At 64.1% G+C, this 57,671-nt stretch carries 42 protein-coding genes and 1 pseudogene (1 of these 43 running past the window's edge); 15 read left to right on the top strand and 28 right to left on the bottom strand.

Annotation, left to right across the window (positions count from 1 at the left end; genetic code table 11):
- The 5 genes from G7Y49_RS04105 to G7Y49_RS04085 all read right to left on the bottom strand — a co-directional run.
- Positions 1–763, bottom strand: the beginning of a protein-coding gene (locus G7Y49_RS04105) for a leucine-rich repeat domain-containing protein (protein ID WP_165171406.1). The gene continues 4,919 nt to the left of window position 1, outside the view; 763 of the gene's 5,682 nt are visible here — the first part of the coding sequence; its start codon is at positions 761–763; its stop codon lies off the left edge, out of view.
- Positions 756–2,537, bottom strand: a complete 1,782-nt coding sequence (locus tag G7Y49_RS04100; RefSeq protein ID WP_165171404.1) for an ATP-binding protein — start codon at positions 2,535–2,537, stop codon at positions 756–758. The genes G7Y49_RS04105 and G7Y49_RS04100 overlap by 8 nt, the downstream gene beginning before the upstream one ends.
- A 364-nt stretch (positions 2,538–2,901) precedes the next feature.
- Positions 2,902–3,582: a hypothetical protein gene (locus G7Y49_RS04095; protein WP_165171402.1), complete on the bottom strand. Its 681-nt coding sequence runs from the start codon at positions 3,580–3,582 to the stop codon at positions 2,902–2,904.
- Position 3,583: 1 nt separating this feature from the next.
- The gene (locus G7Y49_RS04090; protein WP_165171400.1) at positions 3,584–12,127 is read right to left on the bottom strand and encodes a Cna B-type domain-containing protein; all 8,544 of its coding nucleotides are present in this window, start codon (positions 12,125–12,127) and stop codon (positions 3,584–3,586) included.
- Positions 12,128–12,180: 53 nt separating this feature from the next.
- Complete coding sequence (locus G7Y49_RS04085) at positions 12,181–14,247, bottom strand: hypothetical protein (protein ID WP_165171398.1); 2,067 nt, start codon at positions 14,245–14,247, stop codon at positions 12,181–12,183.
- A 683-nt stretch (positions 14,248–14,930) separates the two neighbouring features.
- On the opposite strand from G7Y49_RS04085, the gene G7Y49_RS04080 reads away from it, so the two are divergent.
- The 7 genes from G7Y49_RS04080 (at position 14,931) to G7Y49_RS04050 (ending at position 20,091) form a co-directional block, all read left to right on the top strand.
- Complete coding sequence (locus G7Y49_RS04080) at positions 14,931–15,827, top strand: transglutaminase-like domain-containing protein (protein ID WP_241157262.1); 897 nt, start codon at positions 14,931–14,933, stop codon at positions 15,825–15,827.
- Between the two features lie 79 nt (positions 15,828–15,906).
- On the top strand, positions 15,907–16,992 hold the full coding sequence (locus G7Y49_RS04075) for a type II secretion system F family protein (RefSeq protein ID WP_165171394.1): 1,086 nt from the start codon (positions 15,907–15,909) through the stop codon (positions 16,990–16,992).
- Positions 16,993–17,047: 55 nt separating this feature from the next.
- On the top strand, positions 17,048–17,323 hold the full coding sequence (locus G7Y49_RS04070; protein WP_241157261.1) for a hypothetical protein: 276 nt from the start codon (positions 17,048–17,050) through the stop codon (positions 17,321–17,323).
- The gene (locus G7Y49_RS04065) at positions 17,320–17,817 is read left to right on the top strand and encodes a DUF4860 domain-containing protein (protein ID WP_165171390.1); all 498 of its coding nucleotides are present in this window, start codon (positions 17,320–17,322) and stop codon (positions 17,815–17,817) included. The genes G7Y49_RS04070 and G7Y49_RS04065 overlap by 4 nt, the downstream gene beginning before the upstream one ends.
- Before the next feature lie 2 nt (positions 17,818–17,819).
- A complete protein-coding gene (locus G7Y49_RS04060; protein ID WP_206214547.1) occupies positions 17,820–18,515 on the top strand; it encodes a hypothetical protein in 696 nt (231 codons plus the stop codon).
- The gene (locus G7Y49_RS04055) at positions 18,512–19,009 is read left to right on the top strand and encodes a S4A5 electrogenic sodium bicarbonate cotransporter 4 (RefSeq protein ID WP_165171388.1); all 498 of its coding nucleotides are present in this window, start codon (positions 18,512–18,514) and stop codon (positions 19,007–19,009) included. The genes G7Y49_RS04060 and G7Y49_RS04055 overlap by 4 nt, the downstream gene beginning before the upstream one ends.
- Positions 19,010–19,017: 8 nt before the next feature.
- Positions 19,018–20,091 carry a type IV pilus twitching motility protein PilT gene (locus G7Y49_RS04050; protein WP_165171386.1) on the top strand — a complete coding sequence of 358 codons (1,074 nt, stop codon included), beginning with the start codon at positions 19,018–19,020 and terminating at the stop codon, positions 20,089–20,091.
- A gap of 70 nt (positions 20,092–20,161) precedes the next feature.
- Here the strand turns inward: G7Y49_RS04050 and G7Y49_RS04045 are convergent, their stop codons facing one another.
- From G7Y49_RS04045 to rlmD, 6 genes are all read right to left on the bottom strand, one after another.
- Positions 20,162–23,110 (bottom strand): response regulator, encoded by a 2,949-nt coding sequence (locus G7Y49_RS04045; protein WP_165171384.1) that lies wholly within the window; start codon positions 23,108–23,110, stop codon positions 20,162–20,164.
- A gap of 150 nt (positions 23,111–23,260) precedes the next feature.
- Entirely contained in the window at positions 23,261–23,629 is a 369-nt protein-coding gene (locus G7Y49_RS04040) for an Hpt domain-containing protein (protein WP_165171382.1), read from the bottom strand.
- A 61-nt stretch (positions 23,630–23,690) separates the two neighbouring features.
- On the bottom strand, positions 23,691–25,820 hold the full coding sequence (locus G7Y49_RS04035; RefSeq protein ID WP_165171380.1) for a diguanylate cyclase: 2,130 nt from the start codon (positions 25,818–25,820) through the stop codon (positions 23,691–23,693).
- A gap of 395 nt (positions 25,821–26,215) precedes the next feature.
- Positions 26,216–27,007 (bottom strand): nucleoside triphosphate pyrophosphatase, encoded by a 792-nt coding sequence (locus G7Y49_RS04030; protein ID WP_241157264.1) that lies wholly within the window; start codon positions 27,005–27,007, stop codon positions 26,216–26,218.
- Positions 27,008–27,017: 10 nt separating this feature from the next.
- Positions 27,018–28,235, bottom strand: a complete 1,218-nt coding sequence (gene tilS, locus G7Y49_RS04025; protein ID WP_165171378.1) for a tRNA lysidine(34) synthetase TilS — start codon at positions 28,233–28,235, stop codon at positions 27,018–27,020.
- Between the two features lie 53 nt (positions 28,236–28,288).
- Positions 28,289–29,788 carry a 23S rRNA (uracil(1939)-C(5))-methyltransferase RlmD gene (rlmD, locus tag G7Y49_RS04020; protein WP_165171376.1) on the bottom strand — a complete coding sequence of 500 codons (1,500 nt, stop codon included), beginning with the start codon at positions 29,786–29,788 and terminating at the stop codon, positions 28,289–28,291.
- Between the two features lie 100 nt (positions 29,789–29,888).
- On the opposite strand from rlmD, the gene G7Y49_RS04015 reads away from it, so the two are divergent.
- Positions 29,889–30,257: a phage holin family protein gene (locus G7Y49_RS04015; RefSeq protein ID WP_165171374.1), complete on the top strand. Its 369-nt coding sequence runs from the start codon at positions 29,889–29,891 to the stop codon at positions 30,255–30,257.
- Here G7Y49_RS04015 and G7Y49_RS04010 read toward each other — a convergent pair.
- Together G7Y49_RS04010 and G7Y49_RS04005 are read right to left on the bottom strand one after the other, a co-directional pair.
- Positions 30,229–30,543, bottom strand: a complete 315-nt coding sequence (locus tag G7Y49_RS04010) for a hypothetical protein (protein ID WP_165171372.1) — start codon at positions 30,541–30,543, stop codon at positions 30,229–30,231. The two genes, G7Y49_RS04015 and G7Y49_RS04010, sit on opposite strands and share 29 nt — an antisense overlap.
- 100 nt (positions 30,544–30,643) lie before the next feature.
- On the bottom strand, positions 30,644–31,915 hold the full coding sequence (locus G7Y49_RS04005; protein WP_165171370.1) for an ATP-binding protein: 1,272 nt from the start codon (positions 31,913–31,915) through the stop codon (positions 30,644–30,646).
- Between the two features lie 488 nt (positions 31,916–32,403).
- Between G7Y49_RS04005 and G7Y49_RS04000 the strand changes: the two genes are divergently transcribed.
- From G7Y49_RS04000 to G7Y49_RS03990, 3 genes are all read left to right on the top strand, one after another.
- Positions 32,404–32,574, top strand: a complete 171-nt coding sequence (locus tag G7Y49_RS04000) for a hypothetical protein (RefSeq protein WP_165171368.1) — start codon at positions 32,404–32,406, stop codon at positions 32,572–32,574.
- A 176-nt stretch (positions 32,575–32,750) separates the two neighbouring features.
- Positions 32,751–33,257 carry an RNA polymerase sigma factor gene (locus tag G7Y49_RS03995; protein ID WP_241157260.1) on the top strand — a complete coding sequence of 169 codons (507 nt, stop codon included), beginning with the start codon at positions 32,751–32,753 and terminating at the stop codon, positions 33,255–33,257.
- Complete coding sequence (locus G7Y49_RS03990) at positions 33,250–34,227, top strand: hypothetical protein (RefSeq protein WP_165171366.1); 978 nt, start codon at positions 33,250–33,252, stop codon at positions 34,225–34,227. Before G7Y49_RS03995 ends, G7Y49_RS03990 begins: the two co-directional genes overlap by 8 nt.
- Positions 34,228–34,239: 12 nt before the next feature.
- Here G7Y49_RS03990 and G7Y49_RS03985 read toward each other — a convergent pair whose 3' ends face one another.
- The 8 genes and pseudogenes from G7Y49_RS03985 to G7Y49_RS03950 form a co-directional block, all read right to left on the bottom strand.
- Positions 34,240–35,097 carry a hypothetical protein gene (locus G7Y49_RS03985; protein WP_165171364.1) on the bottom strand — a complete coding sequence of 286 codons (858 nt, stop codon included), beginning with the start codon at positions 35,095–35,097 and terminating at the stop codon, positions 34,240–34,242.
- A gap of 11 nt (positions 35,098–35,108) precedes the next feature.
- Positions 35,109–35,897, bottom strand: a complete 789-nt coding sequence (locus tag G7Y49_RS03980) for a hypothetical protein (RefSeq protein WP_165171362.1) — start codon at positions 35,895–35,897, stop codon at positions 35,109–35,111.
- A 104-nt stretch (positions 35,898–36,001) separates the two neighbouring features.
- Entirely contained in the window at positions 36,002–36,817 is an 816-nt protein-coding gene (locus G7Y49_RS03975; RefSeq protein ID WP_165171360.1) for a hypothetical protein, read from the bottom strand.
- Positions 36,805–37,428, bottom strand: coding sequence for a hypothetical protein (locus G7Y49_RS03970; RefSeq protein WP_165171358.1), 624 nt, complete (start codon positions 37,426–37,428; stop codon positions 36,805–36,807). Before G7Y49_RS03970 ends, G7Y49_RS03975 begins: the two co-directional genes overlap by 13 nt.
- A 17-nt stretch (positions 37,429–37,445) precedes the next feature.
- Positions 37,446–38,099, bottom strand: coding sequence for an ABC transporter ATP-binding protein (locus G7Y49_RS03965; RefSeq protein ID WP_165171357.1), 654 nt, complete (start codon positions 38,097–38,099; stop codon positions 37,446–37,448).
- A gap of 10 nt (positions 38,100–38,109) precedes the next feature.
- Positions 38,110–38,868 (bottom strand): hypothetical protein, encoded by a 759-nt coding sequence (locus tag G7Y49_RS03960; protein WP_165171356.1) that lies wholly within the window; start codon positions 38,866–38,868, stop codon positions 38,110–38,112.
- Positions 38,869–39,031: 163 nt separating this feature from the next.
- Entirely contained in the window at positions 39,032–39,451 is a 420-nt protein-coding gene (locus G7Y49_RS03955) for a hypothetical protein (RefSeq protein ID WP_165171355.1), read from the bottom strand.
- A gap of 275 nt (positions 39,452–39,726) precedes the next feature.
- Positions 39,727–40,407, bottom strand: a pseudogene (locus G7Y49_RS03950) (iron-containing alcohol dehydrogenase); the annotation flags it as partial.
- Between the two features lie 136 nt (positions 40,408–40,543).
- Here G7Y49_RS03950 and G7Y49_RS12390 point away from each other — a divergent pair.
- Positions 40,544–41,362, top strand: a complete 819-nt coding sequence (locus G7Y49_RS12390) for a hypothetical protein (protein ID WP_165171354.1) — start codon at positions 40,544–40,546, stop codon at positions 41,360–41,362.
- 150 nt (positions 41,363–41,512) lie between these two features.
- Here the strand turns inward: G7Y49_RS12390 and G7Y49_RS03940 are convergent, their stop codons facing one another.
- A complete protein-coding gene (locus G7Y49_RS03940; protein WP_165171353.1) occupies positions 41,513–42,328 on the bottom strand; it encodes a ZIP family metal transporter in 816 nt (271 codons plus the stop codon).
- A 261-nt stretch (positions 42,329–42,589) separates the two neighbouring features.
- Positions 42,590–43,105: a ferritin gene (locus G7Y49_RS03935; RefSeq protein ID WP_165171352.1), complete on the bottom strand. Its 516-nt coding sequence runs from the start codon at positions 43,103–43,105 to the stop codon at positions 42,590–42,592.
- 345 nt (positions 43,106–43,450) lie between these two features.
- Between G7Y49_RS03935 and G7Y49_RS03930 the strand changes: the two genes are divergently transcribed.
- Together G7Y49_RS03930 and G7Y49_RS03925 are read left to right on the top strand one after the other, a co-directional pair.
- Entirely contained in the window at positions 43,451–46,789 is a 3,339-nt protein-coding gene (locus G7Y49_RS03930) for an ATP-binding cassette domain-containing protein (RefSeq protein WP_165171351.1), read from the top strand.
- Between the two features lie 95 nt (positions 46,790–46,884).
- Positions 46,885–48,771, top strand: a complete 1,887-nt coding sequence (locus G7Y49_RS03925) for an acyltransferase family protein (protein ID WP_165171350.1) — start codon at positions 46,885–46,887, stop codon at positions 48,769–48,771.
- Positions 48,772–48,825: 54 nt separating this feature from the next.
- Here the strand turns inward: G7Y49_RS03925 and cysK are convergent, their stop codons facing one another.
- The 5 genes from cysK to G7Y49_RS03900 all read right to left on the bottom strand — a co-directional run bounded on the left by cysK (position 48,826) and on the right by G7Y49_RS03900 (position 54,625).
- Positions 48,826–49,761 carry a cysteine synthase A gene (cysK, locus tag G7Y49_RS03920; RefSeq protein ID WP_165171349.1) on the bottom strand — a complete coding sequence of 312 codons (936 nt, stop codon included), beginning with the start codon at positions 49,759–49,761 and terminating at the stop codon, positions 48,826–48,828.
- A 340-nt stretch (positions 49,762–50,101) separates the two neighbouring features.
- Positions 50,102–50,998: an NrfD/PsrC family molybdoenzyme membrane anchor subunit gene (nrfD, locus tag G7Y49_RS03915; RefSeq protein ID WP_165171348.1), complete on the bottom strand. Its 897-nt coding sequence runs from the start codon at positions 50,996–50,998 to the stop codon at positions 50,102–50,104.
- A 5-nt stretch (positions 50,999–51,003) separates the two neighbouring features.
- Positions 51,004–51,546 carry a 4Fe-4S dicluster domain-containing protein gene (locus G7Y49_RS03910; RefSeq protein WP_165171420.1) on the bottom strand — a complete coding sequence of 181 codons (543 nt, stop codon included), beginning with the start codon at positions 51,544–51,546 and terminating at the stop codon, positions 51,004–51,006.
- Entirely contained in the window at positions 51,546–53,699 is a 2,154-nt protein-coding gene (locus tag G7Y49_RS03905) for a molybdopterin-dependent oxidoreductase (RefSeq protein WP_241157258.1), read from the bottom strand. Before G7Y49_RS03905 ends, G7Y49_RS03910 begins: the two co-directional genes overlap by 1 nt.
- Before the next feature lie 116 nt (positions 53,700–53,815).
- On the bottom strand, positions 53,816–54,625 hold the full coding sequence (locus tag G7Y49_RS03900) for a 4Fe-4S binding protein (protein ID WP_165171346.1): 810 nt from the start codon (positions 54,623–54,625) through the stop codon (positions 53,816–53,818).
- Positions 54,626–54,962: 337 nt separating this feature from the next.
- On the opposite strand from G7Y49_RS03900, the gene G7Y49_RS03895 reads away from it, so the two are divergent.
- Positions 54,963–57,104, top strand: a complete 2,142-nt coding sequence (locus tag G7Y49_RS03895) for an aldehyde ferredoxin oxidoreductase (RefSeq protein WP_165171344.1) — start codon at positions 54,963–54,965, stop codon at positions 57,102–57,104.
- Positions 57,105–57,671 lie beyond the last annotated feature (567 nt).

The raw sequence follows: 57,671 nt of genomic DNA, 5'->3' as shown, positions 1-57,671 counted from the left end.
GATCCATCAGCGAGCCATCGGGCTTGCGGTAGGTGGCCCAAACCGTCACGCCATCGGGACTGTAGCTATCGCCCTGCGCGAACGTCCAGTCCGCAGGAACATCAGCCTTGATGTACTCTAAAGTGTTGCCGTCCTCATTAACGTGGGGCGGATACGGGGTGAGCTGCTCTTGCTGCTCTTCGGATGGCGGTGGGGGCGTGTTGCCTTCCTCACCGCCGGGGTTGGGGCTCTCGCCGCCGGGAGCGTCGCCGCCCGGGGTCTCGCCGCCAGGGCTTTCGCCACCCGGGCCCTCGCCCTCGCCGGAGCCAGGCTCATCGCCGCCGCTGCTGGCGCTGCCGGGAACGCTGGGGATGACCGGGGCATCGGAATTGCTCGGGTCGGCCACGACGACGGTGTCGTCACCCACCAGCGTGCTGGTATCGGTCGTGACGGCGTCGCCGATGACGGCGGCTGCCTGATCTGGGTCGGTTGCGCCAGCCTCAGGCGCGGAGGTGGGCTCGTCGCTTACGCCCTCGTCTTCGCCCTCGTCCTCGTGGATGCGGTTATCGGACTCGTCAACCTCGCCCACCTGGTACGACACGGCGCCGAACGCCTGGTTGTTCTCGTAGATGCCCTGCTGCCAGGCCATCTCGTCGAAGAAGTCAGTGCTGAACGAGCCGGAGAACGCCACGTACCCTACCATGCCTGCGAGCATCAAGCCCGAGGCGGCCCCCACGGCCTGCGCCGCATGGCCGGAGAGAAAGCCCACGACCGTCTTAAACATGCATAACACCCCTTTGCATGCTCATGGCAAGCTCAGCGTTGATCAGATGCTCGAGCTGCTCAAACTCAACGGGCTTCGAGATGTGCCCGTCCATGCCCACCTCGCGCGAGTGGCGCTTGTCCTCCATGTAGGCGTCGGCCGACAGCGCGAAGATGGGCGTGGTCTGCGCGTCAGGGCGCGAGAGCGCGCGAATGTGCTGCGCGGCCTCCCAGCCGTTGCGGTTGGGCATCTGCACGTCCATGAGGATGATGTCGAAGTGCTCGTGCTCGCTGTGCTCGAAGATCTCGCACACCTCCACGCCGTCGACGGCATGCTCCACCTGCGCGCCGAGCTCCTCGAGCATGTCGATCGCGATGCTCGCGTTGAGCACGTTGTCCTCGGCGAGCAGTATGGTGCTGCCCGCCAGCCTGAAGCCGCCGTTGTCGGGGGTGAGCTCGGTCACGGCCGCCTCGCCCGACGCCAGGTAGGCCGCCACCTCCTCCTCGGAGGCGATGGGCAGCCCCAGGTGGATCTCGAAGGTGGTGCCCACGCCCACCTCGGACTCGACCGAGATCTGGCCGCCCATGAGGCGCGTGAGCTGGTCGGTGATGGCCATGCCCAAACCTGTGCCGCCGAAGCGCCGCGAGATCGAGCGGTCCTCCTGCGAGAAGGGGTTGAACAGATCCACGAGGAACTCCGGCGACATGCCCTTGCCCGTGTCGGACTCCACGAACGCCACGTGCAGAACGCCGTCGGAGACCTGCATGCACCGCAGCGACAGCGTGATGGCGCCGCCGGGGTTGGTGAACTTCTGCGAGTTCGAGAGCAGGTTCGTGATGACCTGGGTCAGCCGCAGCTCGTCGCCGATGACGTAGGTGGTCGGCAGCGGGTCGACGCTCACCTCGAAGCTGATGCCCTTCGAGGCGATCATCTCGCCGAAGATGTTCTGCTCGGAGCGGATCACGTTGGTTATGTCGAAGCAGCGCTGCTCGATCTCGAGCTTGTCGTTGTCGATCTTGGAGATGTCGAGCACGTCGTTGATGACCGAGAGCAGGTACCTCAGCAGGTCGTCGGCTTGCGTGAGGTAGCCCTCCATGCGGGCGGCGTCGCCAAGGTGCAACTTCGCGAGCGACAGCGTGCCCATGATGCCGTTCATGGGCGTGCGGATCTCATGGCTCATGTTCGACAGGAACATGAGCTTGGCGCGCTCGCCCGACTCGGCGCGCTCGCGCTGCTCGACGAGCTCGCAGTGCATGTTGTGGGCCGACGTGACGTCGCGCGCGGAGATGAGCACCTTCCCCTCGCCGCACGGCACCACGCGCAGCACGCCCCAGCGCGGCACGTCGGGAGCCTCGGGCGTGATGCGCGCCACCGCCTCATTGCTGAAGGAGAACTCCATCGCGAAGGGGCTTGACCTGTCCCAGCCCTCGATGGCCTCGCGCACGTCAAGCAGCGAGTCGTGCTCGATGGCGCGGGCAAGCACCTCGACGTCGCCTGCGAGCGCGCGGGCGTCGATCCCCAGGATGCGCTCGACGGCCGAGGCGCTCACCACGCGATGGGCCGAGGCGTCGTAGAGGATGAGGGCCTCGTCGCAGGCCTGGTCGACCGCCACGAAGAAGGAATCGGCATGCGCATGGCCCGCGCTCGCGGAGCGCGCGGCGCCGCCCGAACGGCTCCGCCTCGCGCTGCCCGCGCGGCGAATGATCGAGAGCGTGGCGCAGAAGAGGACGACCGCCACGACAAAGGCCGCGATGCCGCACACGAAAAACGCGTTGTCCTGCAGCACCTCGAGCACGTATGCCCCTCTCCCAAATTCACATGCGAAATCCCTGCGCGAAATCTCGCACGCCAAGACGCACATCGCAAAAAAGCCGTCTTGACTTTAATCAAAGCCTAGCTTTTTCATTATGCCACAGATTGCGAATAAACTGATATATCCTCATCATTGCCCCATTGAGCTTCGCCATGCGCCTATGCGCCTCCCGAGACCTCAAGGCACAGCAGCCAGGAAGACGGCGCAAGCGAGCTCGAGGACGGCGGATGCTGGCTCGGATCCCTACTTTGTCACCCCTCCCCCTTCTTGAATCTGCGGTTTGCCTGACGCAGGGCGGCGTCGGCGTTTGCAAGCGCCCGTCCTCTGGCAACATGCCCATCGGAGCCTAGCCGCGCATGCGCATCTTCGCCAATCCCGAGGCCCCCGCTAGCGCAACGACGGCAATGCCCACGCCGGCCGCGAGCACCATCCAGCTCATCGGATCCCCGGTTTGGGCGAGCCTCGAGAAGAAGCCTTGCCCCTCTTGATCCCCGGTTTCGGCCTCGTCCGAACGGTGGACCACCTGCTCCTCGTACACGGTCTCGTGCACGAGGAGACGCACGTCGGTAAGCACGATCTGCTCGCGATTCTCCGCCACGGCATCCGCGCCGTTTACGACCACCGCGTTCCCATAGCTGTCAATGTAGAACTCGACATCCTCGATCGACTCGTAGCCCTCAGGCGTCTCGATCTCCTTGATGACGTAGTGCTCGTTCACGTTCAGCGGCACCCCGCTGTTCAGGTAGCGATCGAAGATGCGGTCATCCTCTTCGGTCGTCCATCGCACCAGCTCCTCGCCCGTGTCGGCGCGGCAGATGGCAAGCACCGCGCCTTTCACGTACAAGCGGTTCTGGTCCAGCTTCGTCACCACAAGCTTGGTCGTCAGGTCGCTGACGCCCTCGCCCTTGTAATCGTAGGTGAGCGTCTGACCGAGCGCGCACGTCGGCACGAGCGCCACTGCAAGCGTCAGGAAGACGGCGAGCGTGGCAGCTTGCCCCCATATCTTCCTCTTTGCTGCCGTCACCATGCTACTCCTCCACCATGTTGTCTTTCCACTGAGTGGGGTCGCCGGCGCCGTCGCCGCCTAAACCACGGTTGACGAACGACTCCTCATCCTCATATACCAGCGCGACCTTGCCGTCCCTCCACACCGGCGAGAACATAGCGGAGCGGAAGGAGTCAACCAAATGACCCTCAGGCGCCGCCTCCTCCTTGAAGTAGTAGCACTCGCCCTCAATGAGGTTCACGTTGCGGAAGGTGATCATTCCGTCCTCATCGGAGACCGCATTGCCCAAGTAAACGTCACGCCCGCCGTCAAAGTTCGCGATCCACAGGCCATACGTCGAGCCGACCAGCGGGTCCTTCGACTCATCCTTGCTCTGCTTGCGCACTTGCAGGTCAATGCCCTCCGCCCTGTTCACGAAGGACAGGCTCTCCTCGGTGACAAGCTTGTTCGCGCTTGTGCTCGGCGCATCATAGTACGTGCACTCCGCCTTGAGCATGCCGTCCTCAAGGTAGACGTTCACGTACACGTAGATCGCCTTGTCCTCGTCGTATATGACCCTCGCGTTGCGGTCGCTGACGTCCTCGCGAATCACATACCAGTGCTCGCCGATCTGGCTCTCGTCATAGCGCAACGCGAAGCTTCTGCTGCCGCCGTCAACCGAACCCACAACCTTGCCGTTGAAGCTCACGTTGCCATAGCGATCATTTCTCACCGTGAGGACAGGCATCTCCGCCGACCCCGCCGGGTTCTCGGCGTCAAGCTGGTAAAGCGTGAAGGAGAACTGCCCCTCCTCAAGCTCCGCGCCTACGAGGTCCTTGTGCACGGTGGGATCAACCCACACCTCGCGGGCGCTGTCATCAGAGTCAACCGGCACGCGAGCGTTGTGAGCGAAGCACGCGCTCAGCATCATGAAGCTCATGTTCCAGAACGAGATGCCGCTGCCGTCTTCGCTGAGCGCGACGTCATACCAGAAGTCCTCGCCGCCATAGCGCTGCCACACCTTGGTCACCTCGGCCTCGAGGCTCACCTCGTCAGTCGCCTCGTCGGCAGCCTCCTTGACCGTAACCTCAATTGCCCAGGTCATCGGATCGTATTGCAGCTCGGACACATCCTCGAGCGTGGTGGGCTGGACAGCTTCCTCGCTCAACAGGTAGTAGTAGGTGCCCGGCTTGTCGTAGGTGATCGTCGGGAACTGGATCGCTGCGGTGCGCAGCCCGTCGCCATCCTCGTCGTCGTCAAACTTTGCGTTGCTGAGACAGGTCGCGAAAGGCGTCCCGTCATCTGCAAGCGTGTCTCCGGCCGTCATTTCAACGGCTTCAGCCTCGCCCTCACGCAGGATGAACTGCTCGCCCTCCACGTCGCGCGTCGCGCCCGAGAGGACGAACGAGAACGCAGGGTTCAGCTCTGCGGCATCGGGCGCGTAGAGCATCTTGTCGGCAGAAAGCGTGACAGAGCCCTCCGCTCGCTCATAGGCGTTGGTGACCTCGATCACCGTGGTCGAGGCGGTGTCGTTTGCGTCGATGGTTATCTCAGCGCCGTTGGCGCTGTCGTACTCAGCGGGCGTCCCCTCACCGTTCCTCGTGACCACGACGCTCGTCTCCGGCGTCTTGCCGTTCGGAAGCTGCTCGGTCAGCGTATAGGTGCCCGGCTCGAGCCTCTCGACCATGACGGCATCGTTGCCCTGGACCTTGACCGAAATGGGCTCGGTACCCTCGGGCGCATCCTTGGGCATGAGCTGGAAGCGGTACGTTGCCTGCATGTCCTTGTCGGTGGCGCCGTCACCCGTCACCGACTTCGCCAGCTTGAACGCGCCGTACGCATGATTCGTGTACGTGTTCTCCGCCGTGATGGTGAGCGTCTTGCCCACGGCGCCTACGGCGTTCTTCTCCGTGTACTCGAAGGTGTACGCGTTTTCGCCCGGCACAGCCTGGCGCTCGACGCCGCTCAGCGAGAACGTCCAATCGGCGCCGGCAACCTTCGCCTCGCCCGACTCGGTCAGCTTGTACCTGCCGTACGGCAGCTCGGTGAAACTCTTCTGGGCGCTATCGCCGCTGCTGCTCAGCGTGAATTCCCGGGCACCGTCGGAGACCTCGTTGCCCTGCTCATCGGCAATCCGCTGCAGCGTGAAGTCAAACGATGTCGGCGCGTCGACGCCGGACCTGTTGTCGACGATCTTCTGGATGGCAAGATGGCGCTGCGTCGCCCCGTTGATGACCAGGACGTGGAACTCTCCGTCCGGGCTCTTTGTCGTGGTCACCTCAGGCGGATTGTAGTGGCTCGCGTTTACGCCCGAGACCTTGACTTCTTTCACGGTGTAGGCGATCGCGTTGCCGTCCTCATCCTCGGCAGGCAGGTCGGTCCATGCTCCCTCCCAATCGTTTGCCTCGCTGAGCGTAAGGGTCTTGCCCTCGACCCGAGTATTGCCCTGGTAGAGCTGCATGGTGACGCTCGCGCCCTCGGGCGCTTCGGACTCGCTGCCGTCAGCGTTCTTCCACGCCTTCTCAACCGACACGGACGTGAGCTTGGCATAGGTGTTGGTGACCTCGACCAGAGAAACGCTGGCGGCGGCACCCGGCGCAACGGTCACCTTCACGCCATCCATGCTGTTGTACGCGGTAGTCAAGTTGTTCGCCACGACCTTCGCCGTCGTCGAGGAGGGCTTCCTCACCTCAGGGGAAAGGACCTCGGTCAGCGTGTATGTTCCAGGAGCGAGACCTTCGACGACCGTCGACTGGTTGCCCTTGACCGACACCTCGACAGGTTCGGTGTCCTCAGGGGCGTTGTCGCGCGTGAGCGTGAAATGGTACTCCGCGTTCTTCTCGTCCGCCGTAGCGTCGTCGTTCACAACCTTCCTGAGCGTGAACGCCCCCTTCGCCTCCTGCGTCTTGGTGTAGGTGTTCGTCGCTTTGAGGGAAAGCGTCTTGTTGGCAGCGTTTGCGGACGTGTATTCGAAGGTATACGCCTTGGCGCCATCAGGTGCCGCAGCCGACTCGCAAGACACCGCGTCATCAAGCGTGAACGACCAGTTTGCGTTGTCAGCAGATGCCGAGGCCTCGGTCAGCTTGTACGTGCCGAAGGGCAGGTCATGCTTGCTCCACGATTTGTTGTCGGTCAACGTGAAGGCGTAGGGCGCTTCGTCCGTCAGCTTGTTGCCGCTCTCATCGGCAATGCGCTGGAGCGTGAACGGGAAGGAGTCCGGGACTTTGAGACCCTCGTCAGCGTCAACGTCCTTCACAATGGAGAGCGCATGATGTTCGTTCTTCTTGTTGGTGATGACGACCTGATAGGTCCCGTTAGTCTCCTCAACCTTCACGGACTTATGGTAGTCTGCCGCGTTGGCAACCGTCACAGAGCTCTCATCGACGCTGTACGTGATGAGGTTGCCGTTCGCGTCCTTGGTGGGCAGATCTGTCCACGAGCCGCTCCATCCCTTCTCTTTGCTGAGCTCGAGCGTCTTGCCCGACACCGCATTGCCGTTCGCCAGGAGCTGCACAGTGACCTTCGCACCCTCAGGCGCAGGCATGCCCTCGCCGTTCGCGTCCTGCCACTTCTTCTCAACCAACACGGACGTGAGCTTGGCATAGGTGTTGGTGACCTCCACCACGGAGGCGCTCGCCGTGTCGCCCGCCTTGACGGTTATCGTCGCGGGAAGGGAGACAGCCGCAAGCCCATCACCCGCAGAGTCAGCATCGCCCTTCTTGAGCACGACACTCGTTACGGGTTTCTTCGTCGTGCCCTCGGGGAGCACCTCGGTCAGCGTATAGTCACCGGGAGTAAGATCGTTGAAGACCACTTGGCCTTCGCCGCTCCCGCTGACCGCAACAGACTTGGACACGGAGCTGCCGTCGTTTTTCGGCGTAAGGGCGAACGTGTACGTCGCGTTCTTCTCAGCTGACGTGGCACCATCACCTGTCACGACCTTCTTGACGGTGAGCGCGCCCTTCGCCTCCTGCGTCTTGGTGTAGGTGTTCGTCGCCGTGAGGGTAAGCTGCTTGCCGGATGCGTTCTTAGGCAGATAGTCGAACTCATAGGCCTTGGCGCCGTCGATCGCAACCTCTTTGAGGCCTAGCCCGTCGCTGGCGCTCAGGGAGAAGTCCCAGTCAGCACCCGTGATCGATGCGGACGACTCAGTCAGCGTATAGGTGCCGTAGGGGATGTTGGACAAGGTCCTCGTCTGGTCGTCTCCAAGGTCGATCTTTTGGCGGTATCCCGCTCCCTCGGCAAGGGCATTGCCCTTTTCGTCCTTGGTCTGCTTCAAGATGAGGGTGAACAACTCGGGAATGCCCGTCACGTCCCCGTTGTTCACCACGTTCTTGAGGATGGAAAGATCGCGCTTGTTTTCCCTGTTCGTGACGGTATATTTCGTGACGGCATGAGAGCTGTCGTCGCTCTTCGACACGACGCCTGCTGCAAAGCTGGCATCAACGCCCGAAACAGACGTCTCCTTGACACCGTACTCGATAGGTTTCCCGCTCTCGTCCTTGATGGGCAGGTCAGTCCACGAGTCCTTCCACCCGTTTGTCTCGTTGAGCGTCTTGTCCTCCATCGGCTCGCCGTTTGTCTTGCTCATCGGTTCTTCGTTCGCCAAGAGCTGCACGGTCACGCTCGCGCCCCCAGGCGCGCTCGTCATCGCGATGCCGTTCGCGTGCTGCCACTTCTTCTCAACCGACACCGACGTACGCGCATCATATATGTTGGTAAACGTCACCTTCGACGTCGTGACAACCTTGTCCTCAGCTATCTCCACCGTTGCCTTGTATTTGCCGGTGCCATCCAGAACAGCGCCAGCACCTTCGACCTCAATCGAATCGGGCTTAGCAGGCGCATCAGACCCCTCGAAGACCTCCTCGATGGTATAGGTTCCTGCATCGAGGTTCTCGAAGGTCACGGTTTTGCCGGCGGCAACGGACTGCGTCTCGGCATACGTTCCATCGGGCTTGGTCACCTTGAAGGTGAACTCTTTCCCGCTCACAAGGTTCGCACCGTCGCCTTCAACCTTCTTGGTGATCTCCAACGAGCCCTTCTTCTTGCCAGCCGTAAAAGTATTCTCCGCCACAATGGTTACCCACGGCTTGCTTTGGTCGTAAACGAACGATGCGCTTCCGTCGTCATTAGACTTCCCGTTAACGCTCACCTTGCCCATATGCTCAAGTGATGCGCCCTCGGGCAGGCTATCTTTTGCAGCTTGCACCGATGCGGGATTCTCGACAACACGATAAGTCACACTGTCTTTTAGCTTGTCTACAGGAAGCTCCGCGATCTCGTTATCGGAGACCTCTACCGAGAACACCGGCTTTTCAACCCCAGTATTTTCTTCATAGAAATCGAAGCGATACTTCGCTTTCTTTAGTTTATCTACGCTGTCCTTTTCAAGTTGGGTTTCCGGCAGTACATTGACAATCTTTTGGACGGTCGCCCTCGGCGCACGTGTATTCTCGATAACGCAAGAGGTATACGAGCCATTTACGTTAGAGGTCGCCACAGAGGAATACCCCAGCTCATCAAGGGTCTTGGTTTTCTCTACACCGTCTTCCACAACGACGGCACTCACTTCGCCCACCGTGTAGTTGACTCTCTGATGATTTCCCTCGTCAGAGTACTTCAGCAGATCGGTCCACGCGCCCACCCACTTGCCGTCAAGTCCTTCTTTGATGCGAAGCGGGGCGCCGCAGGGCGCACCATCAGCGTAAAGTTGAACAAGAATAGCATCAGGATGACTGCCGTTGTCATTCCATCGCTTCTCAACTTCTACGCTTGCTTCTGTGAGAACATGCTTGTTGGTAAGCGTTATCGTCGTGTTTCCAGCAGAATCCGAAACGGTATGCGTAGAGGAGAGGAAATAACCTACCCACTGCACCTCTTCAACCGTGTACGTACCGTCTTTGGGAAGATTCTCCCATGTGTACGACCAGCCGTTCTCTACATTCAGCGTTACTTTGGCAGCCTCCTCGTTAGGATAAGGCTTTCCATCTTTCTTTAACGTAACCGTCAAAGACGAGGGACGTATGCCGTCATGATTGTCGGCGTCTTCCCAAACCTTCTTGACGGTGAGTGAAATATCATTCCCGTTTTGGACAGTTTTTCCCTCCTCCAGGATGTTCGCTACCGCAACATCACATACCTTGACTTGAGGCTCATTTGTGGGCCAAAAAGGAACCTTGTGAATCTCACCGTCAAGCTGGTACACCGTATCGGCAATGACCGAACCCGGGGTTGACTTACCATAGTGAATTTTGCCCTTCGGAATCAGATGGGTTCCCGAAGGAGAGCCGTTAGCATTTATCATTCCGGCATAGGGTACCAAAGAGCCGCTATCGTCATATTTCACGTAGTTCCAGATAATGTTGCCGCCCTCAACGTCAAAGGTATTATTGGGACGCATGCTGTAGTCGCCGACATAAAGACGCATCATGTTATCCCAGTCAAGGGTATACTGGTCTGCCCCCTCTGCGGGAATTATCAAGTTGATAATGACAGGCTTTGCCTTGGTAGACTTAAGGTCACCGCTATACGGGATATCCACGACAGCATTTTGCTTGATATCTTCCGCATTCAAATAATAGACTTGAACGGCGCTATCACTCTCCAGTTGAGCAAGATCGTCAGACAGCGTGGCAAGCGTGCCTGTCAACATGTCGCTAATGCCCTTGCCGTTCTCGAAGAAGTTCTTGAATTCCTCTGGCGTCACGGCATCAAGTCGGCGATCGCCGTTGTAACCCGTATTGGTGAAAACGCCGCCAAATCCGGCATTAACCGCATCTTTATTCTCGTCTATGGTCACAACATGGATGCCTTCACGAGTAGTAACTTTACCTTTGCCTGTCTTTTCGCCAATGTAGCTAACGTTTTCGCTCGCATGGATGCCCTCATTCGTGAGACCCATAAAGCCATTGCTAACGTACGAGACGGTAAAATCCCCATTTTTAGGATTATTCATGACGATTTTGCCCTTGTCATCATATACGACATTGCCACTCACGTTCTTCGGCTCGCTCTTTAGCGGATCGTCGTCTTTATCAAGTTCGTAAACGTTGTAATAGTTGCTCGAGTCTGTTCCACCACCATTGCCCGAAACATCAATGTAAACCGATCCGGTTGCATACGACGCTCCTTCAGGAACAGTAATGTCCACTGTTTCGATCGCTTCGTTAGATCCCTTTTTGAACACCCCGAACTTGAACGTCTGAGGCTTGTCAAGCACGATGCTTTGTCCCTCGTTGTTCTGCAGATACTTGGTAATATGCACTTCTATCGTCTTGATGTTCTGGTCAACATTGCTGCTGTTGCCCATGTTCAAGTTCATCCATTCCTCAACGTCAAGCTCGTTGACGGCAATGTTGCCCTCCATGTCAGTTTTCGCAACGAACCGATTTGCGAAAACACCGAATTCCGCCGCGAAACCCAGCTGATTGTAGATATAGCTCCGCGTAGTCGTCTTTCCCGTGATAGGAGTGGCGGTGATAGCGATAACACCGTCCTTGAAGACATTAGCAGGGTCAAGGCTGTCGACTATATAGCTACCCGCAAAGGCTTTTCCAGCCGGCACTTCTACGAAGAAGTTCTTGGTGTTGCCCTCATCCCAGTTCCAAACACTGTTGTCTTTCCCGCTGATCTTTTTGTCAACCTCGGAAGCCTTCCCGTACGCGAGGCGCACGAGTACAACTTCTTCAAGCTTAGTGACCGTGCTCATTTCACCTGAGAGCGTTTTGCCATTGCTCGTCAGTTCAGCACCTTTCCAGCTTTTATTATCTTTTACGAGTACAAACATCCTATCAGTAATGCTGGAGGCAGGCACGTTAAAAGTGACGGCCGTGCCGTCGCCATCGCGCGCCTCATTTGGCACATTCGTGCTCGCAATAGCTCCAACGTTGAGGCTGATACCTTCCTTGACATCTGACCCCTGAATGACGTATTCGCCATTGTTCCTTGCTATAAGGGCAATGGGGTTATACGAAGCATCGAACGCCTGCACCGAATTGGGGCCGATCTCATATCCGTCTGCAGGGATAACCTGGAAGACAACTTCTTTGCCAGGCATCACGCTGACATCGCAGGAGCCCATAAGTTCCTGATTGTCAAACTTAACGCGGACGCTCTCCCCGTTCATCGTCACGCGCATGGAAATCCCATTCCCCTCAGAGGAATGCTGAGATCTCGAAGCGTTGCCTTGCGGATCGGTGAGGACTATAACGCCGTTGGAAATCGAGGCGTTATTGCCACCGTTCTCCCCTTTGCCGCCGTCAGCGCCCGCTGCGCCTTCGCCCGCATCCGTGGGGGCAGGCGTCGTGCTGGCATGCTCCTCTGCGGCTGCAGGCGTCTCGGACCCCTTCGCATTCGCTTCTGCGCCGTCACCCGCATCCGCCTCCGTGGGAGCAGGCGTCGTGCGAGCATCCTTCTCTACGGCTGCAGGCGCATCGGAGCTCTTCGCACTCGCTTCTGCGCCGTCGCCCGCATCCGCCGCCCAGCCGATCGTGCTCTGGCTGAACACCAGGACGAACGAGAGGAGCACCGCGAGAGCGCGGTTCGCCGGACTTGACACGTTACGCTTGGTCTTCTTGCTCTTCATAGCTCCGTCCTCAAAGGTCTCGCAACCGTTCTGCCTCTTCATCCGTCGACTTCTCACGAGCGAGCCTCCGACTTCTCACGATTGCCGCGCTTGCGCAGCCAGAAGAACAGCCCGAGCGCCGCCGCTGCGGCAAGGAGAACGCCAGCCGAAATGTCGGCGATCGGGATGCCCGCCGCGCCTTCTTGAGACTTCGCCAAGCCCTGAGCCAACGGCGTCGAGTCGTCAAGCAGCTCGCGCTCGGTCGCCGTATCGACGCCTTCGTTGTTGAGCAGCACGCCTGCGCCCGTTCCGTCGTCAACCGCAGACAGCTGACCTCCTGCCGCAGCAAGCGAGGCCTGAGCCGTGGTCGTGCCGCCGTCGGCAGCTCCATCGTCAGCGGCTCCGTCGTTGACAACCCCCTCGTCGATGTAGCGCACGACGGTGTTGCGCACGACGGTGTTGCCGTACTGGGTGTCACGTGAGTCGCGATAGTACACGGTATAGGTGCGCGCAGGGGTGAAGTAGCTGTGGAGGAATGCCTCGCTCTGTCCGTCGAGGCGCACGTAGTTGTTGCCGTCGACCTGAATGGTCTCGGGCGCCGGGCCGATGAGCATCTCACCCGCCACCGTGGGGTCGATGGTCACCTTGCCCGTTTGCAGAACGTCGTCGTTCGCGATGTTCACGTAGTTCACCGTGACCTCATAGGAGTCCTTCGGCGTATAATCCTTCGGCACATAGTAGATGTCATAAACGGGACTGGCCGTCGTGCTGTACTTCAACTCGAACTTCGAGCCATAAGGCACGAGCGTGACGCCCTCAACCTCGATGCTCGCCTCCGGCTCGAATGAAACCGTCGGCTGCTCACGCGTGACCGTCACCTCCTGGGTCTTCAGAACCGTGCCCGCGCTGGAGGTGCTTTCCGCCGCATTGATGTAACGCACCGTGTACGTAACGTGCGCATTTTTCTCAGGATCGTTCACAACCTGGTAGTTCACCCGATAGTACTTCACGTTGTCGCTGCTTCTCGCCTCATCGAAGCCGTAAGGCACCTCGGCGTTAATGGTGAGCTTGCCGTTGCCCAGCACCGCCGAGCTCGGCTGGTCGCCGCACAGTCCATAAGTGAGCATGACGTTATGCCTCGCGTCGCCTTCGCCCACGGCACGCATCTGGCTGAACTGAGTCGGCACGGTATAGACGAAGTCCTTGGTCACCGACAGCTGATCCGTCATGAGCAACGCGCCTTCGCCGCTTTCGCCCGCAGTCGTCGTGTCGTAGTACTCGATAACCGCGAGAAACTGATTGGCGGCCTCACCTTGCTCAAGCTCAAATGTCATCTGCTTGCAGTGAACCGTGAACTCGGTCTGCCCGGGATAGGCGACCGTAAGCGTGTTGCCCGGGTGCACCACGCGATAGAAGATGGTCTTGCCCTCGGAGGTCACTCGCTCGACGAGGGTGGGCAGCTTCACCGTCGTCGCAGCGTCAGGGCTGATGCCGTCTATGGGAGTCTCGCGAATTTGCGCGCCGTTTTGGTCAACGTAGACGATGCGACCCGCAATGCTCTCAGAGGCGCTGAATCTCTCATAGCGGTACACGCCGTCCTCGCCCGGCTGCGCGCACTCCGCCAACTTGTAGTCGCTGCCATTGCAGAAGAAGGTAGAGGAAGGGGTGAACTCGCGGGCGTCCTCAGAACCGTCAGCTGCGAGCGTGCGGACGCCGATAAGAACCTGGTCACCGTCCATGCTGCCGTAGACCGGCTGGAACTTGCCCGTGTAGCAGGGGTCGCTGTTCGGCGAGCCCGCCTTCACCGTCAGCATGTACCGGTCAAGATGATCCAGGTTGATGCCCTTGGAGCTCAGCATGATGAGCTCTGGCTCCCCTGCCGCCTTCTCCGAGCTCACCACATGCTGGAAGTCTTTGAGGATCGTCTTGCCGCCGTACTCGACCGACACGTAGAGCTCCGTGCCCGCATCAGCCGTGACCATCAACACGTCGATGTTGCCGTTCTTGTCGACGGCCCCATAGTGGTCGGCGCCTGACACGTTGATCTCGCTCGACCCTTCATCTGCCCAAGCCGCCACCGGCGCCATCAGAGACATCGCCAGCGCGCAGGCTGCCAGAGCCGTCAAAAACCTCTTGCCCATCTGAGCCTTCTCCTCCCACCTTTCCTGCCATGCGCTGTTCCTCGCACGCGCTGATGCAGGTTTTCCCGGCATATCCTCCTGAAGGAATGCCTGTTTTTAACTCTTAGTCTTGGCTCCTAGAGTGTGTCAACTTTTATATTCTAATGATGCCTTACGTCATTTCAACCAAAACTTGACCGGGGGGTGACATTATCAAAATTGGCTGTCACGATCGGCTCGTTTTGCGTTGCAAAGCAAGCCCTTTCATATGATGATGAGGATAATCCTCATGTTTTCGGGCCTTCCTTTCCCTTGCAGAAGCCCCTTCCCCCTACGGGAAACGCGACAGCCCGCCGCCTTCCCGCTCTTCGGGAATCTGCGGTTTATCTGGCACAAAGCAGCGTTGGCATTTACAAGCGCGTGTCCTCTGCTACTATTTCACTGTACGATCAACCTATTAAAACCTGCAGGAAGACGCGCTGATGTCAGCCCCCCGCCAACAGAACGCTCGCCGTTCGCGCGCCGCGCGCGCGCAGGACGCGTGCGCTCTCAGGGGGCTTCCGGCGCCTGCGGCCACTCCAGCCGCTGCGGCCGCGCCTGCGGCTGCCCCGGCGCGCCGCTCGCACTCTACGAACCGCCCGCGTCTCGCGCGCCGCAGCGTCAGGCGCGCCGCCCGCGCCCTGGCGACAGCGGCCCTCGCGCTCGTGGCGGCGCTGTCCCTCGCGGCTTGCGGCGGGAACGCGCAAGGCGCGAACTCGAACGCGGCCGCGGGCGGCACGACCTCAGGCGCCGCCTTCGAGCAGGCCGCGCCCGCGCTGGCCCCCTTCGACGCCGCCGCGGCCGTGAGCAGCAACGGCGCGCTCATCGACATCTCGCACACGAGCGAGGGCTACGTGGCCGCGTCCGCCACCTCGTCGGCGCGCCTGAAGTTCGAGGTGGCTCAGGGCGGCGTCAGCTACTACTACGACCTTCCCGGCGACGGCACCCCCATCGCGTGCCCGCTGAACATGGGCGACGGCAGCTACACCTTCTGCGTGTGGGAGAACACCTCGGGCACGCGCTACGCGGCGCTGTCCGACCAGGTGCCGGCCACCGTGCAGCTCGCCGACGAGTTCCAGCCCTTCCTCCGCCCCAACTGCTTCTGCGACTTCGACGAGTCGAGCGAGAGCACGCGCCTCGCCAGCCAGCTCGTCGCAGGCGCGCAGAACGAGGGCGACGCGCTGCGCGCCATATGCGAGTGGGTGTGCGCCAACGTGACGTACGACGAGCAGAAGGCCGCCGCGCTCACCGACGCCACCGGCTATGTGCCCGACCCCGACGCCACCATCGCGTCGGGAAGCGGCATCTGCTTCGACTACGCCTCGCTCACGGCAGCCATGCTGCGCAGCGTCGGCATCCCCTGCAAGATAGTCACCGGCGACGTGGCTCCCGACGGAATCTACCATGCCTGGAACATGGTGTTCATCGACGGGAGCTGGGTTGCCGCGAGCTTCACCGTGAACGAGAGCACCTGGACGCGCGTCGACTTGACGTTCGCCGCCGGCGGGTCGTCAGACTTCGTGGGCGACGGCAGCTCGTACACCGACCGATACGTCTACTGACGTCACGCGGCCAGACAGCAGTTCGGAAGTTGAGAGAGACAGACTGAGAGAGACAGAAAGACAAGGAGCGAACACGGACATGGCAACAAAGATGCTCGAAAGCGGCGTGCTTTCCGCCTTCTGCGAGAGCCTGGCCATCATGTACTCCGCCGGCATCCAGACGGACGAGGCGCTGTACCTGCTCGGCGAGGATCAGCAGGGCGCCGGCGCGCGCAAGGGCGCCCCGGAGGACGCCGGCGGCTTCAGGGCCGCATGCGGCGACGTGTACGCAGCGCTCGTCGAGGGGAAGCCGCTCGCGAAGGCGCTTGAGCTGAGCGGCGCGTTCCCCACCCACCTGGTGAGCATGGTGGCCGCGGGCGAGAGCTCGGGCCGCCTCGAGAGCGTGCTGTGGAGCCTGGCGAAGCACTACGACGAGGAGGACCGCCTCTACGCCAAGACGCGCAGCGCCATCGCGTACCCGGCCGCGCTTCTGTGCGTGATGTCGGTGATCCTGCTGTTCGCCGCGGCGGTGATCCTGCCGGTGTTCATCGACGTGTACGAGGGTCTCTCAGGCGACCTGACCGCCGGCTCGTTCGCCTACGTGAACGTGTCCATCATCATCGGCTGGGCGGCGCTCGCCGTCACGCTTCTGTGCACGGTGCTCGTGCTCGTGGGCATGGCCGTGAGCTCGACGCCCGGCGGGCGCGAGAAGCTCGTGCACCTGCTCGAGAAGGTGCCGGCCACGCGCGACCCCATGCGCCAGATCGCCATAGCGCGCTTCACCGCGGCGCTGGCCACGTTCATCTCGGCCGGCATCGACACCGACACGGCCATGCAGCGCGCGGTCGACATGGTCGAGCATGCCGAGCTGCACGACAAGCTCGCGCAGGCGCGCGACGTCATGGTGGACCCCGCGCAGGGCAAGAGCCTCCCGCAGGCCATCTCCGAGAGCGGCGTGTTCGAGCCCATGTACGCGCGCATGCTCATGGTGGGCTCCCGCACGGGCAGCCTGGAGACCGTGCTCTCGAGCCTGTCCGACACGTTCTTCGACGACGCCGTCACCCGCATCGACAACGTGATCGACAGCGTCGAGCCGACGCTGGCGGCGTTTCTGACCGTGAGCATCGGCGCTACGCTGATCGCCGTGATGCTCCCGCTCATCGGCATCATGAGCTCGATAGGATAGCGCCATGCGTCGCGAGCTTACACGAGAACAGGTGAGGCGCCGGACACGGCGGCGCATGGGCGCGCTTCTTGCGGCCGTGCTCGTCGTGGCGGTGGGATGGTTCGCATACGGCCAGATCAGCGCGTCGCTGCGTGAGCAGGGCGAGGTGTCGGTGCGCAACGCCATCCTGAGCAGCGCGAAGCAGTGCTGCGCGATCGAGGGGTCCTACCCCTCCTCGCTCACCTACCTCGAGGACAACTACGGGCTGGTGGTGAACCACGGCGACTACGTGATCACCTACAGCGTGTTCGCGGGCAACGTGATGCCCAACGTGGTGGTGTTGGCGAAATGACCGGGTACGAGACGACGCGGGACAACCTGGCAAGCGAGCGCGGGCGCGGCGGGCGGATGTTCGCCACGCTGCTGTTCGCCGTCATCACGTTGTTTCTGCTGGTGGCGCTCCTGGTCGGCATGAACGCGTACCGCTCGGCGAACGCCATGCGCACCGAGGCCGACGACATGCGCCTGGGGCTGTCGCTGCTGTCGAACTCCGTGCGCACCAACGACGTGACCGACGCCGTGGGCGTGGCCGAGGGGCCCGAGGGCCCGGCGCTCGTGCTGACCGAGCACCTCGAGGCAGGCACCTACGAGACGCGCCTGTACTGGTACGAGGGGTACGTCATGGAGGAGTACACGCGCGCGGGCTCGACGTTCACGCCTGAGCGGGCGCGCGAGGTGGTCGAGTCGAGCCGCTTCGACTTCGAGTACCGCAACGGGCTCCTGACCATCTACACCGACCAGGGCTCCGCGTGCGTCGCCCTGCGCAGCGTGCGAGGAGGTGCCTGAAGATGCCTGACGTCCAATACGACCAGTACGACCAGTACGACGCGACGGTCGCCAACCTGGAGCGCATGCGCCGCCGCGCCCGCCCTGCCGAGCAGAGGACGCGCCACGAGCGCGCGTTCGTGGTGGAGGCGCTGTTCCTGCTCGTGTTCATGATGAGCTCGCTGGCCGTGCTCACCGGGCTCATGGTGTCGTCCTACGAGCGCGGCGCGGCGGCCGACGACCTGTCGTACGCCGCGGTGCTCGCGTCGAACGACGCCGAGGCGTTCGCGGCCGACCCCACGGGGCCAAGCCGCGGCGCGGCGGGCACGGGCGCGGCAGGTGCGAATGCGAGCACGGGCGTCGCCGAGGGCTTCCAGCTCACGCGCGACGTCGAGCAGCACGCGCAGGAGGCGGGCGTGCTCTACGAGGCGCACATCACCGTCTCGCGCGACGGGCACGCGATCTACGAGCTCGACACGGCGCGCTACGTCTCGAACGAGGCGGCAGCCGCGCGCGCGAGCAGGGCCGCGCAAGCCGTGAGCTTCTCCAGCTTCTCTGTCACAGACGAGTTCTCGACCCTCACGAGCACCGCAGCCCTCACGAGCGCAGCGAACGCCGCGGGCGACGCGCGCAGCGCAGGCGAGGCCGCGAGCCCTGCCGGCGAAGCCGCGCCCACCGCGAGCGCCGCGAACGACACGCGCGAGGAGGTGACGCTATGAGCAGCAACCCCCACGCCGGGCAGGGCGGGTCGGTGCGCATCGGCCCGGTGAGCCTGTTCTCGCTGGTGATCGTGCTGTGCCTGGCCGTCATGGCCGTGCTCGCCGTGACCACGGCGCAGGCCGCCTACAGCGCCGCCGAGAAGCAGGCGCGCTTCACCACCGACACCTACGTCAACGAGCAGGCCGCGCAGAGCTTCGTCGCCGAGGTCGACGGGGCGCTCGCCGCCGTGCGCGCAAGCGCAAGCGCCGAGGGCGACCTCGCCAGTGCCGCCCTGCTCGCCGTGCAAGACGTCATCAGCGGCTACGAGGGCGCCTCCCTGCAGGGCAGCCAAGCCTGCGTCGAGTTCGCCTGCGACAGCGGGCGCACGCTCTCGGTGGTCCTCACCATACGCCCTGACGCCACCTACGAGATCTCTCAGTGGCGCGCCACTACCCAATGGAATGAAGCCGGCTCTGGCGAGGTGCTGTGGTCGGGCTCCGCTCAATCACGATAGGAGAAAACATGGAACTGAAACAGCTGCTCAAGGACATGGTGGACGTGAGCGCGTCCGACGTCTTCATCATCGCCGGCCTTCCTCTGACCTACGAGGCGAGCGGCCGGCAGGTGCGCCTCGACATCGCCCCGTTCATGCCCGCCGACACCGAGGAGATCGTGCGCAGCATCTACGCCGTCTCCGGGCGCAGCATGGACGGGTTCGAGCGCAGCTCCAACCACGACGACGACTTCTCCTTCGCCATCGCGGGCATCGGCCGCTTCCGCGTGAACATCTTCCGCCAGCGCGGGTCGTACGGCGCGGTGATCCGCGTGATCCCCTTCGGCCTGCCCGACCCCGCCGCCTTCCACATCCCCGACGAGGTGCTGCGCCTGACGCAGTTCCAGAAGGGCCTCGTGCTGGTGACGGGCCCGGCCGGCGTAGGCAAGTCCACCACGCTCGCGTGCATCATCGACAAGCTCAACCACGAGCGCACGGGGCACATCGTCACCATGGAGGACCCCATCGAGTACATCCATCGCCACGGCACGTGCATCGTGACGCAGCGCGAGGTGCCCACCGACGTGGCCACGTACGGCGAGGCGCTGCGCTCGGCCATGCGCGAGAGCCCCGACGTCATCCTGCTCGGCGAGATGCGCGACCAGGAGACCATCAGCACCGCCGTCACCGCCGCCGAGATGGCGCAGCTGCTGTTCTCGACGCTGCACACCTCGGGCGCGGCGAGCACGGTCGACCGCATCGTCGACGCGTTCCCGGCCTCGCAGCAGCGCCAGATCCGCATCCAGCTGTCCATGGTGCTGCGCGCCATCGTGAGCCAGCAGCTCGTGCCCACGATCGACGGCGGTGTGATGCCGGCCTTCGAGATCATGGTGACGAACACCGCCATCCGCAACCTCATCCGCGAGGCGAAGACGCACCAGATCGACAGCGCCATCGCCGCCGGCGGGGCCGAGGGCATGCGCACCATGGACCAGAGCCTGTTCGAGCTCGTGAAGGCGGGCAAGGTGGCGAAGGAAGTGGCCCTGCAGTACGGGCATCACCAGGAGGCGCTTGCGAAGCGCTTCGAGGTGGAGGGACTGTAGGACAAGCCGCTCAGGGCAGCTGAAGCGAAGAGAAGGCGGGCGCGACTATCGCGCCCGCCTTCTTCTTTCCCTACCCTAAGAACTCGGCGAGGACCTTCATGAGGGCGTCGATCTCGAGCGGCTTGGTCATGTGGGCGTTCATGCCCGCGTTCAGGGCGCGCTTCACGTCGTCGGCGAAGGCGTCGGCGGTGAGCGCCACGATGGGCAGCGACGCGAGGTCGGGACGTCCGGACAGGCCCATCGAGCGGATGGTGTGGGCGCACTCGTAGCCGTTCATGACCGGCATCTGCCCGTCCATGAGGATCAGGTCGTAGTAGCCCGGCGGGTTGTCGCTCAGCATCTCGATCGCCACCCTGCCGTTCTCGGCGCACTCGGCCGCAGCGCCGGTGAACGACAGGATGTCGAGCCCGATGGAGGCCGCGATCTCGTTGTCCTCCACCAGAAGGATGCGCTTGTCGGAGAAGTCGGCCTCGCGCAGAAGGTCGGTGTGGTCGCGCGCGTCCTCGTGCCGCGCCTCGCCCAGGAGGCTGTTCATCACGTGGATCAGGCGCGACTTGAACAGCGGCTTCGACACGAACGCGTCGATGCCGGCCATGCGGGCCTCCTGCTCGACGGCCATCCAGTCGTACGCCGACAGGATGATGATCGGCACGTGGTCGGGCAGGATCTGGCGCAGCTCGCGCGCCGTCTCGATGCCGCTCTTGCCCGGCATCTTCCAGTCGAGGATGACCGCCATGAACTCGTCGCTCGTGTCGTACGTCTCCCTCACGCGCGCGATGGCGGCGTCGCCGGACAGCACGTACTCGGGGTTCATGCCGATCTCCTCGAGGAGCTCGCACGCGCCCTCGCACGCCGTCTCGTCGTTGTCGGCCACCAGCACGTTGAGGTCGGCCAGCGCCGTCGTGTCCTCGGCGTCCACCTCGCGCAGCTTCAGATGCACCGTCACGGTGAACGTGGTGCCCTCGTTGAGCTTGCTCTTCACGTCGATCGTGCCGTTCATCAGGCTGACGACGCTCTTCACGATGGACATGCCCAGGCCCGTGCCCTCGGCGTTGGTGACGCGGTTGTCGTTGGCGCGCGAGAAGGGGTCGAACACGCGCTTGACGAACTCCTCGCTCATGCCGCAGCCCGTGTCGGAGAACGTGAACTCGTACTGCCCGCAGCCGCCGATGCGCGACGGGATCTCCCTGATGGTCATGCCGATGGTGCCGCCCTCGGGCGTGAACTTCACCGAGTTGCCCATGATGTTCACGAACACCTGCTGCAGGCGCATGAAGTCGCCCACCACGTGCTCGTGCGTGACGTTGGAGATGTCGACCTTCAGGTGCTGGTGCTTGGCCGACACCTGCGGGTGGATGATGGTGAGCAGGTTCTCCACGGCCTCGGGCAGGTCGAAGTCGTCCTCGGACAGGCCGATGTTGCCGCTCTCGATCCTCGCCATGTCGAGCACCTCGTTGATGAGGCCGAGCAGATGCCGGCTCGACACGGTGATCTTCTGCAGGCAGTCCTTCACGCGCTCGGGATCGTCCATGTGCATGGTCGCGATGGCCGTGAGGCCCATGATGGAGTTCATCGGCGTGCGGATGTCGTGGCTCATGCTGCCCAAGAAGTCGCTCTTCGCGCGCGACGCCTGGTCGGCGACGCGGCAGGCGTCCTCGAGCGCCTCGCGGGCGCGCGCCTCCTCCTCCTTCACCACGGTCACGTCCTGCACGGCGTACAGCAGGCTGGCGGCGCGCCCGTCCGCGGTGCGGCGCAGGCACACCATGGACGGCTGCAGCCAGCGCGTCTCGCCCTGGAAGTTGACGCGGTACTCGAAGCGCAGGATCCGCACGCCGTCGTCGAAGTTGCTCCTGATGACCGAGGAGCCGATCATCTCGCGCACCTTCTCCTGCTCGTCGTCGTAGACGGCCTGGCTGATCCAGAAGTTCGAGAAGTCCTCGAGCTCGCCGCGCATGGGCAGGCGCCCGTCGAGGTCCTCTCCCTTGATGTACTCGTATATGCCGTTCTCCAAATCGAGGATCGCAAAGCGCTTGAACAGCTCGGACGACGCGTTGGTCACGCGCCTGAACTGGTCCTTCTCGATGGTGATGGCCTTGTTCGCACGCGAGGAGCGCACTATGATGATCGCCACGAGGACGGCGAACACCACGACGATCGCCACGATGGCCGCGAAGCCCATGATGTTCGCGCTCTCCACGAAGGAGGCGTTGATGTTGGCGGGATAGGTGCGCACCAGGGTCCAGTCGTGGTCGGAGAGCTTCACCATGTAGGCGAGGCCGAGGCCGCGCGGTGACTCGTAGGAGAACGTCACGCTCTCGCCGCGCGCCAGCGACTCCTGCATCTCGCCGACCGTGTCGCCTTCGGTGCTGTCAACCGAGGAGATGTCGAGCTTGTCGGAGGAGACCGTCACGAACTGGCTCGAGCACGCGATGACGGTGCCGTCGGAGTCGCACAGGTAGGTGGACGTGTACTCGCTGAAGAACGTGGCTGAGATGGCCTCCTCGAGCAGGTCGTTGCTCCACACGCCCGACAGGACGCCGACGTACTCGTCCCCGTTGTAGATGGGCTCGTAGAACACGATGTTGAGCCCCTCGCCGATCCGATCGTCCAGAAGCGTGCTGACGCCCGACCGGGTGACCTGCACCTTGCGCGGCGGAGCCTCGCTGACCTTGCCGCGCGAGTTGTACGTGGTGCGGTCGACCGACTCGAAGGCCAGGAACTCGAACGGCGTGCCCGCCTCGAGGAACGCCAACTCCTTGCAGATGGCCTCGGCGCCTTGCGGCTGGGCCTCCTCGAAGATGACGCGCGACAGGTAGAGGCTCTGCTGCGAGAACTCGAACTCGCTGTCGAGGCGGTTGAGCACCTGGTTCGTGCTGGCCTCGAGGAACATCTCGTTCTGGGCGATCGTGCGCTGGTAGTTTATCGCCAGAAACGCGCCGATGACCGCCACGACGCACAGCACCGCGACCGCCGCGATGCCGATGCGCCAGCGGAGCTCCTTCTTTTCATCACCTTTCATGATGAGAAACCTTCTTCTCCCGTCCTGTCGAAGTTATCTTGCGCGATGGCGCCCCGCCCCCGGCCTCCCGCGGGGGAAGCCCGGGCGCCACCTCGGTCTTGCTTGCTTGCCCGCCTACTTGCTTGCGTACCTGCTTGCTCGCTCGCTCGACTACTCGTCGATGGTCGCGAGCGCCTTGAGCGTGAGCTCGTAGGCGCGCTTCACGTCCCCCATCAGCTGCTCGGCCGCGGCCACGTCGACCTCTCCGCCGTCCTTGGCGGGGCGCAGCACGTTCGCGAGCGCGTCCGACACCTCGAAGAGCGGCGTGAAGCCCAAATCGCGGCTCACGCCCTTGAGCGTGTGGGCCGCGCGGAACGCCTCGGGCAGGCTGCCAGCCCCCAAGGCGCTCTCAAGGGTGGCGAACGTCTCGTCGTGCGGGAACATGCCCACGAACTTCGCCACGCGGTCGTCAGTGCGCAGGCGCCCGCGCACCCCTTCCAAATCGCCGCCCATCATGGCATAGCATGTTTCCAGGGTCATGATCTCACTCCTTGTTTCTCATCGGCAGCGCCGTGCGCGCCGCCAGGTCTCTTCTTACTCTTCATCGGGTAGACCCCCCCCCACGCCTCTCGAGGTTCTCGATGGTGGGCTCGTCAATGGGGGACAGGCTCGAATGGTCGTGCGGGAAGTCCGCCTCGTCAACGCAGAACGCGACCGCGCCGCCGCCCGAGCGCTTCACGCGGTAGAGCGCGCGGTCGGCATAGCGGAACATCTCGTCGTAGTCATCGCCCACGACGACCGAGCAGGACACGCCCATGCTCGACGAGATCGGGAAGCCCTCGTACTCGCCGCGGATGAACCGGTGGATGCGCTCCGCAAGGTGACGCTGGTCGGTATCGACGTCACAGCGCATGAACACGAGGAACTCGTCGCCGCCGATGCGCGCCACCAAGTCGCCCTCGCGCACGCTCGCGCGCAGCCGGTCGGCGAAGTAGCGCAGCACGTGGTCGCCGAACTCGTGCCCGTAGGTGTCGTTGGCCTCCTTGAAGTGGTCCAGGTCGACGATCAGCATGACGAACATGCTGTCGGGGTACGCCGACATGCGCTCGATGGCCAGCTTGCGCGCGTACGCGTGGTTCGCCAGCGCGGTGAGCGAGTCATGCCACGCCTTGAACTGCAGGTCGAGCATGAGCGAGCGCTGGTCGTGCACGTCGACGAGCTTGCCGATCGCGCCCGTGAGCACGGGCTCTTCGCCGTCTGACCACAGCGTGCGCGCCACCACGGAGAACCAGCGCGTCTCGCCGTGCACCACGCCGCACAGCTCGAAGTGGACGATGGGGTCGTCGGGCACGGCGGCCGTCAGGCGGCGGCGCACCTCGTCCATGCCCTCTTCCCCGATCATGTCAAGGAGCGCCCCGTCCTTGCACGGGTTGGGTATGACCTCGGGAAGCCCCAGGTTGATGCGCCCGTAGTCGGACACCACTATCATGGCGGGATCCCGCGTGAACTCGAACTGCACCTCGTTGGACATCTCGGCGTAGAAGCTGTACTTCATGCGCTCGTAGTCGAGCAGGTCTATGGTGTGGCTCGTCATGGTGTCCTCGGGCATGCCGATCAGCGTGCTCGCCGTGTAGCTCGAGCCGAAGCCGCCCTGCCCGTCGCGCGAAACGCTCTCCAGCTGGTCGCGGATGTCGTCGGCGTTCTCGCGGAAGCACTCCATGAGCAGCGGGTTGAACACGCCGCACTCGCCTCCCGTGATCATGGCGACGGCCTTCTCGTGGGAGTAGGCGGGCTTGTACACGCGCGCGCTCGTGAGCGCGTCGTACACGTCGGCCAGCGCGACCACCTGGGCGGACAGCGGGATGTCGTCGCCTTTCAGGCCGTCGGGGTAGCCGCGGCCGTCATAGCGCTCGTGGTGCCAGCGGCAGATCTCGTAGGCCGCCCTCACGAGCTTCTCGTCCTTGCCGGCGGGAAGGTCGTCGAGCATCTCGGCGCCCACGGCCGCGTGCGTCTTCATGATCTCGAACTCTTCCTTCGTCAGGCGGCCCGGCTTGTTGAGGATCTCCTCCGCGATGGCGATCTTGCCGATGTCGTGCAGGCTCGAGGCCATCGAGATCATCGAGATGTCGTCCGGGGACAGCCGGTAGGCGTCGGTCTTGGCCACGACGTGGGCGAGCAGGATCTCGGTGAGGATGCGCACGCGCAGCACGTGCATGCCGCTCTCGCCGTTGCGGAACTCGACGATGTGGCTCAGGATGGACACCATGAGGTTGACGTCGCGCTCGCGCTCGTTGATCTCGTCAGCCACCATGCCGGCCAGCATGCGCTGCTTGGTGTAGAGCATGATGGTGTTGCGCACGCGATGGCGCACGATGTTCATGTCGAAGGGGCGGGCCAGAAAGTCGGTGACGCCGAGCTCGTAGGCGCGCTCGATGTAGGCCGGGTCGTTCTCGGTGGACACCATGACCACGGGGATGTCCTTGATCCAGCCGCGCTTCTGCATGACCGACAGCACCGCGAAGCCGTCCATCTCGGGCATCACGTAGTCGAGCAGCACGAGCGAGATCCCCAGCCCCAGGTTGCTGATGGCGGCGATGGCCTGCTTGCCGTTCTCGGCCTCGATGACGTTGAACTCGTCGCCCATCATGTCGACGAGCAGCTCGCGGTTGAACATCGAGTCGTCGACCACGAGCACGGTCTTCTTCTTGTTCTGGGGAGCAACGTTCAGCATGCGGGGCCCCCTCCCCGTTGACGATTCGATTGCGAACCAGCGCGCACCTGGCAGTTCCTTTCGCTCGGCCGGATCCCACGGCGACGCCGCACGCGCTGCGCACGCTGCAAGCGCGCATCGCCCCGCTTGGTGGTCTTCTCCCCATTTTATTGCGTTACCCATGATCATACCACGAAAAGGGCACGTTGAGAGGGCGAGTTGCACCCTGCTCAAACTTCAATATGCAGGCAAGCGCCATGCGCCGGGGGCACCTGAATGCGGGAGGGGGAGGAAGCCGAACGTGCGGCCCCTCCCCCGCAGGTGGCGGAGGAGGGGCGGCAGGCGAACGGCCGGCCGCCGGCGAGCGCGCGGCCGCCGGGTAGCTTGCGAACGGCCGGAGGAGAGGTGGCCGCCGGCTAGCGCGCGGCGAGCAGGTCGGGGAACTCGCGCACGAGGCGGGCGGCGGGCAGGCCGATGATGGTGTCGAGCGAGCCCTCGTAGCGGTCCACGAGCGACGCGCCCTCGCCCTGGATGGCGTAGGCGCCCGCCTTGTCGAACGACTCGCCGCAGCGCAGGTAGTCGGCGATCTCCTCGTCGGTCAGGTCGCGGAAGGTCACGCGGCTCACGTCGGCGAACGTGCGGAACCCGAGCGACACCTTCTCGGCCTCGGGCGCCGCCACCATCCACACCGACACCGCCGTGATCACCTCGTGGGTGGCGCCTGACAGCGCGCGCAGCATGTGCTTGCCGTCGGAGAGCGAGCGCGGCTTGCCGAAGATCTGCCCGTCCTTCACCACCATGGTGTCGGCGCCGAGCACGATGAGCATGCCCGTGTAGTCCTCCGCGAGCACCTCCTGGATGACGGCGCCGGCCTTGCGCTCGGCGAGCTTCTTGCACGCCTCCTCGGGCTGCGCGGCCAGGTCGGGCTCGAGCGACTCGTCCACCGGCGTCACCGGCGTGCGCACCGTGAACGCAACGCCCGCCTGCTCGAGCAGCTCGCGCCGCCGCGGGCTGCCGCTCGCGAGGATCACCTCGAACGCGGGGGCGGCTTCGGCGGCGGAGGCGCCCTTCGCCTGGCTGGCTGCCTGGTCGGAGGCCTGGCCGGTTGCCTGATCGGCTGCCTGGCTGGCTGCTTGGCTGGCCGCCTGCTCGCTCGGCTGGTCGGTCATCTGGTCGGTTGTCTGGCTGTCCTGCATGTCTTTCCTCACGATCGCTCGTCTAGTTGCTCTGGCTGCTGCCCGAAGGCGCCTTCGCGTCTTTCTGCGCCTTCGCGTCCCCCTCAGCCTTCGCGTCCCTCTTCTTCCGGCGCGCGCGGAAGTACGCCATGGGCTCCACGCGCACGCCCTGCTTGTTGGCGCTCACCGCCAGGTCGCTCTGGATGTTGGCCACGTACCCACCGGCCGGCGCGCCCGTCTGCGCGTCGAAGCCGTCGAGCACCGCCTCCACCGACGCGGCCTCGACGCGCGCCTCGGCCCCCAGCATGCGCAGCAGCAGCTGGCGGACGGCGCGACGCTGCAGCGGGCGCGGGGAGGCGCCGAAGCCGGGCTGCAGCACGAAGCCCTCCGTGAGGTCGATCCCCCACGTCTCGTCCTGGGCCGCCCACGCCACCTGCTCCTCGACCAGGCGCGCGGCCATCTCCTCAAGCATGTCGTCCTCGTCGGCGATGAGGTTCATCGACCGCATGAGCGTGGCGGGCATGTGCTCGTCCCACTCCTTCGCGCGCGCGACGATGTTGTGGCGCACGAAGGCGCGGAAGCGGTCGGTGTGGGCGTTGGTGGCGTCCTCGCGCCAGAGCTCGCCGGCCGCGTCGCACACCGCGCGCTGCCCTGCGCGCTCGCGTTCGTGCAGGTAGGAGCGCAGCTCGTCGCGCGTGAGGTCGAGCATGGGGCGCACCACCGGGCCGTTTCGGTAGCGCATGGAGCGGAAGCCCCCGGGGCCCGTGCCCACGATGGAGCGCATGTAGAAGCTCTCGATGCGGTCGTCGGCGGTATGCGCCGTGAAGATGCGCCCGTCAGCCAGCGGATACGCCTCGTGCTGGCACATCGAGCGCAGCGCCTCGTTCGCGGCCAGGTAGCGCTCGCGGCGCGCCACGGCCTCCACGTTCTCGTGCGTGCGCGCAGCCTCGGCGGCTATGTCGATCTCGCACTGGAACAGCGGGATGTCGAGCGCGTGGGCGAGCTCGGCCACGAAGCGCGCGTCGTCGTCAGCGTCCTCTCCGCGCAGCTTGTGGTTCACGTGCAGCATGGCGAGCGCGCCGAGGGCGCCCTGCGCGCGCAGCTCGGACGCGACGTAGGCGAGCGCCGTGGAGTCCGACCCGCCCGACACCATGAGCAGGGCCGCCGTGTCGGGGCCGGCCAGCGCGTGGTCGGCCATGGTGCGCCGCGCCTGCTCGATCACGCGCGCCGCGATGGTTTCGCTTGCTTTTCCTTCACCCATGATCAATTCTCACTTTCAACCGCAGAAACCGCAGAACCCCCGGGCAGGACGCCTCACGCGCGCACCAGCTTGCAGATGCACTCCACGTGGTCGGTGTGCGGGAACATGTCGACCGGCCGCACCACCTCCACGCGGTAGCCGCGCTCTACGAGGTACGCCACGTCACGCGCCTGCGAGACGGGGTTGCACGAGATGTACACGATGCGCGAGGGCGCCAGGCGCACGGCCGCGTCCAGGAAGCGCTCGGTGGAGCCCGCGCGCGGCGGGTCCATCATGAGGACGAGGTCGTCGGCGGGAGCGCCCGCCAGCGTTGCGGAAGCGTCCGCCGGGACCGCGTTGGACCTGTCCGCCAGGGCCGCGCCGCCTTCGCGCTCGTCCCCTGCGCGCTTCACGGCGAGCGCGGCCATGAACGCGCTCGCGTCGAGCGCCATGAACTCGGCGTTGTCGATGCGGTTGTGCCGTGCGTTCTGCTGCGCGTCGCGGATGGCCGACTCCACGTTGTCCACGCCGATCACGCGCCCGGCGCCGGCGCGCGCCGCCACGAGCCCGATGGTGCCCGTGCCGCAGTAGGCGTCGATCACCGTCTCGCTGCCGCGCAGGTCGGCCAGCGCCACGGCCTCGCGGTAGAGCACCTCGGTCTGCGCGACGTTCACCTGGTAGAACGAGTGCGACGAGATGCGGAAGCTCAGGCCGCACAGCTCGTCGAGGATGAACCCGGGGCCGAAGAGCACCCGCTCCTTCTCGCCGAGGATCACGTTGGTCTGGCGCGTGTTCACGTTCTGCACCACGGTGGTGATAGCCGGCGCGCGGCGCACGAGCTCGCGGCAGAACGACTTCGACGAGGGGAACTCGTCGTCGTTGGTCACGAGCGTCACGAGCACCTCGCCGCTCGAGTGTCCCACGCGCACCACGCAGTGGCGCATGAAGCCCTCTCCCGTGTCCTCGTCGTAGGGCGCGATGTCCCAGCGGCGCATGAGGTCGCGGACCGCGAGCGTGATCGCCTTGGCCGTCTCGTTCTCGAGCGCGCAGGTGTCGGTGGGGATGAGCTGGTGGGTGCCCTTGGCGTACATGCCGGTGAGGATCTCGCGGCGTGCCTGCGGGCGCGCGGCCGCCTTGCCGCGGCGCGGCTGCGCGGCGGCCTTGCGGCCCGGCGCGTAGGGTGACACCACCTTGTTGCGGTAGTGGAAGGGGTCGTCCATGCCGAGGATGGGGCGCAGCGCCGTGAGGTCGGCGAGCGGCGCGAACAGGTCGATCACGAGCTGCTGCTTCTCGATAAGCTGCGCGCGGTAGGGCATGTCGAGCAGGCTGCAGCCGCCGCAGCGCCCGAACACCGCGCAGAGCTTGCAGCCCGGCGCCTTGGCTTTCTCAGGTCCCGCCTTCGGCGCCTTCGCGCCCGCGTGCTTCGCGGCCTTCGCGCTGGGCTTGCCCGCGCCCCCCTTCGGCGCCTTGCCCTTCGCAGGCTTGCCACCCGGCGCCTTGGCCTGGGAGTGTTTGCCCTTCGTGCTCGCCGCGGGGCGCTTGCTGTTGCGTTGTGATGCGTTCTTCTTTTCCATGCTTACCATTTTGTCACATCGGTTACCGCGCTGCTTCGCGCAAGGAGCTTTCACATCACTTTGCTATAGTGGACCAAACCCCTTCGCGAAAGGAAGCTCCATGAACTTCATCCTCCGCTGGATCGTAACCGCCGTCGCCGTGGCCGCCGCCGTGTGGCTCGTGCCCGGCATCGACGTGCTGGGCGGCGACTCGTGGGCGAGCATCGCGCTTCTGGCGCTCGTGCTCGCGCTCATCAACATGTCGCTGAAGCCCATCCTGCAGGTGCTCTCGCTGCCCGTGACGGTGCTCACCTTGGGGCTGTTCTACCTCGTGGTGAACACCGCCGTGCTCTATCTCTCCGCCTGGCTGGCGAACGGCCTGTTCAACGTTGGCTTCGAGATCGCCACCTTCGGCAGCGGGTTCGTGGCCGCCATCGTGATCTCCATCGTGTCGGGGATAGTCAACGGCATCGTAGGCGGCAACGACTAGCGTCGCAAACCCGCATGGCATCCAGCTTCGCGCGCGCGGCGTCAGTCCCCACGACGTAGCGCCCCTCTTCGTAGTCGCGCGTCCCTCGGGCGACCACCGAGGCGACCGACGCCTCGCAGAGCGCCTCTTCGACAGCGCTTTCCACCCTGCGCTCAAACGCCTCCTCGGAGGCGAAGATCCATGCGGCCGCCCCGTTCTCCGTTATGCGGACGATGTCCTCGCTCGCCGCCTTCTTGACCTTGGCCTGCTGCTTGGTGAGAGCCGTGATGGGAAAGATCGCCTCCATAGCCGCTCCTTGTCAATGGAATAGCCAGATTATTCTCTGACTATAACATGAAGGAAAGGGGTGCGACATCCCAAGCAGAGCACCTCCCGGACGTAGCAGATCAGGGAGCGAGCGCATTGAGAGGCACCACATACACCCCGTCTTCTCGGTAGTAGCTGTAGTCGCCCGTCGCCGTGAGAATCATAAGGAACGAGGGCGACCCGACTTTGCCGACGTCTATCTTCTTCTGGAGGGCAAGCAGACTCTTCGCGCCCTCGTTGACGAGCGTGTCTCCTCCCAACTTGACCTCCACAAGACCGTAGCGGCCGTCTCTCAGATGAACGACTGCATCAGCCTCAAGCCCCGAGCGATCCCGATAGTGGTAGACGTCACCGCCGAGAACGTCTGCGTACGCACGAAGATCCCGAACGCACATGCTCTCGAACAGAAGTCCGAACGTGTTGAGGTCAGCCATCAAGTCTCCCGGCCCAACGGAGAGCGCGGCGGCCGCGATGGACGGATCGACGAAGTGCCTCGTAGGAGCGGTGCGAATCGCTGTTCTCGACCGCAGGTTGGGATTCCACGCAAGCAAGTCCTCGATGACGAATATCTGGCCGAGCGCCTTGACGTAGTCGCGGATCGTGCTCTCGCTCGCCGCGACACCCTGCGCATTGACGTCCGCCAGCATCTCGGTCACTTTCCCCTGGGACGCTGACATCCGCGCGTAGGATCGCAGCAGGGCGCGAGCGATGCGCGGGTCGCGCTCTTTCTTGTCCACGCGGGAGATGTCGGAGTTCACCACTCCGTCCAGGTAGTCCGGAGCCTGCAGGAGCGCCGTCTCTGCATTGAGACCGGCGGCTTTGGGCCATCCGCCGCGACAGAGAAGGAATGCCATGTGCTCAAGCGAGGATTCGACGCGCACAATGGGAACCCGTTCTCCCCCGAAGAGCTTTTCCAGCGAGACGGCGCCCGTCGAATCACGGGATTCGACGAGACTCATCGGCCGCATTTTCAAGCGGGCGATTCGCCCCGTTCCCGTATGACTTATTGAGCTCGTGTCGGCTGGAACCGCAGAGCCCGTCAGGATGAATTGGCCGAAGTCGTCTCGCTGATCAACCTCAAAGCGCACCGCATCCCAGAGCTGAGGGGCGAGCTGCCATTCGTCGATGAGTCGAGGAACTTCTCCCTTCAGAAGTTCCCGCGGCGCAATTTCGGCTAGGCGCAGGTTCTGCGTCTTCGTTCGGGGATCTTGGAGATACACGACGCTTCGAGCAATTTGCTCAGCCGTCGTCGTCTTTCCGCACCATTTCGGTCCCTCAATCAGCACGGCACCTTTCGATTTGACGCGCTGCCGGAGAATCCCGTCGTAAACCCGGGGAAGGTATTCGCGCATGGCTGCTCCTGCTTCCGATAGGTTCGTCCTGCTGGCATTATGCTACTGATCTGCGATGATACTAGTTTTGGCAAATTCTTGCTACCAGTTTTGGCAAGATTTGGAAACTAGTTTTGACAACCCGTTTTCTCAAAGGTTGATTGCCATCTTTAGTGCCAAACACCAGGCCATTTGCTCCATTCTCTCACAGTCTCCGCATCTTGCCTCGTCTCTACGACAAGATGATGTAGCGAGCAAAGCCAACTCCTTGCCTCAGAAAGAGAGTCGTCTCCTTCATTCTCGAGAACTCAACGCCGATCGATGCAGAAAGACAGCCAAAAGGTGCACAACCGCTGGTGCTATCCCGCGTAGCGCGAATGAAGCACCTTATGGCCTCCGCGGATTTCGGAGCAGCGGGTGGGCAAATTGCGTTTTTTTTGGCATCGGTGCAACATAATCGAGCCTTCATACGTATTCCTTCTAGACACGCGAGTGGGAAGGAGCGCATCATGAGCAAATGGCTCGAAGACTACATTAGGATGATGGAGTCAACGAAGGTTCCCGAGGGCCTTGCCGAGAGAGTTCTGGAGAAGGCATTTGGCTGCGAACAGCTGGAGCCTGGAAAGCGATACCCGGAGCCGGACAACATCTACAACCTCCATCTGGTCGATCGCACGTGAGCATGCTGACATCGGCGTGAGGCCCTCCTCTTGGCCTTAAGGGCATGATCGCTACGTCCGCATTTGAGTCCTTCGCAAATGCGGACATGCCGCGTTGTCACCCCACCATGACGCCCTCCTTCGCTCGTCACAGCAAATTCGACTCATGGCACGTATTCGCTTCAAAGGAGCGTTGATTGAGCTTGTTCAACAGAAAGAGCGCCTATGACGTTGACGTCAACGAGGCCATCGACGCCTGGGGCGACACCGTCATGAGGGTCGCCCAACGCCTCACGGGAAACACAGCCGATGCCGAGGACGTATTCCAAACCGTGTTCATGAGGCTCTTGAGGTCGAAGGTTCGCATAGAAAGCGACGAGCACTTGAAGGCCTGGCTCATAAGGGTCACCGTCAACTGCTGCTATGATGTGCTCCGTAAACGAAGGCCAACCGCGATCCTCGACGAGGAGAGCGCAATCACAAGAGACGAGGATCCACACCTGTCGAAGACGCCCCTTGAGAGCGCAATCGATGCGCTTGTGCCGCCGATCAGGAGAACCATCATACACCTCTACTACTACGAGAACTATTCGACAGAGGAGATAGCCTCGATCATCGGCGAGAAGCCAGCGACCGTGAGGTCGCATCTCCACAGGGCGCGAAAGGCGCTCCGAATATCGCTGGAAGGAGCAGGCGATGAATGAAGGCGAGTTCAGACGGGCCTACGCACGCATCGAGGAGAACGTGAGGGCAAGCGATGAGCTGAAGCGCAGGACGAGACAGGCTCTCGGACTGCCGAACAGGCCCGAAGCAAAGAATGATTCCCCGTCTGCTAGGAGAATGAACGCTCCGAGGCGAAGGCGCATCCCCCCACGAAAGCCCAGCGGCGGCGCAATCGTCCCCTCACCGGCATGGAGAACGGTTCTCGTCGCATGCTTGGCCATCATCGCAGGTGTGGGACTTCTATTCGGCGCTTGCATACCCGATAGGATAGGAGCAGCCCTCTCCGGAAATTCCTTCTCACTCGTCGCCTATGCGGAAGAGCCGTCGCGATCAGGAGACGATTCGGCGGGGATCGGACTTGAGAAGTTCTACCCTTCGCGCACCAGCGCGGGATACCTGTACGATGCGACAACTGACACGGTGAGTCGGGACGTGGTTGCCGTCAGCAGGTGTTATGTCTTCGACATGACCGTCATCGGCAGAAACGTGGACGCAGTGGAGTACTCGATAGAGGGCGAGGGGGTCTCCTATGGAAGTTGGAAGAGCGGTCAAGGGAGCGAGGGATCCCTCGCAGAGGAGTCGTCGAAGTCGTTCGCGATTCCGTTCAACGACGGCGAACCAGTCGTGAGGGAGATCAGGCTGGACTACGTGCTCGACGACGAGGAGAGAAGCAAATTCGATAGCCTCTACGAAACCGATGACGCGGACGGGATGGAGACACTACTCGCCTCCTGCGATGCCAAGCGGCTCGCAGGCGTCACCGTCATCGCCACCGCAACATTCTCCGACGGCACGTCACAGGCAAAATCCTACGGGTTCGATCCCGCCGAGGGCTTCGAGGACATGTACCGCGCCTGTCTGTCGCAACTGCCAGACTCGACCGACGCCGAGGCGTGGGCCTCCCTGTCAGGGGAGCCTTCGCTGTTTAATCTCGTGGAGAAAGTGCGCTAGGCTGCGGGACCGTCACGAGCGCAGGAGATCTTTGCGCGACGCGACTAGAACGCCCATGACAAAAAGGGCTGCGAAGAGCGCGGCCTGCAGCCAAAGGCCATGGCCAGCACCCGGCAGCCATGAGCCGTAGAACACCGAGCTCACGTAGAAGGGAAGTGAAAGGGGGTTCGTGACGCCATTCGGATCGACGTCCAAGCTCAGCAGTCGCGCTACCTCTATGAAGAACGCTTGAGGGCCATGAACAGCCGGAAGACCTAGCAAAACCAAGACGGCGAACGGCACGGCGGGACCGCCCAGCAGCAGCCTTCCGAACTGGAACGCAGTTCCGAACACGGCGAGAACGAGAATCGACAGCGCAGTAGCCTCGGCGATAACGGCAGCGGTATCCAAGGGCTCCACCGGCACCTGCCCGGTCACCGCAGCAAAGACCCCGTGGGGGCCAAAGTCTGCCGCCGAATCTCCCGAGAATACTGCAGCTGCCGCGCACGCCGACAGCACCGTCGCCACAGCGAAGACAAGCGCCCCTACGACTGCGTCCGCAACATCCTCGACCCACAGCTCACGCGCGCTCCCATGGCGAACAGCCCAACTTACCCCTTGGCGGTTGGAACTGGCGACCGTCAGCCATACCATGAGCGCAGCCGGTGCGACACACCACAGCAAGGGGATGCCCCTGTGCGACGAGAAAAGCCAGACAAGGCTGTCAAGGTAGCCGGGCCTGAGTCCGTTCGCCAAGAGATAGGTCGTCTGTTCCGCGCAGGAGACGAAGGCCGCGGACACCACCACGAAGATGCAGCATGCCATGACGACAGGAGCGGCCCTAAACGCGGGAGCAGCTGTCTTGACACAAGATCCGAGTTTCCCGATCATAGCTCCTCCTCTCACAGAGCCCGATCCTGCCCATCGATCATGTCCTTGCGTCCAAGCACCATCCCTCCCAAAATCACGGAAGTCACTCCGACGATCACGCACTCTGAAAGGGCCACGACCGCCTCCACGCCTCCCTGCTGTACGAAGGAGCTGCGCGCCATCATCGAGCAGTCCCCTATGAGCAACGGCGAACCGAAGTAAGCCGAAGCCGCAACGAACACGATCACGAAAGCGAATGCCATGAAGGGTCCAACGGCGAGAGAGAGGGCAACCTGCGCAAGCGATAGGGCAAGCGATAGGGCTATGGGCAGCAGCAGAAGCAGGACGATCTGGCCCGCATCCAGAGCTGGTAAGGGGAAGCCGAGTACCATGATCGACTCGACATCGCCCATGGCCCCAAACCCTCCAAAGGCGGCCGCAAGCAGAGCAACAACCGATTCTACAACGTAAAAGACGATCACCGTCGCAACAACCCACAGACACTTCGACAGCCACCACGAACGCCTACCACCAACCCTCATGAACACCTGGAAAGCCTGCCCGCCGAAATCTCGCACGGTGTAATGGCCGACGAGGACGGCGATGAGCACTTGCTGGATCAACCATCTGATAGGCAGCACAAATGGAACCTTGTCATCAATGTGGTAGTAGTCTGATCCCGCGAAGAAATACGCGAGCACGTCGACGAAGCCAAACCCGCCAGGAAGCCCGTCAGAGTCGGTCGCCCCTGCGTACCCCGATACAGCTTCGAGAGCCGCAAAGAACATCGCCGCGAGAGAGACGACGCAGGCAAAGGCCATGATTAGTTTTCCCCGGTTAGAAAAGAACCCCACGGAGAGGTCATAGCGACAAAGGTGAGCGAACACCCCAAGACCTGGGCCTACGCACCCCGCACGCACCCTCCTCACAGCGCCTCATAACAGCGGCACCACCACACCAGGGACGCTACCTCAAGAAGCGCGAGCATCCCGACTACGATCAGCACGACAGGGAGCTCGACGGCGTAAGGCTGCGCTGGGTTCAAGAGGTTTATCGGAGAATACCCTGCCGTGTCGCCTAATGCGAAGAAGGAGATGGCACACACCAGAAAAGGCGCTACGAGCACCATAAACCGGTTGGACACCAGATGTGAAAACACGAGACACGAGCACGCTACAAGGCCGCACACAGCAAAGCAGAGCAGCATGAAAAACGCAACGTAGAGCCAAGGAGATACATAGAAGAGGTCCCCCAGCATCGCGCTCGGCGAGACAAAAAACGTTCCGGCAGTGGGCTCAGGCTGCAGTATCGGCACGAGAAGCGCCGTGCCGAGCAGATTGACGAGCTGGGGTACAACGCCCACCGCCCCTGCCGTCAGAAACACGGCGAGCGTCTTCGACAGGAAGTACCGACCTGATCCTCCCCTGGTCACAACGTTCGCAGCATAGCCGCTTTTCACGTCGGTGTAAAAGCTGTCGGCATAAGGCAGGCAGACGATGAGGGGCAGCACGAAGAAGTACAGCACGGACCAGATGGAAAAAGGCGTAGCGCCCATCCACGAACCGAAGACGGAGTTTGGATAGGCTCCTTTGGATCCTACACGCCAGAACGCCCATTCCTCGCCCAAGCCGTACGGCACGACGACCGTGACAAGCTGCGCGATGGCAAGGGCGAAGCCCATGGCGAGAGCCATGACGAACAGGCTGTTTGCAAACGCCCTCCTCAGCTCTACCGAGACCATGCCGAATCTCCTTCTCCGCTGTCAACGTCCGGCGCTCCCAGATCAATTGAGTACTTGTCGGGATACAAGGCCAGCTCGAGAGAGTAGCTTCGCTGCTCAACTCTCTCCCAATCACCCCGGCTGTTCATCTGCGTGTCGTAAATCAGATAGACAAGGGTCCTTTCGACCTTCTCACCGGGCTCCAGCTCGACTATCGTAGAAGGATCATCGTTGATGCTCATGTACAAAGGCGCATACAACCCATTCATCCACGCGCTGGACTCAACGTGGTAGTCACGCACGTGCGCCCTTTCCACGTCGTTAGAAGTGTTGGCAATCTCCAAGTCGATCAAAAGCGCTCTCATGTCTGAAGCGGTTCCCTCCTCTATCGACGAGTCCGTATAACCCGGGACCATCTCCCTGATGCGCCCGTACCCCACTGACCGGAAGCTCAGCGCCCTCACCGTGATCGAGCCCCGAGCGACTTCCTCACCTGACGAGTTCTGGCCGGCATAGACCGCCTCGCTCCCAGCCGAGTAAACATAGCTATGCCGCTGGGGATAAGCTGAGTTCACCTGCTCGATCCTGAAGCCGCACAGAACGGCAATGGTGACACAGGCAGCCACCGCCATAATCGGAATCGCCCTCCTCATACGGCATCGCCCCCACAGTCCTCATGACCGACAATCCGCCCCTCTGCCATTAGGTATATCTCGTCAGAAAGGCCATCGAGCTCCTCGGCGTCATGGCAGGCGACCACAACCAAGGCGCCGCGTTCCTTCTGCCGAGCAACGATTCGCTGCACCATCTCGACGCCAGCGGGGTCGAGCGCGTTGATGGGCTCGTCGAGCAACAGCAAGTCAGGGTTCTCCATGACGGCACACGCAATGCCGAGACGCTGCTTCATGCCCAGGCTGTATTTCCTGAAAGCGCGTTTGTCCCGCGGATCGAGCCCCACTTCCTCAAGAACCAGCTCAATTTCCTCGTCGCCCACCTCGTCGCGTATGCCCGCGAGGTACTTCAAGTTGCGGAAGCCCGTGTACTTCCCCACAAACGCGGGGTTCTCTATCATGATACCCACGCTCGGGGGAAACTCGCCCCGGCCAAGGATTCTCCCATCGATAGCAATCTCTCCCGCCGTGGGAAAAATGAGTCCTGCCATTGCCCGCATGAGCATGGTCTTGCCTGATCCGTTCTTCCCGCGCAAACCGTATACGCGTCCTCCCTCGAGGGAGAGGTTGATGTCGTCGAGGACGGTTGTCCCCCTAATGACCTTGACGAGTCCTCTGACTTCCAGCTTCATGACGCTCTCCCTACTCTCGAATCTGCCCAGCAACATCGAACGCCTTGAGGCCGACGAAGCCCTCCTCGCCGTTCGCGCCCCCCGGATCAACCAAGTATGCGAGCCTCTCGTCATCGATCGCGTCATCTGGCAGGACGTAGAGGAGCTTTATCTCGATCGTCGCACCAGCCTCGATGTCAACGATCCAGTACAGTTTCAAATTACCTCCCTCCCATGCGTCATGCCAGAGAGGGTCGTTCGTCCCGACATTGGACACCGTGCCGGCTTCGTCGACTTCGATGAACCGACCTTGGCTCACATCGTAAGAAACTGTTGCGCTACCTGTGTTCGACACCGCCAACTCCACGACGACGTATGAATACCCCGATGGCAGCGAGCCTTCGGGCCCGGGCGCGAAACCGAGCTGTTCTTCCATAGCTTCCGAAGACGACTCGTCAAACGCACCGCCTTTGAAGTCAGAAACGCTCACTCCTTCGGGAGGCGACGTCATCCTCATGATCGATGGATAGCCGACAGACACCTCCTCGCCCTTCGGCTGATCCTTGCCTCCGGCAATAATTCCCCCCGCCTCAATAGTCTCCCCGGGGCCGTACAGCCCCGCGCTGTCGAGCGTAGACGCCTTGGGAGCGAAAGGCTCTTCCGAATCTTGACTTGAAGGAGAAGCACAGGCTCCGAGGGCGAGCGACGCGATCCCGAGAACAAGCGCGATCACTGCCTTCCTTAAAAATGTTCTTGGCATGTCCCCCACATCTTTTCTCATCATCAGCATGGCAAGCGCGCTGGCCTCTCGAAGGTTGCGCGCCTTTTTGTAGATGCGGGCCTTAGGTCTCCGTATTCCTATCAATAAATTCCACGGTTGCCCTATGCAGAGGATCGGCGACGTTTTTTCAAACCTACCGCCATCCCCGGACTAAAGGCTACAACCAGAGAGGCTAGATGCTGTCAGGGCTCCAGAAGCCGTTGGCATACACGTAAGCAGGACCGTCGATCCACAGCGTGGCCCACGAGTATCCTCTCTCCTTAACGTTGTTCAGCATATAATCAGCCTTGTTGATCCACCAAGCGTACTTCGGGCTCACGAAGTTAACCGTTCCACCATTGGTAGCCTGGGCGCCGATCTGTGCATTGTGATTTCCGCTGGCACCACGACAGTTGTTCCATGATGAAGTGTAGTCCTCTTTGTACTCGGAAGGTGTCCACGTGTAACCATGCCCGCTCGAACTGACAGCGTAGTACTTGTCCTGCCAGTTGCCAGCAAAAGCGGCACCAGCTGCGCTCATCGCCATTGCGACTGCAAAAAGTCCGCACAGGGCGAACGAGAACACCTTCTTCAGTTTAACTGTGCTCTCCATTGCAAACCTCCTTTCGCAGAGACCCGAGACCCGCCATCGAGGAGCATTACTCCCCTATGAGATCCTATTGCCTATCTCCAGGTTTCCTGCTTAGAAATAGTCGCGTTGCGCCAATCGGCGAGTGGCTCTCCAATTGGCGCAACGTTTTCTCAAATATCTGGCATTAGGATGACTTGGGCATCGTGTCGAGCGTGCTCATGCTTCGAGCCTCTACAAGGTTATCCCCTTCACCATGTTCATTGCCGTCATCTCCGCGATCCTTGCATGCGTATTCGCTAGAGCGCGAGGCGATAGATGGCGCGGGCGTCGTCGGCGGTGAGCTTCTTGAAGCTGCCGAAGACCTCGCCCTTGTTGGCGCGCAACGTGGGGAGCATCTTCTCGAGCGCGCCGTCGAGTTCCTCCTCGCCGATGCCGAGCTCCTCAAGCGTGGTGGGCATGCCGAGCGACGCGAAGAACGCGCGCGTCTCGTCGATGGCCGACAGCGCGTCAGCCTCTGCGTCCCCCGTCGGGGACAGGCCGAACACCTCGCGCCCGTAGAAGGCGAAGCGCGCGGGGTTCGCGTCGTAGACGTACTCCATCCACGCGGGGAACATCACCGCGAGGCCCGCGCCGTGCGTGATGGAGGTGTCGAAGGCCGACAGCTCGTGCTCAAGCGCGTGGGTGGCCCAGTCCTCGTGGCGGCCGACGCCGGCGAGGCCCTGGTGGCAGAGCATGCCCGCCCACATGACGTTGGCACGCGCGTCGTAGCTCTCGGGGTCGGCGAGCACGCGCGGCGCCTCAGCGCGCACGGTCCTCATGAGCGAGAGGTTGAGGTTGTCCGTCACCGGCACCGCGCCCACGTCGTCGAAGAAGCGCTCGAGCAGGTGGCAGAACATGTCGGTGAGACCCGCGGCCGTCTGGAACGCCGGCAGCGTGAAGGTGAGCTCCGGGTTCATGAACGCCAGGCGCGGGCGCTGGCGGTCGTTGCCGCCCCCATGCCGACGTCACGAGATGGCGCCTGCGTTTCTTCCTATGTTATCGACAAGCCGCCGGGCGTTTCCCGGCGGCGGCTTTAGTATACTGGCTCATATCCCCTTCTCGAAAGGAACCTGCATGCAGACCAATCACTCCAAAGTCATCAAGGGCTTGAGCATCGCCGTCATCGTCTTCTCCGCCATCAGCCTCATCGGCTGCGTGATAGGCTTGCTCGCGCTCGGCGCAGGCGGAGCCTTCGTCAACGAGCACAGCTCCGAGATCTTCGGCTACTCGCTCGGCCACGTTGACCACGCGATGCCCGCCCACGGGTACGACGCCTACCATGACGGGTACCTCGACGAGCGCTTCGACGAGAGAGAGCTCATGGGCTGGACGAACTTCGGCCTGATCATGGGCGCCGTGACGCTGGTCTGGGGAATCCTGTGCGCCGCGGTGACGCTGGCAGCCGGCATCATCGGCCTGCGCGGCGCGGACGTGCGCGAGAAGCTCGGGCGCGTGTTCGGCTGGGGCATCGCCGGCGCCGTGGCGGCGCTGCTCAGCGGCCGCTTCATCACGTGCGTGCTGATGGTGATCGCCGCCATCTACGCCAACAAGGCCAAGAACGCGCCGGCGGAATACGGCGCCGCCCAGGGATACGCCGCGCCAGGCGCCATGCCGGGGTACGGCGCGCCTACCGGGTACCCGGCGCCGGGATACGGCGCGCCCGAGTACGGCCAGCCCCAGCCTGCGCAGCCCTACGCGCAGCCCGCGCCGCAGCCGACGAGCTACCAGCAAGCCTACGGCGTCCCGCAGCCCGTCGCGCAGCCTGCTGCGCAGCCCTACGCGCAGCCTGTCGCACAGCCGCAGCCCGCGCCCGCGATCATCCCGCAGCCTGCCGAGCAGCCCGCTGCCGAGCCCGCGCCCCAGAACCCCGGCGAAGGCTCCGACAAGTCCTAGCCTCGTTCGCCTGCGTCGCGCGCGATTTTCGCCCGAGAGCCCTGACGACAGAGAAGCCCATCGCGATATGCGGTGGGCTTCTCTGCATTGTCGCTTCGCCGCACATCAGCTCAAGCTGGCTGTTTTGAGCTTCCGCTGCAGCCCCGCTCCCTATCCGAGGGACACGTCAAGGACCATCATGAGGAGGAAGCCGGCCATCACGGCGAGGGTCCCGGCGCTCGCCCGCAGGCCGGCTCCCTCGCGCTCGCCCAGGTGGGACTCGGGGATGAGCTCCTCCACCACCACGTACATCATCGCGCCCGCCGACGCGGCGAGCATCCACGGCATGAACGGCATGACCAGACCCGCGAACAGCACCACGCCCACGCCGAACGCCGGCTCGGCCACGCCCGAGAGCGCTCCCATCAGGAAGGCGCGCGGGGCGCTCATGCCCTCCTGCAGAAGCGGCAGCGCCACCGCCGCGCCCTCGGGCACGTTCTGGATGCCGATGCCGACGGCGAGCGCCGTGGCCATGCCGAACGTCGCCGCGTCGCCCGTGAGACCCGCCATGGCGAACAGCAGGCCCACGCTCATGCCCTCGGGGATGTTGTGCAGCGTGACAGCCGTGAACAGAAGCGTCGGCCTCCCCCACTTCGAGGGCCGGCCCTCGGGTGACGCGGCGCCCGGATGCAGGTGCGGCAGCGCCGCGTGCAGCACCATGAGGAACGCCACGCCGATCACGAAGCCGCCTGCGGCGGGCACCCAGCTCATGGCCTCGCCGCCCGTCTCGGCGGCCTGCTCGATGGCGGGGATGAGCAGCGACCACACCGAGGCCGCGATCATGATGCCCGCGGCGAACCCCAGGAACACGCGCTGCGCCATCGCGCTCGTGCGCCCGCGCATCAGAAACACCGTCGACGCGCCGAGCGCCGTCATCAGGAACGTGAACCCCGTTCCGCATGCCGCCCACAAAAGCGCCTGCTCCATGCTCGCACCTCCCGCGTCCTTCGCGCATCCGCGCCGCCAGCCGCCGCGCATCGCCCCAGCAGCCGCGTGCCGCGCTTCGCACCTCCGACCAACACGCACCGCGCTTCGCGCCGCCGGCCGCCACGAGCCGCGCCGCACGCCGCCGCGCAGCCTTCCTCAACGCCCCATCATACCGAAAAGGCCGGGCGAGCCCGGCCTTTCGTCACGCGCCTGTCAAGCGCCGAAGCGCCGCGGCATCGCGGCCCTCGCAGCTCTCGCAGCCTACTCGCCCGCGAGCGGCGAGGGGACGGAGTAGACGCGGGCCGCGTACTCCTGGTTGAGCTCGTAGAGGGAGCGGGAGTCGTTGCCGAACAGCTTCATCTTGTCGATCATGTCGCGCGCGGTGTCCTCCTCCTCCAGCTGCTCGTCGATGAACCAGCCGAGGAACTTCTGCGTGCGGTAGTCGTTCGCCTCGACGGCGGCGGCGTAGATGCCGTTGATGAGCGAGGTCACGTACTCCTCGTGCTCGAGGCCCGCCTCAAGCGGCTCGAGGTGGTTGGAGAACGTCTTGTCGGGCTGGTCGATGGCGAGCAGCTTCACGCTCTCGCCGTTCTCGATCAGGTACTTGCGGAAGATGAGGGCATGGTCGCGCTCCTCCTGCGCCTGGATCATGTACCAGTTGGCGTAGCCGTCGAGGCCCTCGTCCTCGTAGTAGTCAGCGAAGGACAGGTAGAGGTAAGCCGAGTACAGCTCCTTGTTGATCTGGTCGTTGATAAGCTCGTAGACACGTGCGTCCATGGGGATGTTCCTCCTTGATCATGCAGCTCATGGTTTGCGTACGCGCCCATCATAGCGCCGCCGTGCTGCGAACGGGAGGACTATTCCCCCCTGCCGCAAAGAAAGCAGATCTGGGGAGGGGCCGCGCGAGCGCAACGCGCCACGTCACAAGCCTTGCGCGCACCCAAGACGCGCGCAAGGCTTGTGGAGTTTTGCCGCCGCGCCGGGGCCCTCTCACTTTAGCAACTAAAATACCCTTCGAGAAACGACCGCCCCGCAGCCGCGCCCGCCGGAACACGTGACGCATGTCACTTCCGCGTCGCGCCGACATGCGGGACAATAGCGCTACGAACGAAAGGCGCGCGCATGCTTCAGCTTCAGCACATCCACAAGGAGTACACCACCGGCGACTTCACGCAGGTCGCCCTCGACGACGTGTCCGTCTCCTTCCGCGACAACGAGTTCGTGGCGATTCTCGGCCCCTCGGGCTCGGGCAAGACCACCATGCTCAACATCGTGGGCGGGCTCGACCACTACGACACCGGCGACCTCATCATCGACGGCATCTCCACCAAGCAGTACAAGGACCGCGACTGGGACACCTTCCGCAACAACCGCGTGGGGTTCGTCTTCCAGAGCTACAACCTCATCCCGCACCAGACCATCCTGGCCAACGTCGAGCTCGCGCTCACGCTGTCGGGCGTGTCGCGCGACGAGCGGCGCGAGCGCGCCCGCGTCGCGCTCGCCCAGGTGGGGCTCGCCGACCACGTGAACAAGAAGCCCTCGCAGCTCTCCGGCGGGCAGATGCAGCGCGTGGCCATCGCGCGCGCCCTCATCAACGACCCCGAGATCCTGCTCGCCGACGAGCCCACGGGCGCCCTCGACTCCAAGACCAGCGTCCAGATCATGGACCTCTTGACCGAGATCGCGCGCGACCGCCTCGTGGTCATGGTCACGCACAACCCCGAGCTCGCCGAGCAGTACGCCACGCGCATCGTGAACCTGGCCGACGGCGTCATCGTGAGCGACTCCGACCCCTTCGAGCCGGGCCCCGAGGACATGCGCCTGTCGAGCAAGCAGGTGCGCCGCACCTCGATGAGCTTCCTCACGGCGCTGTCGCTGTCGTTCAACAACCTCATGACGAAGAAGGGCCGCACCATCATGACGGCCTTCGCCGGCTCCATCGGCATCATCGGCATCGCGGCCATCCTCGCCCTGGCCAACGGCGTGAACAACTACATCAAGTCGGTCGAGGAGGAGACGCTGTCGGTGTACCCGCTGCAGATCATGTCCACCGGCCTCGACATGACGTCGATGATGGTGTCGAACATGGCCGGCGGCGATGACGGCGCGGGCGCAGAAGGCGAAGGCGGCGCGGACGAGGGCGCGAGCGCCGGCGAAGGCGCGGCCGCGGATGGCGGGAGCGCGGACGGCTCCATCGGCGAGACGCCCATGATCACGCGCATGCTCTCGAGCATCGCGAGCAACGACCTGGCCTCGCTCAAGTCCTACCTCGACAGCGGGGAGAGCGGCATCGAGCAGCACACGAGCTCCATCGACTACGGCTACAACGTCACCCCGCAGATCTTCGACGCCGACACCTCGAGCGGCGTGCGGCAGGTGAACCCCGACACGTCGTTCTCGTCGATGGGCATGGGGTCGTCGGCCTACGCGGGCAACAGCCTGATGTCGATGTCCATGTCAACCGACATGTTCGCCGAGATGATGGGCAACTCCTCCATCGTGGAGGGGCAGTACGACGTCGTGGCCGGCCACTGGCCCGAGCGCTACAACGAGTGCGTGCTCGTGCTCACGGCGAACGGCAACATCAGTGACTTTCTGTCCTACGTGCTCGGCCTGCGCGACCCCGAGGAGCTCAAGGGCATGGTGGACCAGTTCATGAACGAGGAGGAGGTCGTGGTCGACCTCGAGGACATCGACATCACCTACGACGACATCCTCGCCATGCGCTTCAAGCTGGTGAACGCCGCCGACTTCTACCGCTATGACGCCGACTACGACGTGTGGGTGGACAAGTCCGATGACGACGCCTTCATGACCGAGCTCGTGAACGGCGGCGAGGACCTCGTGATCTCGGGCATCGTGCAGCCGCGGCCCGAGGCCACGGCCACCGCGCTCTCCTCGGGCATCTTCTACACGCCCGAGCTCACGCGCCATCTGATCGAGCAGGCCGCCGCGACGCAGATCGTCCAAGACCAGCTGGCCGACCCCGACGTCGACGTGTTCAACGGCAAGACCTTCGCCGAGGAGGAGGAAGGCGAGGGCGAGTCGGGCTTCGACATGAACTCCATGTTCAGCGTCGACGAGTCCGCGCTGCAGTCGGCCTTCCGCATCGACGAGAGCAAGCTCTCCGCCGGCATGTCGGACATGTCGCTCGACCTGTCCGGCGTGAGCATCGACCCCACGTCGCTGCCGCCCTTCGACACGTCGAGCATCAAGATCGATCCGAGCGCGGGGCTTGACCTGAGCAACCTGAAGCTCGACCTCAGCGGGCTTGACCTCAAGGTCAACAGCGACGCGGTGAAGGTCGACACGGCGAAGCTGTCGGCCTCCTTGGGCAAGGTCATGCAAGGGTTCATGTCATGGATTGCCGCGAACAAAGATCAGTACCACGGCGACTACGAGACCGCCCTGAGCGACTACCTGGCCACGCAGCAAGACGTCATACAGGCCGCCGTCGCGGGCAGCATCGATCTGTCCGGCCTGCAGGCCGACCTGGCCGCCCAGCTGCAGACCCAGCTGCAGGACCTGGTCAGCGCGCAGCTGCAGGCCCAGCTCGTCCCCGCGATCCAGCAGGCCATCACCACCCAGCTGCAGGCGCAGCTGCAGACGGCCGTCCAGGCGTACCTGCAGAACGCCATGACCGTGATGATGACCAGCATGGCCAGCACGCTCGAGCAGCAGGTCGGCACAGCCATGGAGCGCTCCATGGCGCAGCTCTCGGCCAACATGGCCACCGCCATGAGCATCGACGCCGACGCGTTCGCCAACGCGTTCCAGCTCAACCTCAGCGAGGAGGAGCTCACCGAGCTCATCATGTCGACGATGACCACCGAGGAGCACTCCTTCGACAACAACCTGGCGAAGCTGGGGTACGCGAACCTCGACAAGCCGAGCAGCATCGACATCTACCCCGTTGACTTCGAGAGCAAGCAGGAGATCATCAGCATCCTCGACGCGTACAACGACCGCATGAAGGCCGAGGGGGCCGAGGACAAGGCGATCACCTACACCGACATCGTGGGCACGCTCATGAACTCGGTGACCACGATCATCGACATGATCAGCTACGTGCTCATCGCGTTCGTGGCCATCTCGCTCGTGGTGAGCTCCATCATGATCGGCGTCATCACCTACATCAGCGTGCTCGAGCGCAAGAAGGAGATCGGCATCCTGCGCGCCATCGGCGCGAGCAAGGGCGACATCTCGCGCGTGTTCAACGCCGAGACGATCATCGAGGGCTTGGTGTCAGGCCTGCTCGGCGTGGGAATCACCGCGCTGGGGTGCATCCCCGCGAGCGCCATCGTGCTCGCGCTGTTCGACGTGCCCGACGTGGCGCAGCTGCCTTGGCAGGCCGCCGCGGTGCTCGTGCTGATCAGCGTCTTCCTCACCTTCGTCGCCGGCCTTCTGCCCTCGCGCAGCGCCAGCCGCAAGGACCCGGTGGAGGCCCTGCGAAGCGAGTAGCAACAACCTTGTGACAAGCGTTGTCTTCCCCTTCGCGACGTGTAGAATAAGAGCTTGCGCTAACATCAAGAATCGCTGGGGGGATTGCCTTCGCCATGAGCTCGAAGTCACGCTACATACCCGCCCTCGACGGCCTGCGCGCGCTGGCCGTCGCGGCGGTGCTGCTGTACCACATGGACGCGGCTTTCCTGCCGAGCGGGCTTCTGGGCGTCACCATCTTCTTCGTGCTCTCGGGCTACCTCATCACGGGGCTGCTCATCCGCGAGTGGGGCGAGAGCAAGACCATCAACCTGCCGCGGTTCTGGCTGCGCCGCGTGAGGCGCCTGTTCCCCGCCATCGCGTTCGTGCTGGCGGGCACCGCCGTGCTCACGGCCGTGTTCGCGCCCGACATGCTCACCAAGCTGCGGAACGACCTGGTCGCAGCTCTGCTCTGGTTCACCAACTGGTGGTACGTCTTCCAGGACCTCAGCTACTTCGAGGCCATGGGGGCGCCCTCCCCCGTCACGCACTTCTGGTCGCTGGCCATCGAGGAGCAGTTCTACCTCATCTGGCCGCCCGTGCTGCTGCTTCTGTTCCGCCACCGCGTGAGGAAGAAGAGCATCCAGCGCGGCATCCTGGCGGCATGCGCCGTCTCGGCGCTGCTGATGTGCGTGCTCTACGATCCTCAGGGCGACCCGAGCCGCGTGTACTACGGCACCGACACGCGTGCGTTCTCCCTGCTCATAGGTGCATGGCTGGCGTTTGAGTTCCCCGCGGCGCGCGTGTGCGGGCGCGGGCGGCGAGCGCTCGGCGCCTCGCAGCGCAAGCTCGTCGGCGCGCTAGGCGCAGCGGCGCTCGCGGGCATCCTCGCCATGATGGCCTTCGTCAGCGGCTACTCGCCGTTTTTGTACTACGGCGGCATCCTCGTCCTGTCGCTGCTCACCGGCGTGCTCATCCTGGCGCTCGTGGACCCGGCCAACCTGGTGGCGCGCTTCTTCGCGCTGCGCCCGCTCGTGTGGGTGGGCAAGCTCTCCTACAGCATCTACCTGTGGCACTACCCGCTGCTCCTGCTCATGAACCCGCAGAACTTCACGGGCACCACGCCGTGGTACGCCTATTTGGGGCAAGTCGCGGTGATCGTGGCGGTCTCGGCGTTCTCGTACTACTTCGTCGAGACGCCCATCCGCCACGGCGCCATCGGGCGCGTGGTGAAGGAGGTGCGCGCGGGCGAGGTCACGTGGGTCGAGAGCCTAAAGGAGCACGCCCTGCAGGCGGGTCCTGCCGCGGCGCTCCTGCTGGCCGCCGTGACGTGCTGCGTCGTGGTGCCGCCGACCGCCACGCAGACGGGCGGCTACCTCATGGAGGAGGGCGTCGACCCCACCCAGGCGCAGCTGGGCGACGGCGGCGAGGAAGGGGCAGGCGCCGACGCCGGGGCGGAGGAGGAGCCCTTGACCGTCGAGCAGATGCTCGCCGAGACGCCCGGCGAGACGCCCGAGGAGAAGGCGCACAACACGAGCTTCCTCATGATCGGCGACTCGGTGAGCCGCGCGCTGGCTGACGACGGCGGCTACGGGTACTTCGGCGAGGCGTTCCCGAACGCCACGCTCGACGCCGTCATCAGCCGCCACGCCAGCGCCGTGCCCGAGGTCTACCAGCAGCACGTCGACGCGGGCTGGGACGGGCCGGTGGTGGTATTCAGCATCGGGACGAACGGCGTCACCACGTCTGAGCAAATCGCGGAGATGATCGACGCGGTGCCCGCCGACAAGCGGGTGTTCCTCGTGAACATCCGCACGCCCCAGCCGCTCGAGGCCGACAACAACGCCCTGCTCGCGCAAGCCGCTGCCGAGCGCGACAACGTCGAGCTCGTCGACTGGTACGCGGCGAGCGCCAACCACGACGAGTACTTCGACGGGGACGGCACCCACCTCACCGGCAAGAAAGGCTGCGAAGCCTACCTCGCCTTGCTCACCAGCGCGCTCGCAGGGCTGTACGAGGAGTAGGGGCAGGGCGCGGGCGCGGGTCAGCGGGGACGCCGCCCTCGGCGCCCCTCGGCGCTACTCACCGAAGTCGAACATGGCGGTGGTGAGGTAGCGCTCGCCGGTATCGGGGAGGATCACCACGATGGTCTTGCCCGCGTTCTCGGGGCGCCGCGCCAGCTTGGCGGCGGCGGCCACGGCCGCGCCCGAGGAGATGCCCACGAGCAGGCCGTCATGGGCGGCGAGCTCGCGGCCGGCGGCGAAGGCCTCCTCGTTCTCGATGGCGATGACCTCGTCGTAGACGTCCGTGTCGAGCGTCTCGGGCACGAAGCCCGCGCCGATCCCCTGGATGCCGTGCGCGCCCGCGCGCCCCTCGGAGAGCACCGGCGAGCCCGCCGGCTCCACGGCCACCACTCGGACGGCGGGGTTCTGCGCCTTCAGGTAGCGGCCCGTGCCGCTGACGGTGCCGCCCGTGCCCACGCCCGCGACCAGGATGTCCACCTTGCCCTCGGTGCCTTCCCAGATCTCGGGGCCCGTGGTGGCCTCGTGCGCGACGGGGTTCGCCGGGTTCGTGAACTGCGACGGAATGAACGAGTTGGGGATCTCCGCGGCCAGCTCCTCGGCGCGCGCGATGGCGCCCTTCATGCCCTGGGCGCCGTCGGTGAGCACGAGCTCGGCGCCGTACGCCTGCATGAGGCGCCGGCGCTCGACCGACATGGTCTCGGGCATGGTGATGATGATGCGGTTGCCGCGCATGGCCGCGAGGGCGCACAGGCCGATGCCGGTGTTGCCCGAGGTGGGCTCGATGAGCACGGTGTCGCCGTCGATCTTGCCGGCGGCCACGGCCTCGTCGATCATGGCCTTCGCGATGCGGTCCTTCACCGAGCCGGCGGGGTTGAAGTACTCCACCTTGCCCACGATGGTGGCGGCCAGGTCGTTGTTCTTCTCGAAGTTGGTGAGCTCGACGAGCGGCGTGCGGCCGATGAGCTCGGCCACGTTGCGGTAAACGGTCATGGATGCATCCTCCCTCTTTCGTGATGCGTTCATTCTAATCGGAATCCGGCGCGAAAGCCCGCGCGAAGATGCGCCCATCTCCGCTGCACTATGCTAAAGTCTAGTTATTAAGTGGGCTTTGTCAACCTCTTTCCGCTGGTGACGTCCGAGCCCGCTGCCGCCGCCCCAAACGAGCGGCGCCCCGCAGCCGAAGCTGCGGGGCGCCTGACAAGGAGAGAGGGAGCCGTTTCGCGAAAGCCGCGAGGGCTAGGGCCGCAGGTGCCGGGCGAGAGCCACGGGAGCCGGAGCCGCGGGAGTTAGATCCCAAGGCCCAAGCTCCCAGGAGCGAGAGCCGCGGGAGTTAGAGCCACGGCACCGTCATCGTCACGGGCAGGGCCGCCACCAGCACGAGCAGGCGCAGGACGAAGCCGCCCACCAGCACGCCGGCATCGGAGGCGAAGCTGATCCAGTGCGCGCGACGCGACTCCTCGAACTCGCGCGGGCTGAAGAACAAGAGCCACGTCTCCAGCGCCGTGGGCCCCACGAGCCCCACCAGCACGAACAAGAACCAGAACGCCAGCACGTAGTCGCCGGCCACCAGCTGCATGACCGAGTTCCAACCCGCGACCGACGCCGCGTTGGCCGTGATGAACAGCAGGCTCGCCACCAGCACGAGCTCGATGATCGGCAGGCAGAAGTGGAACTTCTTCAGCACGCCCACGCGGTTGAACTCCTCGGGGTGCTTGACGATGGCGACCACCAGCACCGCCGCCATGCCGGTCGACACGGCCGACACCAGGAACAGGATGGGAAGCATCGCGTTGTTCCACAAGGGGAACGTCTTGCACACGCCGAGCAGGCAGCCCGTGTACACCGCCACGCACAGGCCGAGCACCGCGCCCGCCAGGTCGAGCGGGAACGGCACGCGCCGCCGCGTCAGGTCGAGCGCCGCCACCACGAGCGACACCACCATGAAGGCGCCGAGGAACACCACGCCCCAGGTCATGACCGACCCGAAGTTGGTGAGCAGCAGCGCGAAGCGCAGCGGGTTCTGGAGGCCCGCCGTGGCGTCGAACATCAGCAGCACAAGGCCGATCATCACGACCACCGGGGCGATCACGCGCCCGATGCGAATCATGTTCACCGCCTCGGGATGGCGCCACCTCAAGAAGGTCGAGGTGATGAACGCGCCACCGCCCAATCCCGCCAGAAACAGGTAACACGCGATAATGACATCCCAGATAGGTTCGAACGTCATCTCAATCACCTCACGTAGAATACTTTGGTCTTGGTCAGGTCAGCCACGATGGGCACCGCGTGCGTCTCGGCGATGGCGCGGGAGATCTCGCTTCCGGGATCGTCCAAGTCGCCGAAGATGCGCGCGTCGGTGAGGCACGCGTCCACGCAGTTGCACGTCTGCGTGCCCGACTCGTGCGCGGCCACCACGCAGAAGCGGCACTTGTCCACCGCACCCGTCTCGGAGTTGCGCACGCGCACCTGGTAGGGGCACGCCGCCATGCAGTACAAACAGCCGATGCAGCGGCCCTGGTCGACGGCGACGATGCCGTCAGCCCCGATGTGCGCGGCACCCGTGGGGCACACGGCCGCGCACGGCGCGTCCTCGCAGTGCATGCACTGCAGCGGCACGTGCTCCACGGCCACGCTCGGGTAGACGCCCTCCTCGCGCTCCTCGAAGCGGATGAAGTTCTCGTCGGGAAGAAGGCCGTTGAGGCGCTGGCAGGCCACGCGGCAGGCGTAGCAGCCAATGCACTTCTTCGTGTCGATCAACATTCCATAGCGTGCCATCATGCACCTACTTTCTTAACCGTGACGAGCGCCTCCTGCGAGCAGATGCCGCCGTAGCCCGGCTCGATGCGGAAGGGCACGAAGTCCATCTGGCGCAGGCCCACGCCGTACGCCGTGCGCTGCTCGGGCGAGGAGCAGCCGTAGTGGCTCGGCATGAACAGGGTCGTGGGGTTCACGCGCTGCGTCACCTTGACGCGCCCGCGCCCCTCGTGGCACTCGTTGGACACGATCACCTCGTCGCCGTCGGCGATGCCCAGGCGCTGCGCCACGTCGGCGGAGAGCCACACGCGGTCGAGGTCGTAGTCCTTCGTGATCTGCATGAGGTCGGCGACGTTGGTCGTCTGGGTGTGGCTCATGTGCGCCTGCTTGCCGCCGACCAGGCGCAGCGTGCCCGCCGCCCCGTCGGGCATGACCGCGGGCTCCACCCACACCGGGTACGGCGACAGCCCCGCCGCCGCGCACGCCTCGCTCGTGAACTGGATCTTGCCCGTGGGCGTCTTCCACTTCGGCGTGTTGCCGTACTCGAACGCCGCCTCGGGGAACGACGCCGTGCCGCCCGCCTGGCGCAGCGTCTCGAGCGACAGGCCCACCGTCTGAAGCTGCGCGTCGGCGAGCTCCTCCACCGTGAAGTCGAAGTACTCGCCCACGCCGCACGCGCGCGCCAGCTCGGAGAAGATCTCGTCGCAGCTGCGCGTCTCGGGGTGCACGCGCTCGAGCACCTTGTCGCGCAGCGTCACGCACGGCACCTTGCCGCCGATGAACTCGGGGAGCTCCAGGCGCTCGAGGTAGCTGCACTCGGGCAGCACGTAGTCGGCGAGCTGGGCGGTCTCGGACATCTGCACGTCCACGACCACCATGAGGTCGAGCCTGCCGAGCGCCTCGGCGAGGAACGCCGTGTTGGAGTAGCCCGCCGCCATGTTGGAGTTGTAGAAGAACATGCCCTTGATCACGCCCGCGTGCGCTTGCTGCGCCGCGTAGACGTTCGAGCCCATGCTCGAGAGCGAGAGCGGGTACTCCTTGGAGCCCAGGATCTTCGCCTCGACCTTCGGCACGCTCGGGAACTTCGCCTCGTCGAGCTTGCCCACCGAGACGCTCGGCGTGAAGAGCGCGCCGCCCTTCTGGTTCCAGCAGCCCAGGAGCGTGTTGAACAGGCACACCGCGCGCGCCGTCTCGCCGGAGTTCTCGTACGAGCAGCCGAACGCCCCGCGCCAGCTCGGCTCGATGGAGGCCGCGGGCGCCGCGTCGGCGAACTCGACGGCCAGCCGCTCGATGGTGCTGGCCGGGATGCCTGTGATGCTCTCCGCCCAGGCGGGCGTGCAGGCGGCAAGCGAGGCGGCCCACTCCTCGAAGCCCACCGCGTTCTTCGCCACGTACTCAGCGTAGTAGAGCCCGCGCGTCACCAGAACGTGCGACATGCCCAGCAGAAGCGCCAGGTCAGTGCCGGGGTTGATCGGCACCCACTCGTCGGCGAACGCGATGGTGTTGTTGCAGCGCGGGTCGACGAGCACGATGCGCGCGCCGCGCTCGTGCGCCTTCTGCAGCGCGGAGACGGAGCTCGGGCGGATGGCGTCGGCGTAGCTGCGGCCGATGAACATGGTCATCTTCGAGTTCGCCACGTCGGACGAGTAGTTCCCCGTGCCGATGACCTGCGTAAACCCTGCCTCCTTCGACAGGTTGCACGCCGCGCCGTGCGTGTACACGTTCGCGCTGCCGAGCGCGTTCATGAAGCGCTTGGTGTAGTACTTGCCGGACGGGCGCGGGTCCTGCACCATGGCGAGCGCCTCCGGGCCGGCCTCGTCGATGATGGCCTGGACCCTCTCGGCGATCTCGGCGTAAGCCTGGTCCCAGCTGATGGGCTCGAAGACGCCCTTCTCGTTCTTCTTGAGCGGCTCGGTCAGGCGGTCCTCAGAAGTGGCGATCTGCAGGTAGCCGTAGCCGCGCGCGCAGAGCTTGCCCTTCGCATAAGGGTGCCCCGCGTCGCCGATCACCTGGGCGATCTCGCCGTCCCTCACATACGCGGTGAAGCCGCACTTGCTCGAGCAGGCGTTGCACAGGGAGTGCGCCGTGGTCACCACGGGCCCGCCCCACGCGTGGGCGACCTCCGGGTCGAGCGCCGCGCCCGCCATGCCCGCCGCGCCGGCCGCGCCGAGCACGGCGGCGCCGGCCGCCAGCCCCGCGCCCGCTTCCAGGAGCCGGCCGCCAGCCCCGCGCCCGCTTCCAGGAAAGTCCGCCTCGTCAATGTTTTCTCTGACATGATCGGCTCCTTCCCCTACGCCTCCACGAGCGTCACGGTGCGCACGACGCCCTGGTCGATGATCTTCTGCGCGATGTCCTGCCAGTCGATGAACTGAATGGCGCCGTTGGGGCACTGCTCGGCGCAGCGGCCGCAGGAGATGCACTTGGTGGAGATGCCCGTCTCGGTGTCGACGCGCGGCATGTTCCACGGGCACGCCTGGGCGCACATGCCGCAGCCGACGCACGCCTCGCCGTCGACGATGCGCGCGCCGTAGTGCGGGTCAGCGTAGATGGCGTGCACGGGGCAGTAGTTCGCGCAGGCCGGGTCGGCGCACTGCTTGCAGTGCTCAACCGTGAACTGGCACGCGCCCCCGCCCGAGCCGAGCGAGCCCTCGCCCGTGCCGATGCCGGCGCCGTAGTTGTAGTTGTCCCACACGCGCACGCGCGCGATGTGCTGGCTGACGCGCCCGTCGTTCTTCAACGTGCACATCATCTCGCAGCGCTGGCAGCCGGAGCAGCGCGCGCGGTCGGTGACGATCATCTTGGTGGGCGTGGTGCGGATGTCGATGCGCCCGGAGGCGATCGACCGCTCGGTCACGCCCCATGACGCCAGCACGCCGCCCACGACCAGGCCCGCCACGCCGCAGCCGGCCATGGCCAGCACGCTGCGGCGCGTGAACGTCTTGGACTGGCCGGAGCCTGCGGGCTCGGCGGAGCCTGCGGGGCCGGCGGAATCGCCGCCAAGGCCGGCGGCGGAACCGCTGGCGTCGGCAGGCTGAGCCGTATCGTTGAGCCGCTCTTCCGGCTGGACGACGGCATTGTCTTCATACTTGTTCTCTGACATGCGTGATCTCCCCTCGTTTCTCAAAAAAGAACCCTGCCCGCGCCGAGACGCATCGCCCGCGCGCAGGCATGACGCAAAGGAGCTCTCATCGCAGCCCGTCACACAACGGGAGCGACCTTAGCCCAACCCGCGCGCGGCGCCATACCCTCTTTTGAGGGATTTTTCGCCCCCGTCAACGCCGCGTTACCTTCGCCTCCCAGCTGACCTCGCGTTTTCCCACATTACCCCCAAAGAGGGCATGCCGCTAAAAGCCGTTCGGGCATACTCTGCCCAAGCGCTCCGAATCGCTGCCCAGGGTCACACAACACCGGCAACCTGAAGAGATTTGGAGTAAACCATGGCTGACGCTAAACGCGACGCGAACAAGTCATATGGCTGGACGGGGAAGATCCTCCGCGTGAACCTGTCCACCGGCGCCATCACCACGGAGCCGACCGAGCCCTACAAGGCCTACGTCGGCGGCATGGGCATCGCCAACAAGATCATGTACGACGAAGTGCCTGCCGGCACCAACCCGCTCGCCCCCGAGAACAAGATCGTCTTCGCCGTCGGCCCCCTGACGGCCTCGGGCGTGCCGCTGGCCGGGCGCACCACCATCTGCTCGCTGTCCACCTTCTCCACCGACCAGCTCGTGGTCGACGCGCACTGCGGCGGCATGCTCGGCGCGAAGATGAAGCTGGCCGGCTGGGACGCCATCATCGTGGAAGGCGTGAGCTACGAGCACGTCTACCTCTACATCGACGACGATGACGTGCGCATCAAGTCCGCCGACAGCGTGTGGGGCATGGGCACCCGCGCCGCCACCGAGGCGCTCAACCGCAAGGAGGGCGCTGACTTCTGCGTGGCCACCATCGGGCCCGCCGGCGAGAACCTGCTGCCCTACGCGTGCGTCCTGAACGCGCGCAACCACTCCGCCGGCGCGGGCATCGGCGCCGTCATGGGCTCGAAGGGCCTCAAGGCGGTCGTGGTGCGCGGCACCGGCAGCGTGAACGTGGCCGACCCGCAGGCCGTGGCCGAGCTCTCCGACTACATGCTGCGCGAGATCATCGGCTCGAACAACAACCACGTGGTGCCCTCCACGCAGCAGGAGTGGGCCGAGTACTACGACAAGGGCTCCCGCTGGACGGCGCGCAAGGGCCTGTTCTGGGCCGACGCCGAGGGCGGTCCCATCGAGACCGGCGAGCCGAAGCCCGGCGAGATCAACACCGTGGGGTACCGCTGCATGAAGTCCACCAAGGACGACGGCCCCGAGGCTGAGAAGTACACCATCAAGATGAACGGCTGCCACAGCTGCCCCATCCACTGCTACTCCGACATGCGCGTGCCCGCGAGCGGCGAGAACGGCGGCCACGAGATCACGGGCAACACCTGCGTGGCGAACTTCCCGTTCAACTACATGATCCCCCTCCTGGGCGACAAGACCCCCGTGCAGAGCAACTCCGAGGACAGCCTGGTGTGGAACCAGGTCATGGGCTCGATCATGGACGATCTGGGCATGTGGTGCAACTACGCGCAGCTGTACCGCGACATCGCGCACTGCTACGCCACCGGCGTCTTCGAGCGCGTGCTGCCGCCCGAGGAGTACGCCCGCTTCGACTGGGAGAAGTTCTCGAAGAACGACCCGTCGCTCATGGCCGACCTGCTGCCCTTCATCGCGCGCAACGACTCCGAGCTGGCGTACGTGGCGTACGGCCCTGCCACATGGTGCGAGCGCTGGAACGACATGCAGTGGTTCGACACCGCCGCATCGGCCCTGATCAGCCCCCGCGGCTGGCCGGTGCACCACGCACACGAGTGCTTCGGGCAGGTGGGCCTGCTCTACAACGTGATCTTCAACCGCGACGACATGATCCACTCCGCCGTGAACTTCCAGGGCTGCGGCCTGCCGTTCGAGCTCAAGCAGCAGATCGCCGCCGAGCTGTGGGGCGGCGCGGACGCCATCGACCCCAACAAGAACTACACGCCCATGAACGAGAACAAGGCGAACTTCGCCTGGTGGAGCATCGTGACCGACGTGCTGCACGACTCGCTCACGCTGTGCAACTGGGTGTGGCCGATGGCCATGAGCCCGTCGAAGACGCGCGACTACCGCGGCGACCTGGACCTGGAGGCGAAGTTCTTCAAGGCCGTGACCGGCGAGGACGTCACCACCGAGGACCTCTACGAGGCCAGCGCGCGCATCATGACGCTGCAGCGCGCCAACACCGCGCGCGGCATGAAGGACGCGAGCGGGAAGATGGGCTGCAACGACTTCCGCGGCGTGCACGACCTGGTGACCGAGTGGCCGTTCGACTCGGCGAAGGCGTTCACCGAGGGCACCGACAAGATGGACAAGGGCGACTTCCAGACCGCCCTCACCATGCTCTACCGCTGCTTCGGCTGGGACGAGCAGCTGGGCTGCCCCACCGCAGCGTGCCTGGACGCCTACGGCATGGGCGACGTGAAGGAAGAGCTCGACAAGCTGGGCCTGCTGCCGTAGCGAAAAGTCCGGGCTGATGCCGGGCGGGTGGCCCGGGCAGACGGCAGGCGCCGTTCGGGTAACGCCAGGCTGGCGCTGCCCGGGCAGACACCAGCCAGAGGACGTCACCAAGCAGACGCAGCCCGGTGAACCTCACCCGACAAAATAGCTCCCACAAGAAAAAGCCCCCATCAGGGGGCTTTTTCTTGTCCATAAGCCAACGCAACCAGCGAGAGAACTTCGCGTCATCCTGAGCGAGGCCACCCCCTGCCATTCCGGGTGAGGCTGTCCCTCCTCATGTCATCTCGGACGAGGCTGCCCTTCCTCGTGTCATCCTCTACAACATGGAGTCGCCTTCCCGGGCGTATTGTGCAGGGAAGGCGGGGCTCCGCCCCCGGCTGACACGGCGTCATCCTATATAACATGGAGTCGCCTTCCCGGGCGTATCATGCAGGGAAGGTGGGGCCCCGCCCCCGGCTGACACGGTGTCATCCCGGCTGCGCGTCGCGCATGCCCTAGCTCAGGCTTGTCGCCGGCTCGGGCGGGGCCCCTCGCAGACCCGCGCAGGCGGGTCGGGGCGGTGACCTC

This window comes from Adlercreutzia sp. ZJ242, assembly GCF_011038995.1.
Taxonomy (GTDB): Bacteria; Actinomycetota; Coriobacteriia; order Coriobacteriales; family Eggerthellaceae; genus CAAEEV01.
This window is presented reverse-complemented; position numbering and strand designations above follow the sequence as displayed.

Bases quoted from the DNA above. Each gene is read 5' to 3' on its own strand.
- G7Y49_RS04075 (WP_165171394.1), top strand. From the start codon at position 15,907: ATGGCAACAAAGATGCTCGAAAGCGGCGTGCTTTCCGCCTTCTGCGAG.
- G7Y49_RS04065 (WP_165171390.1), top strand. From the start codon at position 17,320: ATGACCGGGTACGAGACGACGCGGGACAACCTGGCAAGCGAGCGCGGG.
- G7Y49_RS03940 (WP_165171353.1), bottom strand. From the start codon at position 42,328: ATGGAGCAGGCGCTTTTGTGGGCGGCATGCGGAACGGGGTTCACGTTC.
- G7Y49_RS03925 (WP_165171350.1), top strand. From the start codon at position 46,885: ATGAGCTCGAAGTCACGCTACATACCCGCCCTCGACGGCCTGCGCGCG.
- G7Y49_RS03930 (WP_165171351.1), top strand. From the start codon at position 43,451: ATGCTTCAGCTTCAGCACATCCACAAGGAGTACACCACCGGCGACTTC.
- G7Y49_RS04060 (WP_206214547.1), top strand. From the start codon at position 17,820: ATGCCTGACGTCCAATACGACCAGTACGACCAGTACGACGCGACGGTC.
- G7Y49_RS03955 (WP_165171355.1), bottom strand. From the start codon at position 39,451: ATGGAGAGCACAGTTAAACTGAAGAAGGTGTTCTCGTTCGCCCTGTGC.
- G7Y49_RS03965 (WP_165171357.1), bottom strand. From the start codon at position 38,099: ATGAAGCTGGAAGTCAGAGGACTCGTCAAGGTCATTAGGGGGACAACC.
- G7Y49_RS04085 (WP_165171398.1), bottom strand. From the start codon at position 14,247: ATGGGCAAGAGGTTTTTGACGGCTCTGGCAGCCTGCGCGCTGGCGATG.
- G7Y49_RS04005 (WP_165171370.1), bottom strand. From the start codon at position 31,915: ATGCGCGAATACCTTCCCCGGGTTTACGACGGGATTCTCCGGCAGCGC.
- G7Y49_RS03910 (WP_165171420.1), bottom strand. From the start codon at position 51,546: ATGGCACGCTATGGAATGTTGATCGACACGAAGAAGTGCATTGGCTGC.
- G7Y49_RS04015 (WP_165171374.1), top strand. From the start codon at position 29,889: ATGAACTTCATCCTCCGCTGGATCGTAACCGCCGTCGCCGTGGCCGCC.
- G7Y49_RS04090 (WP_165171400.1), bottom strand. From the start codon at position 12,127: ATGAAGAGCAAGAAGACCAAGCGTAACGTGTCAAGTCCGGCGAACCGC.
- G7Y49_RS04045 (WP_165171384.1), bottom strand. From the start codon at position 23,110: ATGAAAGGTGATGAAAAGAAGGAGCTCCGCTGGCGCATCGGCATCGCG.
- G7Y49_RS03935 (WP_165171352.1), bottom strand. From the start codon at position 43,105: ATGGACGCACGTGTCTACGAGCTTATCAACGACCAGATCAACAAGGAG.
- G7Y49_RS03990 (WP_165171366.1), top strand. From the start codon at position 33,250: ATGAATGAAGGCGAGTTCAGACGGGCCTACGCACGCATCGAGGAGAAC.
- G7Y49_RS04070 (WP_241157261.1), top strand. From the start codon at position 17,048: ATGGGCGCGCTTCTTGCGGCCGTGCTCGTCGTGGCGGTGGGATGGTTC.
- G7Y49_RS03960 (WP_165171356.1), bottom strand. From the start codon at position 38,868: ATGCTGATGATGAGAAAAGATGTGGGGGACATGCCAAGAACATTTTTA.
- G7Y49_RS04010 (WP_165171372.1), bottom strand. From the start codon at position 30,543: ATGGAGGCGATCTTTCCCATCACGGCTCTCACCAAGCAGCAGGCCAAG.
- G7Y49_RS04095 (WP_165171402.1), bottom strand. From the start codon at position 3,582: ATGGTGACGGCAGCAAAGAGGAAGATATGGGGGCAAGCTGCCACGCTC.
- G7Y49_RS03975 (WP_165171360.1), bottom strand. From the start codon at position 36,817: ATGGTCTCGGTAGAGCTGAGGAGGGCGTTTGCAAACAGCCTGTTCGTC.
- G7Y49_RS03895 (WP_165171344.1), top strand. From the start codon at position 54,963: ATGGCTGACGCTAAACGCGACGCGAACAAGTCATATGGCTGGACGGGG.
- G7Y49_RS04000 (WP_165171368.1), top strand. From the start codon at position 32,404: ATGAGCAAATGGCTCGAAGACTACATTAGGATGATGGAGTCAACGAAG.
- G7Y49_RS03900 (WP_165171346.1), bottom strand. From the start codon at position 54,625: ATGTCAGAGAACAAGTATGAAGACAATGCCGTCGTCCAGCCGGAAGAG.
- rlmD (WP_165171376.1), bottom strand. From the start codon at position 29,788: ATGGAAAAGAAGAACGCATCACAACGCAACAGCAAGCGCCCCGCGGCG.
- G7Y49_RS04055 (WP_165171388.1), top strand. From the start codon at position 18,512: ATGAGCAGCAACCCCCACGCCGGGCAGGGCGGGTCGGTGCGCATCGGC.
- tilS (WP_165171378.1), bottom strand. From the start codon at position 28,235: ATGGGTGAAGGAAAAGCAAGCGAAACCATCGCGGCGCGCGTGATCGAG.
- G7Y49_RS03985 (WP_165171364.1), bottom strand. From the start codon at position 35,097: ATGATCGGGAAACTCGGATCTTGTGTCAAGACAGCTGCTCCCGCGTTT.
- G7Y49_RS04040 (WP_165171382.1), bottom strand. From the start codon at position 23,629: ATGACCCTGGAAACATGCTATGCCATGATGGGCGGCGATTTGGAAGGG.
- G7Y49_RS03970 (WP_165171358.1), bottom strand. From the start codon at position 37,428: ATGGCGGTGGCTGCCTGTGTCACCATTGCCGTTCTGTGCGGCTTCAGG.
- cysK (WP_165171349.1), bottom strand. From the start codon at position 49,761: ATGACCGTTTACCGCAACGTGGCCGAGCTCATCGGCCGCACGCCGCTC.
- G7Y49_RS04050 (WP_165171386.1), top strand. From the start codon at position 19,018: ATGGAACTGAAACAGCTGCTCAAGGACATGGTGGACGTGAGCGCGTCC.
- nrfD (WP_165171348.1), bottom strand. From the start codon at position 50,998: ATGACGTTCGAACCTATCTGGGATGTCATTATCGCGTGTTACCTGTTT.
- G7Y49_RS12390 (WP_165171354.1), top strand. From the start codon at position 40,544: ATGCAGACCAATCACTCCAAAGTCATCAAGGGCTTGAGCATCGCCGTC.
- G7Y49_RS03980 (WP_165171362.1), bottom strand. From the start codon at position 35,897: ATGGCCTTTGCCTGCGTCGTCTCTCTCGCGGCGATGTTCTTTGCGGCT.
- G7Y49_RS04035 (WP_165171380.1), bottom strand. From the start codon at position 25,820: ATGCTGAACGTTGCTCCCCAGAACAAGAAGAAGACCGTGCTCGTGGTC.